The organism is Levilactobacillus yiduensis (assembly GCF_024718525.1).
Classification (GTDB): Bacteria; Bacillota; Bacilli; order Lactobacillales; family Lactobacillaceae; genus Levilactobacillus; species Levilactobacillus yiduensis.
Genome location: NZ_JAMXAZ010000022.1, coordinates 1 through 46,280 on the forward strand (window position 1 = coordinate 1; position 46,280 = coordinate 46,280).

The 46,280-nt window shown below is 50.2% G+C and carries 43 protein-coding genes and 1 pseudogene; 13 read left to right on the top strand and 31 right to left on the bottom strand.

Features of this window, described 5'->3' with window-relative positions; translation table 11 throughout:
* Window positions 1–103: 103 nt before the first annotated feature.
* Window positions 104–1,609, top strand: a complete 1,506-nt coding sequence (locus NGM66_RS11100; protein WP_258115674.1) for an MDR family MFS transporter — start codon at window positions 104–106, stop codon at window positions 1,607–1,609.
* The gene (locus NGM66_RS11105) at window positions 1,609–2,331 is read left to right on the top strand and encodes a DUF4811 domain-containing protein (protein ID WP_208909171.1); all 723 of its coding nucleotides are present in this window, start codon (window positions 1,609–1,611) and stop codon (window positions 2,329–2,331) included. The genes NGM66_RS11100 and NGM66_RS11105 overlap by 1 nt, the downstream gene beginning before the upstream one ends.
* 348 nt (window positions 2,332–2,679) lie before the next feature.
* On the opposite strand, the gene NGM66_RS11110 is transcribed toward NGM66_RS11105, so the two are convergent.
* Window positions 2,680–2,940 (bottom strand): helix-turn-helix domain-containing protein, encoded by a 261-nt coding sequence (locus tag NGM66_RS11110; RefSeq protein ID WP_258115675.1) that lies wholly within the window; start codon window positions 2,938–2,940, stop codon window positions 2,680–2,682.
* A gap of 167 nt (window positions 2,941–3,107) precedes the next feature.
* On the opposite strand from NGM66_RS11110, the gene NGM66_RS11115 reads away from it, so the two are divergent.
* Together NGM66_RS11115 and NGM66_RS11120 are read left to right on the top strand one after the other, a co-directional pair.
* Entirely contained in the window at window positions 3,108–3,812 is a 705-nt protein-coding gene (locus NGM66_RS11115; protein ID WP_208909169.1) for an AzlC family ABC transporter permease, read from the top strand.
* Window positions 3,803–4,138 (top strand): AzlD domain-containing protein, encoded by a 336-nt coding sequence (locus NGM66_RS11120; RefSeq protein ID WP_208909168.1) that lies wholly within the window; start codon window positions 3,803–3,805, stop codon window positions 4,136–4,138. Before NGM66_RS11115 ends, NGM66_RS11120 begins: the two co-directional genes overlap by 10 nt.
* Window positions 4,139–4,319: 181 nt before the next feature.
* Here the strand turns inward: NGM66_RS11120 and NGM66_RS11125 are convergent, their stop codons facing one another.
* From NGM66_RS11125 to NGM66_RS11160, 8 genes are all read right to left on the bottom strand, one after another.
* On the bottom strand, window positions 4,320–5,591 hold the full coding sequence (locus tag NGM66_RS11125) for a uracil-xanthine permease family protein (RefSeq protein WP_208909167.1): 1,272 nt from the start codon (window positions 5,589–5,591) through the stop codon (window positions 4,320–4,322).
* Between the two features lie 277 nt (window positions 5,592–5,868).
* A complete protein-coding gene (locus tag NGM66_RS11130) occupies window positions 5,869–6,276 on the bottom strand; it encodes a hypothetical protein (protein ID WP_208909166.1) in 408 nt (135 codons plus the stop codon).
* A 126-nt stretch (window positions 6,277–6,402) separates the two neighbouring features.
* Window positions 6,403–6,849 (bottom strand): GNAT family N-acetyltransferase, encoded by a 447-nt coding sequence (locus NGM66_RS11135; protein WP_258115676.1) that lies wholly within the window; start codon window positions 6,847–6,849, stop codon window positions 6,403–6,405.
* 12 nt (window positions 6,850–6,861) lie between these two features.
* On the bottom strand, window positions 6,862–7,314 hold the full coding sequence (locus NGM66_RS11140) for a MarR family winged helix-turn-helix transcriptional regulator (RefSeq protein WP_208909164.1): 453 nt from the start codon (window positions 7,312–7,314) through the stop codon (window positions 6,862–6,864).
* 121 nt (window positions 7,315–7,435) lie between these two features.
* Window positions 7,436–8,023, bottom strand: a complete 588-nt coding sequence (locus NGM66_RS11145; protein ID WP_208909163.1) for a GNAT family N-acetyltransferase — start codon at window positions 8,021–8,023, stop codon at window positions 7,436–7,438.
* A 1,075-nt stretch (window positions 8,024–9,098) separates the two neighbouring features.
* Window positions 9,099–9,875 (bottom strand): DUF1003 domain-containing protein, encoded by a 777-nt coding sequence (locus NGM66_RS11150; protein WP_208909162.1) that lies wholly within the window; start codon window positions 9,873–9,875, stop codon window positions 9,099–9,101.
* A gap of 4 nt (window positions 9,876–9,879) precedes the next feature.
* Window positions 9,880–10,767, bottom strand: coding sequence for an RluA family pseudouridine synthase (locus tag NGM66_RS11155; RefSeq protein ID WP_208909161.1), 888 nt, complete (start codon window positions 10,765–10,767; stop codon window positions 9,880–9,882).
* A 12-nt stretch (window positions 10,768–10,779) separates the two neighbouring features.
* A complete protein-coding gene (locus NGM66_RS11160) occupies window positions 10,780–11,097 on the bottom strand; it encodes a biotin/lipoyl attachment domain-containing protein (protein ID WP_208909160.1) in 318 nt (105 codons plus the stop codon).
* 161 nt (window positions 11,098–11,258) lie between these two features.
* Here NGM66_RS11160 and NGM66_RS11165 point away from each other — a divergent pair, with 161 nt between their 5' ends.
* Window positions 11,259–11,471, top strand: a complete 213-nt coding sequence (locus tag NGM66_RS11165) for a hypothetical protein (protein WP_208909159.1) — start codon at window positions 11,259–11,261, stop codon at window positions 11,469–11,471.
* Window positions 11,472–11,543: 72 nt separating this feature from the next.
* On the opposite strand, the gene NGM66_RS11170 is transcribed toward NGM66_RS11165, so the two are convergent.
* The 11 genes from NGM66_RS11170 to NGM66_RS11220 all read right to left on the bottom strand — a co-directional run bounded on the left by NGM66_RS11170 (window position 11,544) and on the right by NGM66_RS11220 (window position 26,484).
* Entirely contained in the window at window positions 11,544–12,947 is a 1,404-nt protein-coding gene (locus tag NGM66_RS11170) for a sugar porter family MFS transporter (protein WP_208909158.1), read from the bottom strand.
* 313 nt (window positions 12,948–13,260) lie between these two features.
* Window positions 13,261–13,824 carry a sugar O-acetyltransferase gene (locus tag NGM66_RS11175; RefSeq protein ID WP_208909157.1) on the bottom strand — a complete coding sequence of 188 codons (564 nt, stop codon included), beginning with the start codon at window positions 13,822–13,824 and terminating at the stop codon, window positions 13,261–13,263.
* Window positions 13,825–14,817: 993 nt separating this feature from the next.
* The gene (araA, locus tag NGM66_RS11180) at window positions 14,818–16,242 is read right to left on the bottom strand and encodes an L-arabinose isomerase (protein WP_208909156.1); all 1,425 of its coding nucleotides are present in this window, start codon (window positions 16,240–16,242) and stop codon (window positions 14,818–14,820) included.
* Window positions 16,243–16,296: 54 nt separating this feature from the next.
* Entirely contained in the window at window positions 16,297–17,028 is a 732-nt protein-coding gene (locus tag NGM66_RS11185; protein ID WP_208909155.1) for an L-ribulose-5-phosphate 4-epimerase, read from the bottom strand.
* 18 nt (window positions 17,029–17,046) lie between these two features.
* Window positions 17,047–18,651, bottom strand: coding sequence for a xylulokinase (locus NGM66_RS11190; RefSeq protein ID WP_208909154.1), 1,605 nt, complete (start codon window positions 18,649–18,651; stop codon window positions 17,047–17,049).
* Window positions 18,652–19,023: 372 nt separating this feature from the next.
* On the bottom strand, window positions 19,024–21,399 hold the full coding sequence (locus NGM66_RS11195) for a hypothetical protein (protein ID WP_208909153.1): 2,376 nt from the start codon (window positions 21,397–21,399) through the stop codon (window positions 19,024–19,026).
* Window positions 21,399–22,295, bottom strand: a complete 897-nt coding sequence (locus NGM66_RS11200) for a helix-turn-helix transcriptional regulator (RefSeq protein ID WP_208909152.1) — start codon at window positions 22,293–22,295, stop codon at window positions 21,399–21,401. Before NGM66_RS11200 ends, NGM66_RS11195 begins: the two co-directional genes overlap by 1 nt.
* A gap of 133 nt (window positions 22,296–22,428) precedes the next feature.
* Window positions 22,429–23,805 carry a glycoside-pentoside-hexuronide (GPH):cation symporter gene (locus NGM66_RS11205; protein ID WP_208909151.1) on the bottom strand — a complete coding sequence of 459 codons (1,377 nt, stop codon included), beginning with the start codon at window positions 23,803–23,805 and terminating at the stop codon, window positions 22,429–22,431.
* A 215-nt stretch (window positions 23,806–24,020) separates the two neighbouring features.
* Complete coding sequence (locus NGM66_RS11210; protein WP_258115677.1) at window positions 24,021–24,155, bottom strand: hypothetical protein; 135 nt, start codon at window positions 24,153–24,155, stop codon at window positions 24,021–24,023.
* A gap of 272 nt (window positions 24,156–24,427) precedes the next feature.
* The gene (locus NGM66_RS11215) at window positions 24,428–25,507 is read right to left on the bottom strand and encodes a GntR family transcriptional regulator (protein ID WP_208909149.1); all 1,080 of its coding nucleotides are present in this window, start codon (window positions 25,505–25,507) and stop codon (window positions 24,428–24,430) included.
* Window positions 25,508–25,593: 86 nt separating this feature from the next.
* Window positions 25,594–26,484 carry an ArsR/SmtB family transcription factor gene (locus tag NGM66_RS11220; protein ID WP_258115678.1) on the bottom strand — a complete coding sequence of 297 codons (891 nt, stop codon included), beginning with the start codon at window positions 26,482–26,484 and terminating at the stop codon, window positions 25,594–25,596.
* 268 nt (window positions 26,485–26,752) lie between these two features.
* Here NGM66_RS11220 and NGM66_RS11225 point away from each other — a divergent pair, with 268 nt between their 5' ends.
* The 3 genes from NGM66_RS11225 (at window position 26,753) to arfA (ending at window position 30,608) form a co-directional block, all read left to right on the top strand.
* A complete protein-coding gene (locus NGM66_RS11225) occupies window positions 26,753–27,733 on the top strand; it encodes a glycoside hydrolase family 43 protein (protein WP_208909146.1) in 981 nt (326 codons plus the stop codon).
* Between the two features lie 14 nt (window positions 27,734–27,747).
* On the top strand, window positions 27,748–29,025 hold the full coding sequence (locus tag NGM66_RS11230; protein WP_208909145.1) for an oligosaccharide MFS transporter: 1,278 nt from the start codon (window positions 27,748–27,750) through the stop codon (window positions 29,023–29,025).
* A 92-nt stretch (window positions 29,026–29,117) separates the two neighbouring features.
* Window positions 29,118–30,608 carry an arabinosylfuranosidase ArfA gene (gene arfA / locus NGM66_RS11235; protein ID WP_258115679.1) on the top strand — a complete coding sequence of 497 codons (1,491 nt, stop codon included), beginning with the start codon at window positions 29,118–29,120 and terminating at the stop codon, window positions 30,606–30,608.
* Window positions 30,609–30,693: 85 nt separating this feature from the next.
* Here arfA and recQ read toward each other — a convergent pair whose 3' ends face one another.
* Window positions 30,694–32,496 (bottom strand): DNA helicase RecQ, encoded by a 1,803-nt coding sequence (gene recQ / locus NGM66_RS11240; protein WP_208909143.1) that lies wholly within the window; start codon window positions 32,494–32,496, stop codon window positions 30,694–30,696.
* Window positions 32,497–32,860: 364 nt separating this feature from the next.
* Here recQ and NGM66_RS11245 point away from each other — a divergent pair, with 364 nt between their 5' ends.
* The 3 genes from NGM66_RS11245 to NGM66_RS11255 all read left to right on the top strand — a co-directional run bounded on the left by NGM66_RS11245 (window position 32,861) and on the right by NGM66_RS11255 (window position 36,461).
* Window positions 32,861–33,301 carry a MarR family winged helix-turn-helix transcriptional regulator gene (locus tag NGM66_RS11245; protein ID WP_208909142.1) on the top strand — a complete coding sequence of 147 codons (441 nt, stop codon included), beginning with the start codon at window positions 32,861–32,863 and terminating at the stop codon, window positions 33,299–33,301.
* Window positions 33,302–33,360: 59 nt separating this feature from the next.
* Window positions 33,361–34,725, top strand: a complete 1,365-nt coding sequence (locus tag NGM66_RS11250; RefSeq protein ID WP_208909141.1) for a dihydrolipoyl dehydrogenase family protein — start codon at window positions 33,361–33,363, stop codon at window positions 34,723–34,725.
* Between the two features lie 332 nt (window positions 34,726–35,057).
* On the top strand, window positions 35,058–36,461 hold the full coding sequence (locus NGM66_RS11255) for a C69 family dipeptidase (protein WP_208909140.1): 1,404 nt from the start codon (window positions 35,058–35,060) through the stop codon (window positions 36,459–36,461).
* Window positions 36,462–36,689: 228 nt separating this feature from the next.
* On the opposite strand, the gene NGM66_RS11260 is transcribed toward NGM66_RS11255, so the two are convergent.
* From NGM66_RS11260 to NGM66_RS11270, 3 genes are all read right to left on the bottom strand, one after another.
* Window positions 36,690–39,224 (bottom strand): M1 family metallopeptidase, encoded by a 2,535-nt coding sequence (locus NGM66_RS11260; RefSeq protein WP_208909139.1) that lies wholly within the window; start codon window positions 39,222–39,224, stop codon window positions 36,690–36,692.
* Window positions 39,225–39,300: 76 nt separating this feature from the next.
* Window positions 39,301–39,783, bottom strand: coding sequence for a flavodoxin (locus NGM66_RS11265; RefSeq protein ID WP_208909138.1), 483 nt, complete (start codon window positions 39,781–39,783; stop codon window positions 39,301–39,303).
* A gap of 132 nt (window positions 39,784–39,915) precedes the next feature.
* A complete protein-coding gene (locus NGM66_RS11270; RefSeq protein ID WP_208909137.1) occupies window positions 39,916–40,326 on the bottom strand; it encodes a hypothetical protein in 411 nt (136 codons plus the stop codon).
* A gap of 320 nt (window positions 40,327–40,646) precedes the next feature.
* Between NGM66_RS11270 and NGM66_RS14385 the strand changes: the two are divergent.
* Window positions 40,647–41,529, top strand: a pseudogene (locus NGM66_RS14385) (aldo/keto reductase).
* A 405-nt stretch (window positions 41,530–41,934) separates the two neighbouring features.
* Here NGM66_RS14385 and NGM66_RS11285 read toward each other — a convergent pair.
* The 6 genes from NGM66_RS11285 to NGM66_RS11310 all read right to left on the bottom strand — a co-directional run bounded on the left by NGM66_RS11285 (window position 41,935) and on the right by NGM66_RS11310 (window position 45,303).
* Window positions 41,935–42,147, bottom strand: coding sequence for a hypothetical protein (locus NGM66_RS11285; RefSeq protein WP_208909134.1), 213 nt, complete (start codon window positions 42,145–42,147; stop codon window positions 41,935–41,937).
* A gap of 107 nt (window positions 42,148–42,254) precedes the next feature.
* Window positions 42,255–42,398, bottom strand: a complete 144-nt coding sequence (locus NGM66_RS11290; protein ID WP_258115681.1) for a hypothetical protein — start codon at window positions 42,396–42,398, stop codon at window positions 42,255–42,257.
* Window positions 42,399–42,517: 119 nt separating this feature from the next.
* Window positions 42,518–42,976 (bottom strand): hypothetical protein, encoded by a 459-nt coding sequence (locus NGM66_RS11295; protein WP_208909133.1) that lies wholly within the window; start codon window positions 42,974–42,976, stop codon window positions 42,518–42,520.
* Window positions 42,977–43,028: 52 nt separating this feature from the next.
* Complete coding sequence (locus NGM66_RS11300) at window positions 43,029–43,631, bottom strand: hypothetical protein (protein WP_208909132.1); 603 nt, start codon at window positions 43,629–43,631, stop codon at window positions 43,029–43,031.
* Between the two features lie 744 nt (window positions 43,632–44,375).
* Window positions 44,376–44,849 (bottom strand): flavodoxin, encoded by a 474-nt coding sequence (locus NGM66_RS11305; RefSeq protein WP_208909131.1) that lies wholly within the window; start codon window positions 44,847–44,849, stop codon window positions 44,376–44,378.
* Between the two features lie 187 nt (window positions 44,850–45,036).
* On the bottom strand, window positions 45,037–45,303 hold the full coding sequence (locus NGM66_RS11310; protein ID WP_208909130.1) for a hypothetical protein: 267 nt from the start codon (window positions 45,301–45,303) through the stop codon (window positions 45,037–45,039).
* 237 nt (window positions 45,304–45,540) lie between these two features.
* On the opposite strand from NGM66_RS11310, the gene NGM66_RS11315 reads away from it, so the two are divergent.
* Window positions 45,541–45,852: a helix-turn-helix domain-containing protein gene (locus NGM66_RS11315; protein WP_208909129.1), complete on the top strand. Its 312-nt coding sequence runs from the start codon at window positions 45,541–45,543 to the stop codon at window positions 45,850–45,852.
* On the opposite strand, the gene NGM66_RS11320 is transcribed toward NGM66_RS11315, so the two are convergent.
* Window positions 45,847–46,074, bottom strand: a complete 228-nt coding sequence (locus NGM66_RS11320) for a hypothetical protein (RefSeq protein WP_208909128.1) — start codon at window positions 46,072–46,074, stop codon at window positions 45,847–45,849. The two genes, NGM66_RS11315 and NGM66_RS11320, sit on opposite strands and share 6 nt — an antisense overlap.
* Window positions 46,075–46,280: the final 206 nt, after the last annotated feature.

A 46,280-nucleotide genomic window follows, 5' to 3' on the forward strand; every position in this document is an offset into this window, starting at 1 on the left:
ATAAGGGAAGGCATTCCCTATTTCTATACAATTCAGAAATCTTTTATGCATTTACACAAGATATTTTACGCTCTCAATTTTATGGATAAAGAGGGAATATACATTGGGAACTGCAATTGATACCAACGGAAAGTCCTACAGCAGAACGCTACTCGTCGTTTTACTGCTGGTGGGGACTTTCTGTACGGTTCTGAACCAAACCATTTTAAGTACCGCCTACCCAACCTTGATGAAGGCCTTTGACGTGTCGACCTCCACCGTACAATGGTTGACGACTGGTTTCTTGTTAGTCAACGGGATCATGATTCCCATTAGTGCCTGGTTATTAACGACCATCAGCTCCAAGTGGTTGTACATCGGCGCGATGTCGACCTTCCTCTTAGGAACGATTCTCTGTTGGTCTGCCGTGAGCTTTCCCATGTTACTCATTGGCCGGCTCATTCAAGCCGTGGGTGTTGGGGTTTCAATGCCATTACTACAGACCCTGATGCTGACCATCTTCCCCGCTAACAAACGGGGAACTGCCATGGGGCTGGCCGGTATCGTTATCGGCTTAGCACCAGCGATTGGCCCGACCCTGTCTGGGTGGGTCATTGATAACTGGACCTGGCGGGACCTCTTCGGCATGATTATTCCAATCGTGGCCGTTGTTGTCATCGCCAGCTTCTGGATCATGCACAGCGTCCTTGAAACGCATAAGGAGCCGCTGGATCTTTTGTCCGTGGTCTTATCCACGATTGGGTTCGGGAGCATGCTGTACGGCTTCTCCTCCGTTGGTGACGACGGCTGGGGCAGCACGATCGTTCTGTCGACCTTAGCCATTGGCTTCATCTTCGTTGGCCTGTTCATTTGGCGTCAACTGAAGATGGACGATCCATTCTTGAATTTCCGAGTTTACAAGTCTAAAGAATTTACCGTTTCCGCTATCCTGAGTTCCGTGGTCAACATGGCCATGGTCGGGGTCGAAATGGTCATCCCCCTGTACCTGCAAATGGTCAAGGGCATGTCCGCTTTCCACTCTGGCTTAACGCTGTTAGCCGGTGCCCTGATGATGGGGATCATGAGTCCGATCACCGGTCGAGCCTTTGACCGCTTCGGTGCCAAGCGTTTGGCTACAATGGGGATGTTCTTACTGACGGTTGGTACCTTACCATTCGTCTGGATCACCAAGGATACGTCCACGCTGTACATCGTCTTACTCTACGCACTGCGGATGTTTGGGATTGCTATGGTCATGATGCCAGCTACGACCGCTGGGATGAACGCCTTACCACTGAACATGATTTCTCATGGGACGGCCGTTAACAACACCCAGCGTCAAGTGGCGAGTTCCGTGGGGACTGCCATCTTGATCAGTGTCTTGACCAACGTGACGAAGGGCCAAATGCCAGCCAAGCACGTCTTGACGACTAACCCATTAAGCTACGCCAATGGCGCCATCAACGCAACGTTGTCTGGCTACCACGCGGCCTTCTGGATTGCCGTTGGCTTCTGTGTGGTTGCCTTAGTCATCTCCTTCTTCTTGAAGGGCAGCAACCACTCCGTCCATTTAGCAGACAAGAGTGCGGCTGAAGAAAACCAAGCCACTACTGAAGGAGGTGCCGCATAATGATCATCTTTACACTGATTATCTTTGCTGTTCTGTCCTTCGTCTTCAACGTGTACGTTTCCAATCGACCACTCAGCAACATCTTGACCGCGATTTCCGTGATCGGCCTGCTGACCAGTATCTTCTTCATGGTGAAAAATGACCATGACCACTACGGCCTGCACGAAGTTACGGAAACGTCTACGCAAAAGATCTACTCGGCCTCACCGTCTAAGCAGTTGCCGATGATGATCTACCAAGCCATCGGGACGGCCGACAAGCACCAGGTCTACGTCTATAAGACCAGTGTCAACGCCAAGAAGACGCAACACACTCGGGCCAAGGTCACGACTAAAAACGTCGTCAAGCGGACCACAGGTGCCAACCGTATCGTCACCAAGAAGGTCTACCGTGAATACAAGAACGGCGCCTACAAGTTCTGGTTTGGTCTTTCCGGTAACGGTCATAAGTACGTGAAGGAAACCAATACCATTTACATCAACAAGAACTGGACCGTCTTGAGCACGGCCCAAGCGAAGAAGTTGCAAGCCCTAAGCAAGTCTAAGTCTTTCCAGGCCAAGCAAAAGACTGCCGCCACGGCTTACGTGAAGAAAGCCGTCATGGCAGCGATGACCAAGAATCCTAGCATGTCTGCGGCGCAACAAAAACAAGTCACCAAGCAAGCCACTGCGGCTTACCAGGCTCAAGCAATGAAGCAATTGATTGCCCAGGTCAAGAAGTAACCGTTCCGACTCGCTGAAAAGCCCTAGTCACTACCGTTTTGGTGGTGGCTAGGGCTTTTTTGCTTGCTGACGATATTGGTGGTTGCTGGCCGCCTTACCGGTCGCTAAATATGAGCCGGTTCGCGGTGGGCGCCGGTCCGAGCCACAGAACGGTGTTTTCCCGGCTCAAAGCAAGGTTGGCAACCGCTCTTTGGCGCCGACCGTCCTTCCCCAGCGTTCCAGCCTAGAATTTCACGTAACGGTAAGGCGACCTGCCTCGCCAATGCCATTTTGCGGTCAAAAAAAGCAGCTCACGGCCGAAAACCGTGGAGCTGCTGAGTGGGTCATTTTACCGATTCATTACCTTAACTAGTTCACCTGGGTTAGTTGCGTTTGGCCTTTACGGCAGCGTGGTAACAACCCGGACAAGTCGTCTAAAGACGTCCCGTTATCCTGAAAACATTGAATCATATCGATCCAGTACAAATCTGAATCATCGAATTCCGTTGTGGAGTGTTCCTTACCTAGAAGCCCATTCTTCACGTAATCCTCAATGCGGCTTGCGTCAACGTGTGCTGATGCTGCCAGTTCAGTTAAGTTCATCTTCATCGCCTGTACCCTCACTTTCATTCGTTATCAATGAGAGTATCATACAACCACCTTTACCGAAATGCAACCTTTTCCGACCATAAAATTTACATGTCTATTTTACGAATAAATTACGGGTTTACGTGACCATAAGTTAGCGCTAAACTGGAGATTAAAATCACATTAGAAACCAGAAAGGAAGTTTGTCTATGGGGCCTTCTCTGACCTTTAGGACCGGCGTTCGCGACGTCTTGCCAACCGTCTTCGGTTACATCGGTGTGGGGCTAGCTTTTGGCATCGTTGCCCACACCAGTCACCTCAGTTTATTGGTGGTCGCCGGCTTATCGTTTATCGTTTACGCTGGATCCGCCCAATTTATCATTACCAGCATGTTGCTCTTACACGACCCTCTCTCCGCTATTTTTCTCTCAACTTTTCTGGTCAATTCTCGGATGATTCTGATGAGCACCAGTCTGGCGCAGTATTTCAAACACGAGTCTTTGACCCGCAACCTGTTGATTGGCACGCTGGTGACTGACGAGACCTTCGCGCTGGCCATGAACAAACAAAATAAGACCCACGGCCGGTTGAGCTTTGCTTGGCAGTCCGCCGCCAACCTGGTGGCCTACCTGGTTTGGGGCGTGGCCACGGTGATTGGCGCCGTACTGGGCGGATTGATTGACGACCCCAGCCGCTTTGGCTTCGACTTTGCCCTGACCGCCATGTTCATTGGGTTGGTCTACCTCCAGCTGATCAGTGACAAACACCTGGGGATGTCGCTGCAATTAACGGTCATGTTGTTTGTCGCCCTGGCCTACTACTTCTTGATCGCCGTCATGAGCCAAAATTTTGCGCTCCTAGTGGCGACCATCGCCGGCTGCCTATTCGGAATGGAGTTGAAAAAATGTCGATAAGTCTTACCGAACTCTGGGTCATCCTCGGTTGCGGCGCCATTACGGTGCTGTCGCGGGTGTTACCATTTGCTTTTGTTAAATCCCTCAACATGCCAGACTGGCTGATCAGCTTTTTGTCCTTCGTGCCCATCACGATTATGACCGCACTGTGCTGCGAGAGCCTCTTTGTCGCCCACGCCGGTCACTTGGCCACACTCAACGTTGCCAACTGTCTTGCGGCGATTCCAGCAACGCTAGCGGGCATCGTGACCAAGAGCCTGTTGATGGTGGTGGTCGTGGGGATCATGGCCATGGCGGTCCTCCGCTACTTTGCCATTGGCGGCTGACCTGGTGACTCATTCCCTGCTGGCCGCCTTACCGTTCGCTAGAGATGAGTTGGGACGCTGAGGACGCCCATATTCTCACAATCAAATCACTAACCCACAATGCCAGCCATTCAGACTTTCCTGAGTGACTGGCATTGTGTTTCTCATTGATTCTCTAACACTATAATCTGGCTGGCTACGGTTAGTCGTTGTCCGGCAAGACCAAGTTCAACACGATACCCAGCACCGCCGCCACGGCTAGACCAGAGAATTCGTACTGGCCAACCTTTAAGTACGCGTTGCCAATGCCGATGACCAAAATGGCCGAGGCAATCATCAGGTTGCGTTTGCGGTTAAAATTAACGTGTTTTTCAATCAGGATTCGCATCCCGCTGGAGGCAATCACCCCAAATAACAAGAAACTGATACCCCCAATGACCGGATTGGGAATACTTTCGATCAGCGCACTTAATTTACCCACGAAGCTAAAGATGATGGCAAAGGTTGCCGCCCCAATCAAGACGTAGACGCTGTGCACCCGCGTGATGGCCAGCACACCCACGTTTTCGCCATAAGACGTCACCGGTGGGCCACCGACGAAGCTGGCAATGATCGAAGCCAATCCATCGCCGGCCAACGTGTGATGTAAGCCGGGGTCCTCGAAGAAGTTGCGGTGCGTCAATTCATTGAGCACCGTGATGTGCCCGATGTGCTCCGTCATGGTCACAAAGGCGATCGGTGCGAGGCTGATAATGGCGCCCCAATAGAAATGCAACGGGTAACTCAAGATGGGCACCTCAAAACTGGGCAACTGTAGCCAAGCTGCTTGCATCACCGGTTTAAAATTAACCAGGCCGCTAGCTGCCGCAATCAGGTAACCAGCGACGATGCCCAGTAGAATCGGGATCAGCGACAGGAAGCCGCGTAAATACAGGTTGAATCCAATCGTCAACAGGAGCGTCGCCATCGCCACGGCAAAGTATTGCCAGTGATAGGTGCCCGCGCCGTCGACCGTCGCCTTTTGCGCCGCACTTCCCGCCAGCGACAGGCCGATGACCATCACCATCGGCCCCACCACGATTGGCGGTAGCGCCTTGTTGATCCAGTCAGATCCAATCAACACGACGATCAACGCCACGACCAAGTAGACGGCCCCCACGGCCAATGTTCCCTGAGCGATTCCCGGGTAACCAGTGGTCTTCATCAGCGCGACCATTGGCACGATGAACGAGAAACTCGACCCCATGTACGCCGGAATCTTTCCCCGGGTGATCAAAATGTACATCAAAGTCCCCACGCCCGAACTAAAGAGTGCGATGCCGGGATTTAACCCCACCAAGATGGGCACCAAGACGGTCGAGCCAAACATGGAAAATAAGTGCTGAAGCGATAAACCTAGCCATTGTCCCCAACTGGGCCGCTCCCAAATGTCAATCAAAGCGTCCGGGTTGCGATAACGCGACGGTGTTTTCATGAACAAGCCTCCAGATCTCAAATTAAAAAAGGACACGCCGTTCCCGTGAAGAAACGCGCGTGCCCACTTTAAGCCTAGACTTAACCCAGCATCTGCCAGAGCGTGCACCCTTCATTGCCTCACGGGACAACGTTAAAGGAACATATTTTTAATTAGTATACCCAGTCCGTCAAGCCAGGTCAATGGACTTTTCTGAAAATCGTTTTTAGCCAATAAGTCATTCTACAATTGAATCAGTCATCTATGAATCGCCTAATCCAATCGACAATTATTATGGTTAATCAACTAGCCGCCAGTCGCCTTCATCCGCCTTGGAGATGTCATTCAAGAATTTCAGCACCCGTTTGGCCCGGTCAGGTTGTTGCTGATGCAATAGGTTCAGCCCGGCGCCCGTGACCATGGGTTGGCTCAACCGAAAATTACCGTCGGCCGTTTCACCCGTGGCAAAGGCCATCACGGTCTCACCCGATTCGATTTGCGTGGTCAAGAAGAACATGGTGAAGTCGTCATCTTCCTGCATGTAGGCGGGCATTGCCCAGATGTCGGGCGCAATCTCTTGCATCTCACCCGTCTCGGTGCCATCGAGGAACTTGAATTCCTTGTGGTTGGCTTGGGTGACCGGTTGCTTTAAGACCAACATCATGTTGGCAAATTCAGTGTCACCCAGTTGAATATTGTCTTTCATCGTTAAACTTCCTCCTAGACGCGCCAGCATGGTTCGCCAGCAAGTTATTCACCATTATACCAGCGTCTTGGCTAAAATTAAATCACGTTGCTGGTCGGACCCCAACTGAAAGACGTGGTCACCCACCTACTGGAAACCCATCGCCTGGTAGAACCGCTGAGCCGCTGGGTTGTGCTCCCACACTCCCAACCAGATGCTGGTCAATCCCAACGACTGGGCCTGAGCCACGGCATGTTGGTAAAATTGTCGCCCCAGTCCTTGTCGTTTGAACGCTGGCAGAATATAAATGCGTTCAATTTCCAATGCCGAGTTGCCACGTTGTTCAGACTGCGTCGGTCCCCAATTTAATTTGAGATAGCCAGCCACCTGACCGTCGACCCACATCAGGTCGTAAGTCGTTGTCGGCTGCCGCATCTCCTGTAAGAGTTGCGGCTGATTGTACGCCGTGTCTAAATAAGCCGCCAAGTCAGCGGCCGTATTGTCCGCGCCAAAGGTCGCCGTGAAGGTCTGGCGACACACCGCTTGTAACTGCCCCACTTCTGCTGGGGTGCATGCTTTAATTTTTCCAGTCATTCAATTAACTCCTTAATAATCTCGCTTTTGTCCGCGTTTGACTGCCTGCCAGCTGGCCGCGATATTGGCATCGACCCGCTTCAGGTACGCCGCTAGTTGTTGCGCCTCGGCCGGGGTGAATCCGTCCAGCGCCACGTCATTGGAATAGGCATTTTCGCGCTGAACCAGGGGGTAAATGGCTGCCCCCTGCGCCGTCACAAAAAGCCGTTTGATTTTATGATTGGTGTCGTCGGGCCGTTTCTCCAAGAGCCCCGCCGTCACCAGCTTCTGGACCGCCCGCGATGCCGTGGCCCGGTCAACCTTCAGTAATTCTATCAGCCGTTCCAAAATGATACCCGGTTGCTCGGCGACCCGCGCCAAATACAGGTACTGGCCCTTGGTCAGCGCAACCTGTTGAAATTCCCGGTTGGCAATCGATTCCAGGGCCCGCGCGATACTGCCGATAGGGCGTAAAATCTCTGTCACTGTCCTCGCCTCCTGACGTTGTTCCCTAGTTTAGCGTAATTTTATTGTATTTACAATAAAATTTTTGTAAAAAAAGACCGCCCAGCCAAATTGCCAGGCGGTCTCCACTTCAGAGTTAAGCTTAGTTGGTCACTCGGATTGGTCGGCCAATCTCGAGTTGCATGTGGTAATACTCGTGGTCCCCAATCATCTGCTTACCGGTAACTTCATAGCCCATTCGCTCATACAAACGCATGGCGTCAGGGTTTTCGAAGTCAACGTTGAGGCCGATAACGGCTTGCCGGTCCCGTTGGGCATAAATCGGTAACGCCCGTAATAACTGGCGACCGATACCTTGCCCTTGATGGTCCGGCGAGACAGCCAATGAATCCAAATACCATTCACCGGCTGCGGTCTCTGAATCTAAATCAAATGGTTCGTCGAAAGCGGCACTTTGAGCTGCTAGGCGAGTCATCACGTCATCTACAACGTCCTCATTTTCACCAGGATAGCCGAATGCCACCCCTACTACTTGGCCATTGGCCTCGGCCACCACCGTGGTTGCCGCCCCGGACAAGTATGTCCGCGTACGGTACGCCGCCGTGATGACCTTCAGTAAGTCGGGGCCTGGAACGTCTTCCAGGTCGGTCAATTCCATTTCGTCGTAGATCAAGTTCATCAGCGGTGCTATCTGAGGCGCATCCGCTGGTCGAGCTTCACGAATTATCACAAAAAATCCTCCATTTCTAGTTCTAATCCTAAGCCTACCGGAGCCACGCAACTTTGTCAAAGCATTTGCTGTCCATCGGCCGTACTGGCCGCCTTACCGTTCGCTAGAGATGAGTTGGAACGCTGAGAGCCCCTCAACTGCAAATGGCGGAAACCAGTGCCTGCGGCTGCCAGGGGTTCCGCCTGCTATGGGGGACACCTCCAGCCCAGGCGCGGGCTTCCGGTTCGCTTGAAAGCCTGGCATAACCCACCAGTCTCCCAAGTCGCCCCACGCTGTAGGCTGAGAAAGGACCTCAGCCAACACCGTCGACACAGCTGGCTGCACCCCTGGCCTCCTCCGGCAAGTTGGGATGTTCAGATAACCAAACGTTAGACTGTAACCACTTATTTTTTTGGCGTTGATAGCCCCAGCTATAGATATTATTGACCACCACAGTAGCCGAGAGTTCACCAAATATGGGCTCAGTCGTGGGAGTTTCCTTAGCGGCAATTCATGCCGGTTAGGAAACCGGCAGCTTGAAGACGCGTTTTGTCGGCTTCAAGCTGAGGGTCGAGACCGCCCTGTGGCTCGGCCCGTCCGCCCACCGCGTTCCGGCCCATATTTGGCGAACGGTAGGCGGACGGGGTTCCCCGGTAGCCCTAGGCAAGGTTGACGTCCCCATCATGGCCGATGTCATCCCCCGTATTCAGTTGCCGATAAAGAAAGGGTAAGTCAATTGTGTTGACCACTACAGTAGCCGAGAGCGGCGTGCCAGATGCGTTCAGCCGTGGGATTTCCCTTAGCGACGCAGTCGGTTAGGGAACTGGCGTCTTTGAGACGTGGGCTTCGGCTCAAAGCGAGTACCAAGACCGCTCTTCAGGCTCGGTGCGTCCGCCCACAGCGTTCTGACGCATCTGGCGCGCCGCGGTAAGGCGGCCAGCCGCCACCATCCCCAAAACCAAAACAGGCCCATCGCCAAGGTGCTGGCAATGGAACCTGTTGGTGGCCACGATGGCCGATGAGACTTGTTTTGCGTTAGTGGGCAGTACGCCCGGCGACGCGTTGGCCAAAGACCAACCCGACGACAAATAAGAGACTAGCGGTGATCCACTTGCTCATGGTGAGACTCCCTTCGTTCTGCCGAATCCGCAGCGGCCTTGGCGGTCCGCAATTCGGCTAGTTCTTGACGAATTTCACCTAAAATTTCTAACTGAAACCGTTCGACCTCCATGGTATGGGGGACCTGGTTCTGCGCTAAGTGGTCGACCTTAGCGTGAAGTAACCGCAGTTCGTGTTCGGACTTGAGGTTAACGTGATAGTCGTTTTCGGCCATCATCCGGTCCCGGTCTGCGGAGCGGTTCTGACTCATCATGATGATGGGCGCCTGAATCGCTGCGACACAGCTCAGCACTAAATTTAACAGAATGAAGGGGTAGTTGTCAAAGTTGACCCCAAAGACGTGCAGGCCGTTGACAATCATCCAGCCAATCAAGACGAACATGAAAACGAAGATAAAGCCCCAAGAACCGCCGAACCGGGCCACGTCGTCAGAGACTTTCTGACCAAACGTCAGGCTGTCCTTCAAGGTGTCGTTGACGTCGATAATGTCATAGTCATCGCTCTGCAGGGCCTTGGTCAACTTATGATTAATTTTTTTCGTCTGTTTTAAGTCAGCGTTGATCATGGCGTCTACGTGATCCAAGCGGTATTTCAAAAGATGATGCCCGCAAATGTAGTCGCTGGGCTGGCTTTGTGGATAATCGCGCTTGATGCGGTTGCGCAACCCCACTTCCAATTCCGCTAGCTGAAGGCCCGTTTCCAGCGAAATGACTTCGCCGTCGACTAGGCAAGTGATGTGTGACTCTTCTGGCATGTGCTCACTCCTCAGATAAACTTCTCAATAACCGCTGCCAGTCAGCGGGCGGCTCACTGCTAAACTGCCGGGCATCCCCCGTAAAAGGATCGGTGAAGGCCAGTGACTGGGCGTGTAAGGCCTGCCGGGTCATGCCGTGTAGTTGCGGTCCCCCGTACAGTTCGTCACCAATCAGCGGGTGATCCAGTGAGGCAAAATGCGCCCGAATCTGGTGGGTCCGCCCCGTATGCAATTTGACCCGCACCAACGTGGCATTCGCCCAACGCTGGACGACCCAGTATTCCGTCTTGGCGGGTTTACCCGCCGGCGAGACCATCTGGTTGTAGCCGGCCGGGTCGCTGGCTAGCGGGGCGTCAATGAGGCCATGGTCATCGGTTAATTGACCACTGACCACCGCGAGATAACGTTTATCCACCTGATGGGCCGCCTGTAGCTGACTCGCCAGACTGTTGGCCAGGCGATACCGTGCGACCCACACCACGCCACTGGTGAACCGGTCCAACCGGGTCAAAATATGCGGCACTTGATTCTCGGCATTTTCCGCTAGCCAGTGCCCCTTGATGCGGTTGACCAGGGTATCCGTCCGATTGGCGGGCCCGGGCACCACGTTTAGTCCCGCCGGCTTATCCACGACCAACCAATCACGATTCTCAAATAAGACCGTGATTGGCGTCTGACTGGTTGCCACGGCTGGGTCGGCGCTTTCTGCCGGCAAGACGACCGTAACGGTATCGCCCACCTGCAGGTCAACGGCCGGCGTGACCATTTGGCCATTGACCTTGATGCTGCCGTCACGCTTCAAATCGCTGAAGACGCGGTGACTGACGCCTTGTTGGTTCAAGAACCGTTTCAAACTGGTGACTGACCGTGTCACCTGCCAACTTAACTCCATACGCTGTCTCCTCTATTCGTCCACAAGATCGATCATCCAATCCAGGTCGTCATTGCGGTTATTCAGCCGTTCCGGATGCGCCGCTAATGCCGTATTGACCGCTTGGATGCGCCCCGCAAAAGGCGACCGCAACGTCAGGTCTTCTTGCTCACCGTGAACGATCATAAATGGCGTCCCCAACTTCACCTTACCGCTGGTCACCAGCCAGGTAATGTGCGTTACGGGTCCGACTAATTCACGGCCATCATCCGCAAACCCTAAGCGCATCAACCCATCTGCATTGGGGGTCAGCCACAAAGCGTTCGCACTTGCTTCAATTCGATCAATCATTGTTGTCACCCCTTACAAAGTCTTTTTCTGATGGTGATGTCCTAGTCCGGCCACCACCTGCAATTAAGTCTCATTTTACCATAGCCGGCGAATTCACGGGAGCTATTTCCCCCTTTCCCGCCAAAACTCTGTATAATGTAAGTCAAAAGGGGGAGATACACATGATGCCAGGTAGTTGGCTGACCGGTAGCTTAATCTTAGTAACCGGTATTGCTTTTATTATTTTCTTAGTTGCAAGGTTAATTCCACGAACAAACCATGACAAGGATACTGTCGCATTACTGGGGGTCTTTACGGTAGTGGCCTTGGGACTGATCGTTCTCGGGGGCTTTCTCAGCATGGGGAGCTGGAGTAGCGCCATGGGTTGCTGGTAAACACTTGTGCACGTTAATGTTGGATAGTCAAACGGACTCGCCGCAACTTGGCCGAGTCCGTTTTTTCGTTCACTAATGATTATGTGATTCTGAGGTCGCGTAGACCTTCTTGCTCTGTGTCCCCTGAGCTTCGATCTCTTCCAGCGTCCGCCCCTTCGTTTCTGGAACGAACAACCGGACAAAGGCGACCCCCAGCAGGCAAATCAGCCCAAAGATACTGAAAACGGCATCTTGGGACATGGACTGCGTCATGATGGGGAATAGCAAGCCCACCGCAAAGGAGCCAATCCAGTTAAAGGACGATGCCAACCCGGATGCGCGCCCCCGAACGGCCAACGGGAAGACCTCCCCAATCAATACCCAGGTCAATGGGGCCCAAGTAAACGCGTAAAACGCCACGTATACGGACAAGAAGACCACGATCAGCATGGGGTTGTTGTCGGGAATGATCAGGTTCAAGATAGCTGGCAGGATGAAGGAAGCGCCCATAACAACGCCACCCAGTGTCAGTAGTGTCCGCCGGTTAAATTTATCTGCGATCACTAAGAAGACCAGTGACCCGATGACCAAGATGATGCCTTGGATAATCGGCCACATCAACGCGGAACTGGCCGCACTCCCCGTCGCCTGTTGAACGATCAGTGGAATGTAGTAGAAAATTGCGTTGGCGCCTTGGAATTGCTGGAAGGCGGCGACCCCGACCCCGGCAATCACCAGGTACCGGTACTTGCTGGAAAATAGCGTGCCCCACGACGTGTTCTTCGCGGCAGCGGTTTCATCAACGGCCGCAGCCTGAATCTCAGCCAATTCATGGTCGATCTCGTTGGCCGGTCGGATGAAGCTCAGGACTTCCTTGGCCCCTGCCAAGTCGCCGTTTTTCACCAAGAACCGTGGTGATTCGGGTAACCGCAATACTCCGGCAAAGAGGATAATCGCGGGGACCGCCGCTGACCCTAACATCAAGCGCCAGGCGAAGGATTCTGGTAGCCCTTTCAAAAGAAAGTCGACAATGTACGAAATCAGCATCCCGGAAACGATCATAGTTTGGTTGATCCCTGTCAGCCGCCCCCGTAACCGTGCTGGCGACATTTCTGACATGTACGCTGGGACCAACGCGGACGCCGCCCCAACGGCCAGTCCTAAGAAGATTCGGACGCCAATCAGGTAATAGGACCCCTGGTTGGGCGCAAAGCTAGATAGTAAGGACCCCACCGCAAAAATCAGGGCTGAGATCAAAATCATTTTCCGCCGGCCGAGCTTATCGGACAATTGCCCGGAAATCGCACCACCAAAGATGGCCCCAAACATCACGGCAGACGTAATCCAGCCGATCAGTCCGGCATTCGTCAAGCTCCAGTCGTGTTCCAGAAACGGCAGGGCTCCGGTCATGACCCCAATGTCATACCCGAACAGAATGCCGCCAAAGGAACCGAAAAAATAAATGAAACCGCTTGATATTTTCTTTTTGCTAGTCATTGTTAGACCTCCCAATGTCTCTCATCGTTCTCTCGCACGACGAATCACTCCTGTCTCCAGAAATGGTCCAATAAATTCACATGTATCCGCTTAACGTTTGTGGTGACAACAATTTGATGAAAATAAGTAAAACGTTTTCACAAACGCAATAGATTTATTTTATGCCATTTATCCGGATAAATCAACCACTTTTTGTTACGTTCGTATTACTTTTCTGGTTTGCTTTCTTAGACCATCTCATTTTAATGTAAGCGCATTCATGAAAGTGCAAAAAAAGTGGCCCACCATCACGGTCAGCCACCTTCATTTAGCATTATGCCAAAGTCTTAATCACCCGCGCCGGATTGCCACCCAAGACCACGTTGTCGCCAAAGGACTTGGTCACGACCGCCCCACCGGCGACAATTACATTATTGCCGAGTGAAACGCCGGGGCAAATGATGGCGCCACCACCGACCCAAACGTCATCGCCTAAGGTAACGGGTTTGCCAATCCCCATGGCCCCGTTGCGCCGCAGCTTCGGGTCTGCTGGGTGATTGACCGAGTAGATCTGCACTTTCGGCCCAAGTAGACAGTGCTTGCCGATGGTCACCGGCGCCACGTCCAGAATCGTGCAGTCATAGTTGGCAAAGAAGTCTTCGCCCACGGAGATGTTGTAGCCATAGTCACAGCGAAAGGTCGCGTGAACCTCGACAGCATCTCCAGTGGTCCCAAATAAGGCCTTCACCCGCCGTGTACTCTCCTCAGGGTCACTTTCCCCTAGCGCGTTCAACGCTTCCACCTGGTCACGGGCAACGCCACGTTCGGCAACCAATTCGGGGTCGTAGACGTTAAACAACTCACCGGTAATCATTTTTTCTTTTTCAGTTTTTGGCATGAGTTTCCTCCTCTTTCCTATGCACAGTTATTTACTATCGGTTGCAAGTTCAAAAGTAATTAGTTTCATTGTGACACGACGATCTATCGCGACAAAATTGGTCGTTGAACGCTAGGTGGTCCGTGCTGGCCGCCTTACCGTAACGCAAAATCTAGGCTGGAACGCTGGGGGAGGACACCCCGAGCCGAAGGGCGGTCTCGTGGCTTGCTTTGAGCTGAAAAATCACCGTCTCAAAGTCACCAATTTATCAGCAAAGCCCGCTGACAAATTCCCCGGCTGAGCCTAGATTTCGCGCCACTCTCGGCTACATGGGTGCGGAATGGCAGCATTACCTAATATGGGTTATCTGAATAAACTTACCCGTCAATCTCCAAACACGTCCCACGCTGCGAGAAAAATACTCAGCTAACACTGTTGTCATAGTAATTTACATCTCTGACTATCTCCGGTTACGTTAGAAATTACCTACAAAGTTAACAGGAATATCGCTGTAGTGGCATAGTCCTGCCACGTAGCCGTGAGTGAGCTAAATTTGGACTCAGCCGTGGGAGTTTTCAAGTGAACTGCTTGGAAACTGGCGTCTTCGAGACGTGATTTTCGGCTCGAAGCGAGGTTGAAGACCGCCCTTTGGCTTCGACCGGTCCTTCCCACAGCGTCACGGTCCAAATTTGGCGAACGGTAAGGCGGCCAGCACACACACTCTGGTTTCCACTAAGCACCAACGTAGCCGATAGTTCGCCAAATATGGGTTCAGCTGTGGGAGTTTTCTTAGTGGCGCGGGTCTTGCCGCTTAGAAAACTGACAACTTGGAGACGCGGTTTATCGGCTCCAAGTTGAGGGTCGAGACCGCCTTTTGGCTCGGCCCGGCGCCCTCAGCGTTCCAACCCATATTTGGCGAACGGCAAGGCGGCCAGCAACACCAATCCTAGCCGCTTAAATCGAAAAGCGGCCGCCCGCCAAATACCGGCGAGCGGCCACTTCATTTTCATAAGCTTACTTGATGAAAGCCTTGGTCATACCAACCATGGTAGCGTAGTCTTCCATTTGTTCTTCGGTCAAGGAGAAGGAAAGCATGGTGTGGTGACCACCACCGGCCTTCATCCATTCCAAAGCACCAGTCTTCAAGCCAACCTTTGGCGTCCAGAGTTGCTTAGCAACTGGCAACTTAGGCGTTTCAGCTTCTGGCTTGTTAGCGTCAACGGCGTAGCTGATCATCTTGAAGCCGTCACGGAAGTCCGCAACAGTGACGTCAATGGCGTCGCCTTCAGAACCAGTGAAGACCAACCGAGCAGGGTCAGCCTTGCCACCGATATCCAATGGGTGAACTTCAACCCGTGGCTTGTCGGAAGCGATGGATGGGTCGACTTCCAGCATGTGAGAACCGAGAATGGCTTCGTGGCCCTTCCGCAGATCCAACGTGTAGTCTTCCATGAAGGCCGTCCGGTCGTTGTGGGACATGATCTTCATGACCCGACCCAAGGCAGCGGTCTTCCAGTCACCTTCAGCACCGAAGCCGTAGCCGTCACGAATTAAGAGTTGGGCAGCTAAGCCAGGGAGTTGTTCCATCCCCCAAAGGTCTTCAAAGTTGGTGGTAAAGGCCGTGTAACCGCCCTTTTCCAAGAAACTCTTGATCCCGAGGTATTGCTTCAATTGTACGCGAACGGAGTGCTTGTATTTGTCAGCATCGTTGTCGCCTTGAACCATTTCGTAACGAGATTCGAGGTCGGCGTATTCCTTGTCGACATCGGCGTCAGCGACCTTGCTGATTTCTTGAACCAGGTCACCAATACCGTAGTAATCAACGGTCCAGCCCATCTTGATCTGAGCTTCAACCTTGTCGCCTTCAGTGACGGCCACGTTACGCATGGTATCGCCAAAGCGGGCAACCTTCACCTTGAAGCTTTCGTTGTAGGCAACGGCCACGTCTTCCCAACGGGCAATTTGTTCTTGCACGTCAGCGTCACCCCAGTAGCCGTAAACGATCTTGTTGTTTTTGTGTAACCGGGCGTTGATGTAAGCATATTCGCGGTCACCATGAGCACTTTGGTTCAAGTTCATGTAATCAAAGTCGATGTCGGCGTAAGGAATGTTGTTTAAGTATTGGGTAGCCAAGTGTAACAGTGGCTTTTGCAATAATTCCGTCCCACGGATCCAGTTCTTGGCTGGGGAGAAGGTGTGCATCCAGGTAATGACCCCGGCAACCTTATCGTTGTAGTTAACTTCCTTCATGAAGTTGGTGATGCTTTCAGCGGTCGTCATGACGTCCTTGAAGACGACCTTGTAAGGTAATTTGCCGCTGGCATTCAACTTGTCGGCGATGTCTTGGGCATCCTTGGCAACGGACTTCAATTGTTCTTCACCATAAAGGTGTTGGGAACCGGTAACGAACCAAAATTCATAATCTGGTACTGATAACATAAGTGACACTCCTTTGAGAGATTTTAAATTTAATTTTTAACAGGGTTAAATGAGCTACTCGCGAGCAGCGTGTTCCTTGGACTTGGCGTTGTTTTGGCCATAGTAAGCGTTGGCGCCATGCTTACGCAGGTAGTGCTTGTCCAACAGGTATTGTGGTAATTCCCGGTTGGCCCGCGTCAGTTGCAGGGTGTGGTAGTCTTCTTCGGCAACCACTTCAAGCACCTTGGCGTTGTAAACGGCCTTGTCCGGGGTTGGGCCCCATGAGAAAGGACCGTGTTGGCTGACCAGCGCTGCGGGAACGGCTTCGTAGTCGATACCGCGTTCGTTGAAGGTCTTGACGATGGTCTTACCCGTGTTGCCTTCGTAGTCTTCTTCGATTTCTTCCTTCGTCAAGGCATCCGCCGCTGGCACGTCACCGTAGAAGGTGTCCGCGTGGGTGGTGTTCATGGCTGGGATATCCATCTTCGCTGCGGCAAAGGAAACGGCCCAAGGGGAATGCGTGTGAACGATGCCCCCGATATTTGGAAAATGATTGTACAGGTACGTGTGGGTTGGCGTATCGCTGGATGGGTTCAAGTCCCCTTCAACGACCTTACCGTCAGCCAGGTTGACGACAACCATGTCGCTAGCCTTCAGCTCATCGTAAGGCACACCAGAAGGCTTGATGACGTACAAGCCTTTTTCCCGGTCGACACCGGAGACGTTGCCCCAGGTAAATGAGACCAAGCCGAGTTGCGGTAACCGCATGTTAGCTTCGTAAACTTCTTGTTTTAAATCTTCAAGCATGCTATTTCTCCTTTAACGTTAGTCAGCCAGTAAGTCCACAGCCTTGCCTTCAACGGGTAAGGCGGCCTTGTAGCCGGCGATAAATTCATTGGACCCCTTCACACCAGCGGGGTCAGGTGCGACCGTGGTGCTTTCAGGATCAGCGAAGACCTTGTGATCCAGGAAGTCTTCGAGCGTTTCGTTGGCATCTGCGTCCGTGACGTAAAAGCCCAGAACCGCCATCCCCCAAGGACCCCCCTCACCGGCATTGTTGGTGACGGTGATCGGTGTGTTCAGAGAATCGGCCAAGACCTGTTGCCCGACCTTAGGCGTCCGGAACAGCCCACCTTGAGCAATCAAGGAATCCAAGTGAATGTGTTCCTCGTTAGCCAAGATGTCCATGCCAATCTTCAATGGGGCAAACGCAGCGTACAACTGCGTCTTCACGAAGTTGGCCAAGGTAAAGTTGCTGTTCGGCGTCCGGACAAAGAGTGGCCGGCCAGCCGTCATCTTGGTGATGTTTTCGCCAGAGAGGTAGCTGTAGTTCAACAGGCCCCCGGCGTTGGCATCCCCTTCGGTTGACTTGTTGAAGAGCGCACCGTACAGTTCGTCAGGCTTCAAGTCAACGCCAATCGTTTGGGCAAATTCCTTAAATAGGTTGACCCAGGCGTTGATGTCTGAAGAACAGTTGTTGGTGTGGACCATGGCAACTGGTAAACCAGTTGGGGTCGTGACCAAGTCAATGTCGCGGTGAACGGCCTTCATGGGTTGGTCCAAGACCACCATCGAGAAGGCGGACGTCCCGGCGGAAATGTTCCCGGTCCGTTCACGGACGGCGTTGGTGCCGACCATCCCAGTCCCGGCATCCCCTTCTGGTGGCGCCATGACACTGCCAGCAGTTAAGTTGCCAGCGGGATCCAGCAATTTGGCCCCATCAGTGGTCAACTTACCGGCTGGTTGCCCAGCTAAGAGCACCTTAGGCAAGATGTCCTTGATGTCCCAGTGGTATTGCCGCACCGATTTCACGTTGCGGAACTGATCTAATAACTTTTCATCGTAATCTTTTGTGGCACTGTCAATGGGGAACATCCCGGAAGCGTCGCCGATCCCGATGACCCGTTCGCCAGACAATTGCCAGTGAACATAGCCGGCCAGCGTCGTGAAGAACGTGACGTCCTTGACGTGGTCTTCTTGGTTCAAGATGGCTTGGTACAGGTGGGCGATGCTCCAGCGTTGCGGAATGTTAAAATCAAACAAATCCGTCAAGGTATCGGCCGCCTCGGCGGTGATGTTGTTCCGCCAAGTCCGGAAAGGTACCAGCAAGTGGTCGTTGGCATCAAAAGCCATGTACCCGTGCATCATGGCGCTGACACCGATCGAACCGATCTTGGTCAGGGCCACGCCATATTTATCTTTAACTTCCGCGGCCATGGCTTGGTAACTGGCTTGAATCCCGGCCCAGACGTTGTCTAAACTATACGTCCAAATGCCCTTCTTCAATTCGTTTTCCCAAACGTAACTGCCGGAAGCAATCGTTTTAAAGTCGGGCGTTACTAAGACGGCTTTGATCCGCGTGGAACCTAATTCGATTCCCAACGAGATGTTACCGCTTTCAACATCCTGAATAATCTTATCCGCACTCATGCGATAAACCTCCATAGCTCTGTCGGCTAATTAATCTCTATAACTTATGACTCAACACTAGAATTGTACAATTTTTATTCGTACAAATCAAGTAGTTTTTAATATTTGTCCGTATTATTCGATTTTTGACTTGCTGACTGCTTCCCACACAGTTTTCATTGCGTTGGCTCTTTGGGCGCAGCCGTTTTGTTGGTTATTAAGAGGAAGGGTGTTCACTGAAACAGTCTGAACGTCCCCACCTCCAATTGCCCAAGTAAGCGGTTATTGCCTGGTTATCCGGATAAATCAATCTCTGTTTTGTGCAACCGTTCTCACTTGACGCTAGCACAAAACGGGGCGGGTCTCTTCAGACCTTCCCCGTTGGTGTGTATTCTATTCGGCTACCGATAGTGGTAAGAATCCTTTACTTGTGTCATAAATCACCTGTGTCGCTGACGTGACCAGTACCTCTTGCCGATGGATGAACTTAAATGCGTGCGGGTACGGGGCATTGTTGGTGACCCGGTACTGCGTCTCAGAGAGCTGTTCCAAGTGCCCGTTAACGACGGCTAAGTCACCCGCCGGCGTTTCGTACAGGTAGGCACTCTGGCCAAAGCCGGTGAGGTACGCTGCTAGCTCTTCGCCCATATCCCAATCAGCTTGCCCGGTATCCCCATCTGGGAATAGCCGTGTGTAAATGCCGCCATCCTGGGCAAAGGTCGATTGACCAAAACGGTTGCGCGACAGGTCCGGCCGGTTCAAGTTAGGCCCCGCGATGCTGTAAGTTGAGGCCGCTTCACCTGGCGCCAATTGATTGGTTGGTGTCGTGGCATGGCTGTCATACATGTAGAGGACGCCGACAAAGGCCCGATAAGCTGCCAATAAGAGGTCGTTGTCATCCAAGACTTCATAGGCATCCAGTGCAGATGCGGCGGTGATTCCTCCCCATAGCGAATGGATCATGTAGGATTGCGCTTCCCACCAGCGATCCGGCGCTTGGCTACGAAAATCATTGCTGTAGCCAATGTTGGCCTTCAGGAGCTCCGCGTACAAGCGAGCTTGATCAACGTACCCGGCATTGGCTAAGGCGCCTGTGGCCGGACCAAAGCCGGCATTGTCATAGAAGTGCTCGGTGATGGCCGCTTGGTACTCACTGCTGTGGGCAGCCACGCGAGCCGTGGCATCTTCCCAGCATTGTTTGATCTGTTCGTACTCTGCCGTTAGTCCCTGCGCCTTGAGAGCGGCCAATAAATCATTGATGTACAGGAAGTAGACCCCCAGCGTGTGTGCTTCTTCCTTCCCCCGTTGCGAGGTGTGTAAGTCAGCATTGACCCGCAAATTAAAGACTTGGGCCGCCCACTTCAAGTAGGTCGCTGGTGAATGCAACTGTAGCGTTGCCTGATCGAATTGCGCCAGCAGGTAGTAAACGTGGCCAATATATTCAAAATCCATGTCCCGGTAAAAGTCGCCGTACAAGTTGACAGGCTTGAGGAAGTCACCGTCCGTGAACCATTTTTGCTTCACGTAATTGACCGCACTGGCCTCAACTTTTTGCACTTGGTCGGCCGTCTTGGCGGTTTGGTGCAAGAGATTCGTTTGCAAAATCAAGCTGAGTTTCCCCAGTGATTCCCCCTGATTGGAAATGGGCGTGAACGCATCGTAAGGCTGTTGGGTTTTGCCGTTAAATGCGTGAGTCGTCAACCAGTCTACCCGTGTTTCAATCAGGTCACGCACGGCGGCCATGACGTTGAAGACCACCAAGTCTTGGCGTCCATCCGCCAACGTAATTCGCAAGCAGTGTTCCCCACTACCCTTGACGGCGGTCCGGAGCACGCCATCTTGATAGTCGGCCGTCACGTCATCACGGTGGTGTTGCCCGGCTGATTGATATTCCAGCGTCAAGCGTTGGAGTTGACTGCCCGCTGGAAGATCGATGCTAATAGCAGTAGCTTGACCAATCGTCAATAGCGGATCGTAGTGGACGACCGGATGCCCATTGGCAGCGGCAACGCGTTGAAAGTCAGCCTGGTTGGTGAACGGTTCTAAAACAAAATCCCAAGTCACCTGATCATTGCCGCCAATCGTGACGGCGTCGTGCGGATAGATCCAGTCATTCGCTGGGGCCGCCCCCGGCTGGTAACCACCGGCCAGTTCCAATTGATGGAATAACAAGCCATCCAGTGACGGAGAAACATTTTCAAAGAACCGGTTGGTCCACTCGTTATAGGTCCCAACAGATTGCGTCACGCCGTTGGTTTGGAAAAGGCCTAGATTGGGACCTTGGTTGTCGCGCCGGACCCCTGCCAGTTTGGTAAAGTTGGCGGAGATACTAGGGAAAACCGCCGCGGAATCTGACATGTTACGATAAACATTTTTGTCGCGGAACATCACGTAAGCCAAGGAAGCCCATACGCCAAAATGATTCAGCGTGACCGTCGTGGTCGTTGGGTTTTGGACCCTAATTTGCCATTGAACCTGTTTGCCTGTTAAACGATATGTTTCTGTAACCGTTAAGTCGGCAATCGGGTACGCGACTGTAATTTGGTCAGCGGTTTGTGTTACCTGAGGGGTAACGTCACTGCTGACGTAACTGTGATCCCCCACGGTCAGGCTAAATTCACCGAATAATTTATCCGTGTCCTGATAACCGACCTGTTCGAGGTAAGCGGGATCCACGACCCAGTTCATGTGATGGGCGTCTTGCTGATTTTGCAGGCTGATAACGGCCCCTCGTGAGTTGACCGCGAGCTTAAATTGCGTTGATTCCATTATTTTTGCCCCTCCTTGTCCGTTTTGATTCGTCGGGTGTTGGCCTGACGATATTGGCTGGGTGACAAGCCCGTGTATTGTTTGAAGACTGTCGAAAAGTAATAAATATTTTGAAACCCAATCGCTTCAGCAATCTCTGTTTCGAGCATATTGGTGTTAAGCAGGCGTTTGCTGGCCTCTTCCATGCGATACTGCCGTAAAAATTCCGTCGGCGTCAATCCCGTGGTGGCCTTCAAGGTCCGAATCAAGTAATTCGGATGAAAGTGAAAAGCCTGACTCAGCGTGGTGTTGGTAATTTTTTCGTTAAAGTGGTCCCGTAAGTACCGCTGAATCGCACCAGAAAGCCGAACCATCGCAGAATCCTCCTGCGACTGGACTTGTACCTCCTGCAAGACGTCAATAAACAACTGTTGGGCCTGCCAGAAACCATACTCTTCGGTGGCCGAGCTATTCTTGAAAATCTGCTTGGTCATCTGAATCAAGCGGTCCTGGTGTTGTAGCTGCGTGTGTTTCGCCAAATACAGTGTTTCCGTCGGCGTATAGTGGTGCAGTGTGGGAACCTTAATGGCCGAACGCATCGGCACCAAGGTGGGTTGCTGTTGCCAGTGACCTGATACGTAAAAGTGTAGCCAGTAATACCCCGTATCTTCAGTAATCGCATGCCAGGAGTAGTGGTGATGCATGGGTAGCAGAACAAACATTTCACCCGGTTTAACAGTATAGTCATGATCATCTTCTGAAATAAACAGTTTTCCTTTCACCATGATCATCAGAATAAAAAATTGCAGATTATTCCGATTGGGGTGATGATCACCGGCACGAAAAGTCGCGTAGCCCCCTTCAATGAACGTGGGTAACGGTAGACATGAAATAGAAATGTAAGCCGGTTGTGCCATCCAATCACCTCCTGCGATATTAACTGCCAGTCAACTAGTTATCCTGATTTAACAGCAGTACTGACTTCAGACTACGGAAGGACTGACACACCTGCCAGCCCTCCCGATGTCATTTATCTAATTAAGCGAACGGCTACTCCTCAGCTAATTCGCCACGTTTTTCAGCGAGGTCAGCTCGGATGCCCGTTTCCTTCTTTTCATAGCGCGCATAGAAAATCATGATGGCTGCGCCAATGACGAAGAAGATAGCTGGTAAGAAGCTGATACAGAATTTGATAGCGCCCAATGAAGCCGCCGTCTGCGCTGCACCGGCCTTGTAACCAGCGTTGGCCATGATCATTGAAGGTGCCCAACCGCCTAAGCCAGAGCCCATCTTGATGGCGAATGAACTCCCGATAGCCGTTAAGAAACCGCTGGCCCGGATACCATTCTTCCATTCCCCGTAATCGACCGTGTCTGATAACATGGCAAATGGCATGGAAACGGAAATCCCTGTTCCGACAGACGCAATACTCCAGGCAACCCCTAAACCAATCAGGGACTTACCAGTGAAGAAGATCAAGATTTGACCGAAGGCCGCTAAGCACAGGCCAAACATTAAAACGTGGGTCTTGCTAAATTTCTTGACCATGAACGGAATCAAAACCATTCCGACCATTTGGAACATCACTAAAGCGTTCAGAATTGACGCAAACCCTTTGACCCCTAGGTTGTACTGGGTGTAGTAAACCAAAACGGAAGTCCGTGATGAGTTGCCTAACCAGTAGAAGATGAAGGCAATGACCAAGATGAACCAAGGCCAATTGCTCTTAGCCGCCCGGATACTGTCCATGATTGGAATCGACTTCTGAGTAGCCGTGTTCACTTCACGAGTATCAAAGAAGGCAAACATCAACAGTGCAAAACCGGCAACGGCCAAGACAATAGCAGTGTTCCGCCAACCAGCGACTTCATTGCCGCCACCGAAGAAGGCCACGAAGCTCAGCGTAAAGGTTGCGGTGATCAGGAACCCAATGTTCCCACCAATCATCCGAACACTGTTCAACTTGATCCGCTCGTCCGAGTCATTACTCAGGTTAGGCAGAATTGAACTAATTGGTGTCCCGACCCCGGTGTAGGAAATCCCGAAGAGTAGGTAGGTAATCATAGCCCACCAGAACTTACCGTTTGCACTCAAATTAGGGCTCATGAACATTAATACGAAGAATATGGCAAACGGAAAGGCCATCCATAAGAAGTACGGTCGACTCTGCCCCCAACGGGTATGCGTATGATCAATAATGAAGCCCCACACCGGTGCATCAAAGGCATCGAGAATCCGAGCGGCCAGTAACACGGTCCCGGCAGCCGCTACAGACAGGCCGAAGACATCCGTGTAGTAATACAAGATGAAGGTCGTGACCGTGGTGTACAGCAGGTTCCCCGCGGCATCGGTACTGGCAAACGCAAGCATTCTGTGAAATGGAACTTTGGCATCAGCCTTGATGGCACTTGCTACTTTGCTATTCACAATAAATTCCTCCTTGAAGCGAATTTATAAAAACGGTCATCAAAGTTACTTGAACTTCCTCTAAATGTAATCGGTTACAAGATAACCTAAAATAATGAGGGATGCAAGTACAAATCCCTTTGTGGTCGCCTTTATTTACTATTAATTTAAAACAAATACACGGTGTTGCCAATCTGATTGACAACACCGTGTTTATAAAATTTCACACTATCGATTTATTTCACAGAGCTTTCATTTTCCGTTCGATCTAGTAAAGCACTGATGTCTTGCGGAATCGGAATGCTGGGGTCAATGGCGGGATTGTTCAAGTGGGTGTTGCCATAACTGCTCCGGTACTGCCTTGCCGTCATGTTGGTTTTCTTTTTGAAAAGTTTCATGAAGTTTTTGTCATCATGAAAGTATGCAGTCGTTGCTGATAAATTAGTCCGTACAAGTCGTCACTTAACGACCTTGATTTTGATAGCTGCATCCCAATAATCAAAACAACTCCCTCAAAGATTTAAGAAATGATTAAGTCCGCCCACAAGGGGTCACAAATCCCAACCAAATTTCGTTAGTAATCGTATCAAGACAATTTCAGATGGCGCAAAAAAAGCCCGACAGTTGTCAGGCTCGTGATGATTTATTTCTCTAGCTTAATCGCTGAGTGCCGTTTGACGATTTCTGGCTGGTACGTGATGTTCTCAACCGGATCCCGATTCAACAGCTTGATGATGGCGTTGGCCGCATCGGCTCCCATCCGTTCCTTTTCGTGGTTCATGGTGGTCAGGGATGGCGTGAAGTATTCCCCGATTTGGTAATTATCGAAGCCGGTGACCGAGATGTCTTCCGGCACGCGAATATCATTGGACTTCAGGTAATCAATGACGTGAATAGCCAGCTGGTCGTTGTAGCACACGATAGCGGTTGGTGCTTCCGTTTGCTTCAGGTAGCCATTGATCCGTTCATAGATCTTATCGGCCGATTCGCCGGATTGGTACATGATAATGTTACTCATATAGGAATACTCGGGGTGTTCCTGGTAAGCCCGCACGAACCCATTCATCCGGTAGACTCCCTGGATATCGTCCACTTGGAAGATTCCCAGAATGCTCTGGTGGCCGAGTTCAAATAAGTACCGCATCATGTTCTGTTCCGCAGTCAGATCGTCCGTATCCACGTATGGGAAGTCCAGCTGGGGATAGTGGGCATTGATGAACAACGTCGGCAATTCATCGTCTTTAATTTCTTGATACAAATCCCCATTAGGGTTGGGTAGCGCACTTTGGGTCGGTTCAATGATCAACCCGGCCACCTTACTGTCCAACATGTTGATCAGGCTCTTGCGTTCCTTGTCATGCATGTTGTGGGTGTTACTGATCAAGATCGAATACCCCGCCTTGGACAAGACTTGGTCGATCCCGGAAATAATATTGGGAAAGATGTAGTCCGCGATGTGGGTCGTAATGACCCCAATCAGCTTAGTATCAGTCGGCGTGGACCAATCCTTGTGCCAATCCTGGACGAACATCCCGCCACCCTGAATCCGATAAATAAAATGATCACTTTCCAAATCCCCCACCGCGCGGCGAACCGTGTAGCGGCTGACGGAATATTGTTTCATAAGTTCAGACTCAGTCGGTAGCTTTTCGTCCACCTGATACTTGCCTGAAATGATGTCTTCTTTTAAGCCATCTTTGACTTTCTGATATTTATTCTCCATGTTAGCACCTCATCGTTGAACCTATTCTACCGGTTTTTGACAAGGGTTTCAAATAAATATTGTGAAAATCAAAATTCATTAGACAACTAACTATAGAAGGCAGATAGTTCAATATTTTGGTCGTGGTTCCCAAATCCTTGGCCAAATATCGTACAGCCCCCGGACTTTTTGGCATCCGGTTTGACCTCAAACCGAATCGTCCAAGTCTCCTGATCGGTTGGTAAATCTTTTAAACAAACGTCCGTAAATGGCTGCCCATCCAGGTAGGTTCCGTGGTCGGTCACCCGCAGGATCTTCAGGATGCCATATTGATTGACGTTGTCCGGCACCCAATCGGGCGTGTACTTGCCGCGAATATCGGAGAAGTCCCCGGGACTCCGCCAAGTCCCAATTTCACACCCATTAATGGAGAAAGTAATATCGGATGGCCAGGTGTTATTGGAGAATGGAAACTCTGATCCCAGCTCCATCGACAGGTCCAGCATCTCCAAATGCTCATCAGGCTGGAGAAAATTCGGTGTTCGATACTCGACGTAGCCATCGTTGAACCAGATCATACCGGCATTCATCCGCTCGGGAAACATGAAATACTTGGGATTGTCGACCTTCCCAATATAACCGTCTGGTCCCGCTAACCCACAGGATGGCTGCACAGAATACTCGGTGTAGTGGCCCACGGGGATCGTGGTCTTGTGGACCTTGAAGTCGGGATAAATGGCTTGAGGAAATTTGACTTCGATGGTATCGACGTGTAATGAAGAAATCTTTTGATGCCCCACCCGCTGGCTATGGATCAAGCCCGCGGTCTCCAATTTATGTAAATGCTTGGTGATGATGGCACTGCTCAACTGGAGATGCGCCGCCAAATCTTGCACACTCATTGGTTGACCGGACAACAATTGCACAATTTTCAACCGAACTGGGCTGGCTAACGCTTCATAAACCGGTAATGATGTTTCCGAAAGATCTAATTGCATTTTAAAGCTCCTTAATTCACAATGGATTTATTCGTTTAAGATTAACTATTTCATTAACTTATTGACAATGATTCCGCAATGTATCCGCTAACAATTAATATTATAGTTAACGGTTCCATAAAAAACAAACTTTTTTGTGGAAAGATTAACAAAAGTGGTTGACAGCGTTTTCATCCGGTTGTATATTTCATATGTACTTATTTATTAGGATTTATTGGAAATAGCCATTTTAAAGTCCTTACAAATTATTCGAAGGAGAGATTAATTAATGGTACAAGCACAGGATTACGTCAACCCACTGATCGTTCAACGGGCCGACCCATACATTTACAAGCACACGGATGGTTACTACTATTTCACTGCTTCTGTTCCTGCCTACAACTTAATTGAAATTCGCCGGGCGAAAACTTTGAACGGTTTAGCAAACGCCGCACCCCGGACTATCTGGCGTAAACATCCAGATGGTAGCGGTGCCATGAGCCAATTGATTTGGGCACCAGAACTGCACTACATCGATGGCAAATGGTTCATCTACTTCGCCGCTTCTCACACCAAGGAATTCGATCACAACGGGATGTTCCAACACCGGATGTACTGCATCGAATGTGACAACCCAGATCCAATGCGTGACGAATCCGACTGGATCGAACATGGTCAAATCGAAACGCCACTGGATACCTTCGCTTTGGATGCCACGGTCTTTGAAGCCCAAAACAAGTTGTACTACGTTTGGGCCCAAAAGGATCCCGCAATCAAAGGCAACTCCAACATCTACATTGCTGAAATGGAAAATCCTTGGACGTTGAAGACCAAGCCAGTGATGTTAACGAAACCAGAATACGATTGGGAAACCAAGATTTTCTGGGTTAACGAAGGTCCCGCAGTGCTGCACCGCAACGGTCGTTTCTTCTTGACCTATTCTGCAAGCGCTACCGACGAAAACTACGCTATGGGAATGTTGACCGTGCCAGAAGACGCCGACCTCTTGGATGCTTCTAACTGGTCCAAGTCTAAGACACCTGTCTTCCAAAGCAACATGCCAATTCAACAGTATGGCCCAGGCCACAACTCATTTACGGTCGCTGAAGACGACAAGACCGACATCTTGGTTTACCACTGCCGGAACTACACCGACATCAAGGGTGACCCACTGTACGATCCAAACCGTCACACCATGGTTCAACCATTCACCTGGAATGATGACGGAACGCCAAACTTCGGCAAGCCAGTTCCATATAATTACAAATAGGGGCGAAATAAATAATGGATAATACAAAAGCTGAATCAAAACATTTCTGGGGTTTCCCCATCACCCACTTTAGTTACTTCTTTATCTGGGCGGTCGTTAATGGATATTTAACCCTTTGGATGGAACAAGTTGCGCATTTAAACGGGACTGAATCGGGTGCCGTCTTCTCCATGATGGCTGGTATCTCATTGATCTTCCAACCAATCTTCGGAGTTGTTTCCGATAAGTTACTCTTCAAAAAGACCTTGATCTTAACGATTTCTATCGTCGGTATCTTCATTGGACCTTACTTCCAATGGGTCTTCATGCCAATCTTGCACGTGAACGCCTTCTTAGTTGCCATCGTGACTGGGACTTTCCTGAGTTTCATCTTAAACGGTGGGGTTTCTGTTATTGAACAGTACGTTCAACGTGCCAGTTTAGCCAACGGCTTCGAATACGCCCACTCTCGGGTTGGTGGTTCTGTTGCCGGGGTTGTTGCTTCATTAGTTGCCGGCCGGATCTTCCTCTGGAAGCCAAACTCCATTTTCTGGGCATGTACCATTGCCGCTGTTATCTTGACCTTCCTGTTACTCTTCAGTGACAAGATTGATATGGACAACGCTTCTGCTGCTGGTGATACGTCTAACTCCTTGGATATGAAGACGGTTATGTCCGTGTTCAAGTTAAAGAACCTTTGGGTCTTAGCTATTTTCTACATGGGTGCTTCTGCCTTATTCGATGTGTTTGACCAACAATTCATCATTTTCTTCAAGACTTTCTTTGACACTGCCGCTCAAGGGACCTTAGTTTACTCTTACATGAGTTCTGCCCAAACGGCCATTGAATTCTGCTTAATGTTCCCAATGCCATGGATCATCAACAAGATTGGTTCACGGAATGGGCTGATCATTTACGGGTTCTTAACCTGTGTCCGGATCTTAGGGTCTGCTTTATCCCCTAACTGGATTTGGATCGTCGGCTTCCGTCTGTTGGCTGGTCTCGAAATGCCGCTGCTGTTGACTTCTATCATGAAGTACATCGCCGGTGCCTTCGATATCCGTCTGTATGCTACGGTTTACGCCCTCGCATCTAACTTTGCTAAGCAAGTCTCCGTCTTCATCTTCTCCTCTGTTGCTGGGAAGATGTACGATGTGATTGGTTACCAACACACCTACGTCATCATGGGGATCGTGGTCTTCGCCATCACCTTGTTCGCTGCCTTCTTCCTGAAGAAAGAAGACCCTGTTCAAGCCGGTGAAGTCGAAGCGCCTGATGCCAAGACTGAGACTGCGACGAATGGTCAGGAATGACCGTAAAGATTTACTGATTTAGCTGAGAGGGATGGCCAGTCTGGTCGTTCCTCTTTTCTTATACACACCCTACTCAAGGAGGAATTACATCCATGCAAGGAAAACTAACAGTTGACCCCACCAATCAAATTTCTAAAATTGATGATCGGGTTTACAGTGCTTTAATCGAACATCTCGGCCGTGGCGTTTACGACGGCTTATACAACCCCGGTCACCCCAAGTCCGATGAGAATGGCTTCCGTCAAGACGTCGTCAAGGCGGTCAAGGACCTGAACATCGACTTGATTCGTTACCCCGGTGGTAACTTCGTCTCTGGCTTCAACTGGGAAGACAGCATTGGTCCCAAGGCAGACCGCCCGACGCGCCTCGACCTGGCTTGGCGCAGCATTGAAACCAACCAATTTGGCCTCCATGAATTCATGAAATGGACCCAGCAAACGGGCACGCGTCCCGATATGGCGGTCAACCTGGGGAGCCGTGGCATTGATGCCGCCCGTAACCTGGTGGAATACTGCAACTTCCCTGGTGGCACTTACTGGAGCGACCTGCGGAAGCAAAATGGTGCCGAGAAGCCCTTTAACATCAAGACCTGGTGCCTGGGCAACGAAATGGACGGTGACTGGCAGATCGGTCACAAGACCGCCGAAGAATACGGTCGCCTGGCCCACGAAACGGCCAAGGTGATGCGCCTAGTCGATCCCGACATCGACTTAGTCGTCAGCGGCAGCTCCACCCGTGAAATGGCAACGTTTGGTAGCTGGGAAGAAACCGTGCTCGATCATACCTACGATGACGTGGACTACCTGTCCTTGCACCGTTACTACGATAATGAGGAAAACGACCTCCACAACTTCTTGGCGAAGTCCCGTGATTTTGATGAATTCATCAGCGGTATCGTGGCGGTCTGTGACGCGGTCAAAGCCCGCAAGCACAGTACCAAGACGCTGAACTTGGCCTTGGACGAATGGAACGTGTGGTACCACTCCCACAAACAAGACGATGAGACCGCGCCTTGGCAAAACGCCCCCCACTTGCTGGAAGACCACTACAACTTTGAAGATGCCCTGATGGTTGGGACCATGCTGATCACCCTGCTCAAGCACGCTGACCGCGTTAAGATTGCCTGCCTGGCACAACTGGTCAACGTCATTGCCCCAATCATGACCGATGACCAAGGCATCTGGCTGCAATCCATCTTCTTCCCGTTCATGCAAGTCTCCAAGTATGGCCGCGGTATTGCCTTAACACCTAAGCAAACCGCTGACACTTACGACAGCAAGGACTTCAAGGACGTGCCTTACCTCGACAGCTTGGCCGTTTACAACCCAGACGCCTCCGAAGTCGTGATCTTCGCCGAAAACAAGGGTGAAGACGCCATGGACTTCACCACTGACCTGAGCGACTTGAACGCCGAAAGCGTCATTGAAGCCACTCAGTTCTATGGCTATGACATCAAGCAGACCAACGAGGACCAGCAAATGGCCATTCAACCAAATAAACAGGTCACCCTGGATAACAACGTCCTCAAGACCACGTTACACCCCTTGTCCTGGAACATGTTCCGGATCAAGGTTCAAAACTAATTTACAGTTTTACTAGGCATTAAAAAGGGCTTCAACGTCCCACCGCACTGAGCGGCAAGGCGTTGAAGCCCTTTGTTTGTCTGCATTAATTTGCCGTCTCTTCTGATGCCTGACCCTTGTTCGCCACATACTCGCGAATAATGGCCATAAAGTCTTCACCATACTTATCCAACTTACTCTGACCAACACCCTTCACATCGAGGAAGTCTTGATCATCGACGGGGAGCGCTTCGCAAATGGCATGCAGGGTTCTGTCCGAGAAAATGACGAACGGCGGCTTGCCGATGTCTTCGGCCAAACTTCGCCGCAATGCGCGCAGCTGTTCGAAGAGCTCGTCGTCTTCTGGTGCCAGCCGTTTGACCTGCCGCGCCATTTTCCGGAAGACCTGGGTCTCACCCTTCAATACCGCACCGCCTTCAGCCGTGACCTTCAAGGTCGGATACTGCCCGCCAACACTGGCTAAATAGCCCGCCGCCGTCAAAAAATCGATCAGCTCACCGACTGCCTTTTGCCGCTGGCCCCGCATGATGCCGTAGGTCGTGACCTCGTCCAAATGCTGTTCTAAGACCCGCTGATTGTGTGCCCCCGTCAGTACCTGGGCGACCACGGCCTTGCCATACCGGGAACGCAGACGAATCACGCAAGACAGAATCTTCTGGGCATCCGTGGTGACGTCTTGGGCTTCTCGGTCGTCCAAACAATTACTACAGCGGCCACACGGGGCCGACTCCTCACCGAAGTAATGAAGGATGAACTGCTGCAGGCACCCCTGCGTATTGGCGTAGTGGTTCATGACCTGTAATTTACGGTAAGCCCGCTGGCGATGCTCCTCATCCATTTCCGATTGGTCGATGAAGAACCGCTGAATCTGCAAGTCTGACGCGCGGTATAACAAGATGGCCTCGCTAGGTAGACCGTCACGTCCCGCCCGGCCGGCCTCTTGGTAATACGCTTCCAGTGTCCCAGGCACCTGCGCATGAATGACGAAGCGCACATTGCTCTTGTCGATGCCCATACCAAAAGCGTTGGTGGCCACCATGACCTGAACGCGGTCGTAAAGGAAGTCCTCTTGATTTTGACGCCGAATCTCCTCGGCCAGTCCTGCATGATACGGGGCCACGTCAATGTGATGACGCTGGAGTAGTTTGGTGACCCGGTCGACTTCCTTACGCGTACTAGCATAAATAATGCCTGCCTCGCCCGCGTTAACCTTCAGATAATCCAAAATGTAGCGGTCAGTATCCTGGTCCTTGACCACCGTTAAGTTCAAATTATCCCGAGCAAAGCCGGTATTGACCTCGTTGGCCGCGTCGATGCGCAACTGCTGGCGAATGTCGGTCGCCACTTGCTCAGTGGCCGTTGCCGTTAACGCCAACACCTGCGGATGCGTCGGGAGCTGTTCGATGGCCGTACTCAGTGCCAAGTAACTCGGCCGAAAGTCATGGCCCCATTGGGAAATACAGTGGGCCTCGTCCACCGCCAACAGGTCAATTGGCAGGCGCGCCAATGACTGAATGAAAGCCGCCGAATCCAAACGTTCGGGCGCAATATAGAGTAATTTATACTCGCCGTTGTGCAGGGCAGCCAAGCGTTCTTGGATGTCCGGCCACTCTAAAGAACTATTGATAAACGTTGCGGGAATGCCGCTGTCATTTAACGCATCGACCTGATCCTTCATTAGAGAGATCAGCGGTGACACGACCACCGTGATGCCCGCAAAGAGCATCGCAGGGATTTGGTAACACAGGGACTTTCCGCCCCCGGTCGGCATGATGGCTAGGCTGTTATCCCCCGCCAAGACGTGTTCGATCACTGCTTTTTGGCCCGGTCGAAATTCATCGTAGCCAAAGACTTGTTTTAACACTTGTTGCGCTGCCGTCAGATCCATCGAGTCGCTCCTTAATCCATTTTTTCACTAACTTTTCCTGTTCGGGTGATGATTCTCATGCGTCAGGTTCCAGACCACCGAATTTAGTCACCAGATTACTGCGTCCGTTACCAACTGCTCAGGGGGGACGGCCAAAATAAGCCTGATTTTCACGGTTTTTGGCGATCACCCACAAAAATATTTTAAACTTTTTTTGCCAATCGACAACTGGTCAGTAAGTCTATTCTACTGGCATTCGGTCCCGGTTACAACCGAACAGGGTGATAATTAATTTTCACAATCTCGCCCAAAGATAGTTGACAGGTCCGACAAATTCGACTATAGTAAATTCCATCGTACACAACTTAATTGGAGGCATGACAATTTGACGGAAGACAATTTAACCTTGGCAAATCAACTGTGCTTCTCGACTTACCATGCCAGCCGATTGCTGATTAAACTTTATCAACAGGCACTTCAGCCCTTTGCGCTCACTTATCCGCAGTACCTCGTTTTGCTGGTTCTGTGGGAAAATGACCGTTTACCACTCCATGAGTTGGGCGACCGGTTGGATTTCGGTAGTAATACCCTAACCCCGTTGCTCAAACGCATGGAGATCAACGGCTGGCTGACCCGTGAGCCCCTAATCAGTGACCGGCGTCAACTAATCATCACGTTGACCCCCATGGCGTTGCGCACCAAGCCACAGATTTTTGCGGCCGTACGAGAGCTCGTTGCGCACCGGTCTTTTGACCAAGAACAATACCAGGCTGCTTTGCAAGTGAACCAACACCTTGTCGAGAAGCTCCAACGACTGTTACCCTAAGTTTCAGTCGTCACAATCAATCGTCCACGACTTATTTAAGAAAGAGGTATTTCACGTTAATGATACAATATGATGTTGCATTTATCGGGAGTGGCCACGCCAACTGGCACGCCGCTGTCGCTTTGAAACAAGCTGGGAAGTCCGTCGTTATCATCGAAAAGGACCTGCTCGGTGGCACCTGCACCAACTATGGCTGTGACGCCAAGATTCTCTTGGATGGCCCGGCCGAACTTATTTCCCGACTAGCCCACTACCAAAACGCAGGCGTGACGTCTCAAACGACCGTCGACTGGCCGACCTTCATGGCCTACAAGCACCAGGTCATCGATGCGCTGCCTAACCAAATGGCCCAGGCCTTTGACCAACTGGGCATCGACGTGATTCAGGGAAGCGGGATTTTGATGGGCGACCATTTGATTCAAGTTGGTAAGCAAGTCGTTTCGGCAACGAACATCGTTATCGGCACGGGCCAACGGTCGAAGCGGTTGGCCATCGTGGGTAAGGAATTCATGCATGACAGTCGTGATTTTTTGAACCTACCAGACCTGCCGAGTCACGTGACCTTCATTGGTGCCGGCATCATTACCTTGGAGTTTGCTTCCTTGGTCATGGCCCTCGGTAGCCAGGTTACCATCATCGAACATGGTGACCGCGCGGCTCGTGGCTTCGACGCCCGGCACGTTGAAAAATTAGTGGCGGAAATGACCGCAAACGGCGCCACCTTCCACTTTGGTGAGACCGCTCTGGCCGTCGACGTCACGACGGACGGTTACCAGGTCACGACCACCAGTGGCTTGAGCGTGGCCACCCAATACGTGGTCGACGCCACCGGTCGTGAACCCAACGTCACCAACCTGGGCCTGGAAAACGCCGGCATCCACACCAACCAATTTGGGATTGAAGTCGACGATCATTTACGGGCCAACGGCGACAACATCTACGCCAGTGGCGATGTTGTGGCTAAATTACAGCCCAAGCTGACCCCCACAGCGACCTTTGAATCCAACTACATTGCGAGCCAGATCTTAGGAGACACGGCACCCATCGACTATCCCGCCATCCCCAGCGTGCTCTTCGCCTTACCACGGCTGGCACAGGTCGGCGTGACTACCGCTACGGCGGCCGCTGATCCTGATCAGTATCACACGCAGACCATCCCCTTCGGTCAACTATTCGCCTTCGAATATCAAAACGATACGACGGCCGAAGTGACCGCAATACTGAATACTACTAACCAATTAGTGGGCGCGGCGGTTTATGGCATGGATGCACCGGACCTGATCAACGTCCTGACGTTGATCATCGACCAAAAATTGACCGGTGCTAGCTTGCAGCACATGATTCTCGCCTTTCCAACTGCCACCCAAGGTATTATTGACGCCCTGTTGCCCCTCTTACAGGCAGCGCCAACTCCCACCAAGTAACTGGGCGCCTTACCCTAACAAAAATGATGCCACGCAAGATCACTTGTGCTGCATCATTTTTTTGATGACTATTTCAAGTACGCGGTGTAAAATGCCGCGGGCTGATACAGATACGTCAGTGTTGTCGCATCAAATATAGCACAGTTTACCGGCGATTAGGGGGAAATCCGCACGGAACTGGACCTACTACGCCACCGCAAATCGGCAACGAGCTGTGGTCAGTGACAGCGTTGCCGGAAAAATTCGCAAACAAATCACAGGTACTTGCCGAACTACTTCTCTTCCCCTAGCTAGCAATGATATAATACGGGTTAAAAGGAGTTGCTGTATTTATGGAAAAACGACTTAAAGGTTCATGTACGACCATCTTAGTTGGGAAAAAGGCGTCCATTGACGGTTCCACGATCATTTCACGGAACGACGACGGTCACGAAGCCCTCGACCCCGAAAAGTTTGTGGTCATCAACCCTGCCGACCAACCACGGCATTATCAATCCGTTATTAGTGGCGTCAAGGTGGAATTGCCAGACAATCCCCTACGCTACACGTCCATCCCGAACTCAATTCTGACCAATGGTATCTGGCCAGCTGCCGGGATCAACAGTGACAACGTTGCCATGTCCGCCACTGAAACCATCACCACGAATTCTCGCGTCATGGGTATCGACCCTTACGTCGCTGGTGGTCTGGGTGAAGAAGACCTGGTTACCTTGGTGTTGCCTTACATTCACAGCGCCAAGGAAGGGGTCGAACGCCTGGGCAGTTTGCTCGCTCAATACGGGACTTACGAACCCAACGGAATTGCCTTTTCCGATAACAACGAAATCTGGTGGTTAGAAACCATCGGCGGTCATCACTGGGCTGCTAAGCGGATTCCGGATGACGCCTACGTGGTTGCGCCAAATCGGATGAACATCGACGACTTTGATTTCAACGCCGACGACACCCTGGCTTCTGACGACTTGAAAGACCTGATTGCCAAATACAACTTGAATCCTGACTTCGACGGTGTCAACCTGCGTCACATCTTCGGGAGTGCCACCGACAAGGATACGGTTTACAACAACCCACGAGCTTGGTTCGGCCAAAAGTACTTCACACCTGACGTGGAACATGATCCCCAAGATCAAGACCTGCCATTCATCTGCCACGCCAACCGCAAGATTACCATTGAAGACGTCAAGTACGTGCTAAGCTCTCACTTTGAGAACACCAAGTACGACGTTTACGGTGATGGCTCTGAAAGTGACAAGACCAAGTTCCGGCCAATCGGTATCAACCGGAACCACGATGTCCACATCTTACAGATCCGCAACAACGTGCCTGACAGCATCGCCGGAATTCACTGGTTAGCCTTTGGGGCCAACACATTCAACACGGTTGTGCCATTCTACGCCAACGTGGACGATACCCCAGCCGCTTACAAGGACGCTGACGGTACCTTTAACCTGAATCACATGTACTGGCTGAGTTGCACCACGGCATTGCTGGGTGACACGGACTACGACCTGTACGTCGACTTCCGCAACACCTTCGCTCTGGAAGCCATGGGTGCTTACCGCAAGATTCAAAATGACACTGACGCTGCAATCGCAAACGGCGCCGACGTTAAGATTCTGAAGGAAGCCAACGAAAAGCTGTCCAACGAATCCTTCACGCGTCAAACCAAGTTACTGGGTGACATGGTGACCTTTGGTTCCGAACACATGAAGCTACGTTACAACTTGAACGACTAATCTAATTTTGAAATGACCGCTTGGAAGACCCCTTTTCCGAAGCGGTCATTTTTCTTTGGTCTCATCAGTATACCTGGCTTACCCCATGGGTGTATAGCAAAATTGCCCCATTGACCGGTAAAATCGTTTTAATCCGCTACTAGTCCGTGACCAAAACTGTTCGTTGGTTTAAAAAAAGGACCTGGAATTGGCTTCCAGGCCCTCAGTGTGACAGGTTTCAATTTAATGTTATCCCTTTACCGTTTGGGCAACAGCAGCGTTAACCGCGTCCTTCTCGGCTTCAACCAGGGCCACGCGGGTCTCAATGACCTTGGTGTCCATGGTAATTTCCCGGGTTAACCCCGGCGTGTTTAACTTCGGTTCGAAGAAGGCCTTGAATTCAGCCAACCGTTCTGGCGTGTGGAAGACACCCGTCGTAACGGTAATGTAGGTAGTAAACTCCATGTCGCCACCAACCGTATCTTCCAGCCATTGCCAGTCGTTTCTGATCCAATCCCAAGCGGCTTGTTGCCCCTTGTGCGCCAGCACGCCACGGTACCAAGCTCGTAAGTCTTGTGGCTTGATGGTGTCGGCATCTTCGAAGACGGCAATCAGCTTGTCAACGAGATGACTGTCTGGCGTAGTTGGCAATGCAGCGGCGATGTCGGCCTTGTAGCTGGCATCACTGGACTTGCGGTAATCGTTAAGCAATTGGTCAAAGAGTGCTTCTGACCCGAAGTTTTCCACCTCATTGGCCAAAATGTAGACCCGCACAGCCGCTGGTAAGCCAGCCAAGTTGTCTTGATGCGCCGTGAAGATGTCGTGAGCCGCCGTCAATGCCGCGTCGTCCTTGGCATAGAGTGCCGCACTTAAGATCGTTGGCCGTGTCAGTTCATCATCGTTGCTCTCGCCAGCCTGTGGTAACCAGCCCAGCCGCGCGATTTGGTCGCCGCTCAATTTGCCAAACAGTGCTCGCAATTGTTGTTCTTTCGCGGAACCTTCCTTGACGAACTTCTTCAGGTTAGCTGCCACACCGTACAGCACGTCGTTGACGATAGCTGAGTGGCTAGCTGCAAACCGTGGCAGTAATGGCACGATGTCAGCGTAGGAGATCTGGTGGCCTTCAGCCAAAAGGCGTAGGTCTTGCAGTAATTGTAATTGGGCGATGGCGTCCAAATCATCCAAATGTGCCAGGATATCTTGTAACAACGTATCATCATACTTGACGATGAAGTGCGAGTTGTTGCCGACGTTCAAGCGGAATGGTTCCCCGCTGGCCTGACGCAGTTCGGCGTAGTTCCCCAACGTTGCGTCGGTATCCGCAAAGATTGCTGGCGCAGCGTCGTAATTACTGTTCAACGGTACTTGCCATTGACGGCCAGCATCCTTACCATCACCGATGAAGAATTGTTGTTGGTGAATGGTCAATTGTCCATCAACGACTGCGGCGGAAATGACTGGGTAACCAGGTTGTTCCAACCATGAGGTCATGATGGCCCCAACGTCCATCCCAGAAGCGGCACCCAAGGCAGCCCAGAGGTCAGCACCAGTTGCGTTGCCGTAATGATGGGTCGCAAAGTAGTTCTTCAACCCAGCACGCAAGGCATCATCACCGATCAAGGCACGAACCATGACCAGCATCCGGGCCCCCTTGGCGTAAACGATGGCACTATCGAAGAGCGCATCGATTTCCGCTGGGTCCTCAACTTGTACGTGCACGGATTGGACGCCGTCAGTGGCATCCCGTTGCAGGGCCATTGGGGCTTCACCCGTCTGGAAGGCTTCCCAAATGTGCCAGTCTGGTTCGATGGCATCGATTGCCACGTATTCCATCATGTTGGCAAAGCTTTCGTTCAACCAGAGGTCATCCCACCACTTCATGGTAACCAGATCACCGAACCATTGGTGAGCCAGTTCATGGGCAATGACCGTGGCCACGCGTTGCTTGGTTTCAAAGGCCGTGTTATCGGGATCTAACAGTAAGTAGGCTTCCCGGTAAGTGACTAGTCCCCAGTTCTCCATGGCGCCGGCAGAGAAGTCTGGTAAGGCCAGTTGCCAGGAGTGTGGGAGTGGATATGGCGTTTGATAAAAGTCTTCATAAAATTCAATTGACCGTTTGGCAATGTCCAACGCAAAGTCAAGTTCCTTGGCTTGGTGGGCCTTGGTAGCGAAGACCCCGACCTGCACGCCACTCTTGGTGGTGGTCAGCTTGCTTTGCATGTCACCAAAGGCAAAGGCAATCAGGTAAGAGGACATGCGTACCGTGGTGTCAAAGTAGTGCACGCCATCTTCCGTCTTGACTTCGGGCATGTTGCTGATGATCGTCTCGCCGTCGTGTTCGTCAAACTTAATCGCCAGGTCAAACGTGGCCTTAGCTTCGGGTTCATCGACACACGGGAAGGCTTGGCGAGCCGCAGTCGTTTCAAATTGCGTCCCGATCAGCTGTTGCTTCTTACCGTTCAGTTCGTAGTAAGATGGGTAAATGCCCATCATACTGTCGGTCAAAGGCGCACTGAAGTCGATGGCTAACGTGGTCTCGCCGGTCTTGGTCAGTTCGATGTGAATGGCTTCGGTCTCGTCATCAAAGGTAAACGGTACCGCTGCCCCATCAGCCGTAACGGCACTGATGGTCATGTATTTTTGGTGAATGGCAATCCCAGTTTCTTTGGCGTCACCAGTGATGGTTGACGTCCCAGAGATTTGCTTCGTTGCCCGATTAATATCGAGGTAAACATTGTAATGCGTTGGTTGGAATAATTCATAAAAATGTGTGGATTCTGCCATAGTTTTCTCCTTAAATTCTTAGAATAAGCCCATTATACGACAATTGATTCTGCAGTGCCACGAATGACGTGGGAAATTACTGATTCCCCGCCTTCAGCCAGTCCTCGACTTCTTGACCCGTAATCGCGGTCATAAACCGGTGACTTGGCCCCCAGTTGATGGCGGGATAAGCCGTCTTGAGAGTGGCCGTGGATTTGGCGATTGGCGTTGAGCCGGACGTACAGAACTGACGGACGTCCTTGCAGCGGAAGAGCCCGGTCTCCAGCAACGTGTTGATCACGTGGGGCACCTGCCCCCACCAGAGTGGTGACCCTAGGAAAATGGTGTCGGCTTGCGCAATCAGACGCTTATTCGGCACCACGATGCCTGGTCGCGAGGTGCTGTCGTGGGTCTCCAATGAGGTCCGGCTAGTGGGGTCATTCCAGTCCAAATCAGCTGCGGTGTAGGGTTGTTCGGCCTGCAGCGGTACCAACTGTGCCCCGGTCACGGCCGCAATCTTCTGTGCCACTGCTTCCGTATGTCCAGTGTTGGAAAAGTATAAAATCACTTGTTTTGCCATGTAAAATCCCCCTGTGATTGAATTTTTCTCTCTAGGTTAAGTTTACACCTTGGGTGGGAGATTCTTGTAGTGAAAGCGTAGGAGGTGATCGTAAAAGGAAAGGACTGTGCGCGCGCAGTCCCCCCTTCAAAATTATTTAGCTCGGTGCAGAAAAATATCACCACCGTGTTCTTGGCCAAAATCTAGTATCTTACCATTGACCGAAAGAAAATTTCGTTTGGTAAACAATGTATTTCCCTTTAAAAGCGCCAATCCGGATTTGTAACTAACCAGACGAATCTTATGGATCTTGTGGTTATACATCTTGTCTGGCAAATAGCCCTTCGCCTGCCACGTCGCGGATTTCTTATAAACACGCAGTTTCAGCTTGGGACACCACATGTTCTTTTTGATATGGTGGGGGCTGTTGTATTGCGGTTTGGCAACCCAAGTCCCCCGCATGCTCTTTGGCATCACTTTGGAACTCGCACTAGCCGGCACCGTCATGATTGGTCCCAACGTGACCAGCGTCAATAAAACAGCAATAAGTTGTTTTAACTTCATCTGAATCGCTCCTCGAAATATGTATTTGATACAGTCTCAGAATACCATGACATCACCGATTGTTCCCTGTTGGATGATTGGAATTTTTCATTTTGGCGGTTTTTACTAGGTTCAACGTCATATGCTGACTTTTACAAGTTTCAGTCTGCCAGTCACGGGTCTTTACTCCCACATCTAAAGTTTTTCTTGACTTAAACTCATATTTAAGTCATATACTGATTCTTAAAGAACGCTATCACTCACAGAAAGCAGGTAAAACATTGCAAACTTCACTTTTAGGTACTAGTGATTTACGCGTCTCTCCCATTGGTCTTGGCACCATGGCATTTGGCCGTTGGATCGATGAACACGCGAGTTTCCAGATTTTAGACTACGCCATTGACCACGGCATCAACCTGGTCGATACTGCCGACTACTACGGTCCTGGTCAAGATCAGGACGTGGCTTTTGGTGACGGTACCTCCGAAACGATTATTGGCCATTGGCTCAAACAACATCCCGCAGCACGGAAAAATATTGTTCTGGCCTCTAAGGTTGGGCAAAACACGAATCCACATCAATCAACGCCCAGCCTCTCTAAGACGCACATTCTCCAACAGATTGACGGCTCCCTACAACGATTACAGACCGATCACTTGGATTTGTACCAAGCACACCTCTTTGATAAGGGGACGCCCCCTAGAAGAAACGCTGACCACGTTAAGCGGCCTAATCGATGCGGGTAAGATTCGCTACTATGGCGTTTCAAATTACTCCGCCCAACAGCTACGGAACGCGCTGACCATCATCGACCAACGTCATCTACACCCATTCGTTTCGGTCCAAAACCGTGATAATCTGTTGACCACGCAAGCTAGTGAACCAGCGCTGACATTTGCTAAAAATCACCAGATTGGTTATTTGGCCTACAGTCCCTTAGCTCGCGGTGTTTTGACCGGCAAATACTTAAATGGTAATATTCCTGCTGGCAGTCGATTAAGTCAAGGGGAGCACATGATGCAGGAATACATGAACGATTCCGTAAATCAGAAAGTGACGCAATTTAAGCAACTAGCAGATAGCGCCAATATTCCCATGGCACAACTTGCCTTTAGTTGGTTACTGACCCGCTCTGGTCTAACAACAACCCTATTTGGTGCCAGCAAGCTACGATACTTTGATGCGTATTGGCGGCCACTGAACAGCCGCTTTCAGCTGATTTGATCACAGAATTAACAAAATTGTCTCAGGCATAGGTATTAAGTCGAGCGAGCATTCTTAGATGGGGATGCCTCACTTGGCTTTTTCTTTGCATTCAGCGGTACCCAAGCGATTGTTACCAGCATACTAAATCAAGCAGCTGCGGTCAATTGGTAAAACGTTAATATTATTCAATAAATTTCCAGTATAATTTAATGAGTATTACGATTAGTATTTGTTATTGCTATTAGTTGCTATATAGCATTTATCCACAATTCGTCTCTTTAATGTTGCAATTGCTATTTACTCTCGATAACGTCTAATTCTTCTAAAAAGTTGTTTGCTTTCAGACCAAGACGTGATATCTTTAAGCTCAGAAAAAAACTCCGCAAGCATCCTTCGAAAAGATAGCTGGCGAAGATTTTCCATTCAAAGCCGTTCGGCAAACACAATATCGTCTGCCATGTTGTCAGGTGACACATGAGTCCCCGTCACCAAGTATGCTTGCTGCCACTCCAAGAGAATATCCCGATACGTCGTTAGTAACGCCTGAATTTTTAAATCACTATACTCATAGGTTCGTAACCGTGCTTCAATTTGTTCTTTCAAGTCATTATTGAGGGTAAGGGTGTTTTCCATCATTGGATTACCTCGCTCTTAATCAATATCAAATGTCAATCAATAAACGGCTGACTCTTATTTGTACTGGCAGTATAACTGATTCTACGATTGACTTCAATCAAGCTGATTTACTGCCATTGATACGCTTCTAACGACCCAATTAAATTAGTGCCATCTGCAATTAATCCATAGACCAGATTTGGCACTGAAGCACCGTCATCTCCTAAACGATTTGCAACAACAAAATCAAAATATGCCGAACTATAACTCAATCCAAAATCAAGTCGATGAACAAACTTTTGAATAGCAAACGTTTGTTCAAAACAAAAAGAACCCGTTAAGGTCCTTTGTCTAGTGCCGTGACAATAACTGATGGAAGCCTAGTTAGTCATCACTTCTTATAGAAATAAGTTCTCAGCGGCGTGCCATCCCCGTAATGATCAAGGAAAACTAAAGCTGGCTTTCCCTTATGTTTCACGCGTTTGATGGTTTCGTCAAAGATACTGTGCATGCGATACCAACTAATCCGCCAAGTTCCCGCCTTTTTCCCCTTCTTTACACTGAGATCACTGTGGTTATAGTAATGTGATTTCTTTTTTCCGGACCACTTCACCAAGGTATCCTTCTTACCATGATAGTAAGACTTATAGTGATAAACGTACTTGGTAATTTTCAGCGTGTGCCTAATCGCCGGATCTTCTTCATCTACATTTACCCAAGTGCCCCTAAACGACTTGGGCATTGTTGTGTAGTGAATCCGAGCCTCAGCCGTGGTTTCCGGAACGATGATTCCACCCAGAGCCAGTCCGGCAGTGACCGCAATCAGTGAGACAAGCCATTTTAATTTCATATTCGTTCGCATCCTTCTAAATTTAATCGTACCTATTTTCTGTAGCTACTCATTACTTCCGCACCGGGTCGCGCTTCCACAGACTATCATCAGAAACCGTCTTAATGCCATGGTATTCACCCAGCTTATGCCACTTCTTTTGACTCCGATTCAGTCCTTTGTTCGGGTCAATGTGGTTCCACAATAATTTTTGCCAAACCGTCATTTTCTTATTCTTGTTAGAGAACTTCACCTTGTAACGGCGATCTGAATAGCCCGAGCGTTTCAGGGTCGATTTGATTTGATAAGTGTGCTTCCCCATCTTCTGATAAGCCGGCACTGGATCACTCTCGTAACGACTGTTATTGATTAAGACTTCATCAAAGGTGTCCTCATACTTGCCATTCTTGTAGTACGAACGTAAAACATCAGCAAAGTAGTATTTGTTCTTCCACTTTCCTTGAGTGAGCTTCCCAATTTCAATATAATTCCGTGAATAAAGTTGCTTAGCCGACCCAAACTTGGCCCCTTTTTTGCTGGCCCACAGCTTGTGTTGCCGAACGAGTTTTGGCAATCCCTGGTGCCAAGCGCTGGCATCAGCGGTTGTTCCCGTAGCCAATACCAACATGCCTAATGCAACAAACACTAGTAGAAATCCCTTACCCAATTTATGCATGATTTTTGTCTCCTCCAGATTGAGCTGGCCCTTATGATGTATTTATGAAAAATATCTTGGTAGCCAAACACGCGAACCATCTCGCTGGCTTTTCCACAGATAATTTCAACCGCTTATTATCTCTGAAGTTACCTCATCAACTAACTTGTATGTACCTGCATTAATCTTTTTATCTACAGAAATCATCCCCAATTTGGCCGCATTAGTCACTTCAAAAAATAAGCAATGACACCTGTCGATATTGATTTCTCAGCCAAATTAATTATATACGCTGACATCAATATCCTTCTAATTTTCCCCTTGAATTCACATCCCCTCTTTTTAACTTTGTCTGGAAGAAATTCAGTGGCGAATTCAGTCTTAATTCTAGCAACAAAAAGTTCAAGCTTTTATCAACAAAACAAAATATTCATCCACTCGTCAGTATCTACAAGATACAGTTAATACCAGCACTTTATACTGCTAATATTAGTAAAGTTTCCTTAAAGTGTCAATATAGTATTTACTAGTACCAACATTTTAGGTACTATTCTGAACCATTCCGTATTAAGGGCGTATTAAGGGTAAATATATGAACATTGATCTATTCAGTGAACGGGCCAACGAGATTACTCATGAGCATTGACCGGTGGACCGTAAAAAACACGACTACCATCATGGCGTCGTGTTTTTGTGTGCACCCATCAAAAAAACACAATCAACTAGCGATTGTGCTCCCTAACAGTCCATCTTCTATACAACCGGTTAATCCTCTTCCGCCCAGTCCTCAATCTCCTGATTCGTCAGGCTGGATGCAAAACGCCGACCTGAATGCCAGCGAATGGCCGGATAGCCGTCACGTAGCTGTTTAACAGCTTCAAAGATTGACGTTTCCCCCGACGTACAGAACGGGTGAACGTCCTTGCCAACCAGATCAATACTATCTAAGAACGTCTCAATTTCCTGTGGAACCGTTGCCCACCAAATGGGAAAACCTAAATAAATCGTCGTTGCCGCTTTGATTGGTGCCGGATCAATGGCCTGAATCGCCGGTCGAACCCGCTCAACGTGTGTCCGGTGATACTCTTGGTTCTGTTGGTCCCGCCAATCTTCAGTCGGTGTATCATGCACCTGCGCATGAATCGCCACGAGCTGTGAACCGGTGGCAATTGCAATCCGCTCCGCAATCGCCTGGGTATGCCCGGTACTCGAAAAGTACAATACAACTGATTGCCCCATGAGTTATTCCCCCCAATTCATAAATAACATCCTAACTTAGTTATACACCATTTGACACAATCTGTTGAGTGTTAGGCCTCGCATTTAATTAATCCATGAGTTTTACTGATTTGTCGTAGACCCGCACGTATTTAAAAATGGCCAGTCCCATCGCTAGGATTAGCCATTCTATCTATACAGCATCAAGCTATTTAACCTGCACGGTCTTCACCGGGGTGACTCGCGAGAAGTGACCGTGGACATAATGACCTACGGCAACGCTAACCTTCTTCGCCTTAGGGGCGTAGACTTTCTTGCTAAACTTGTGTGACTTTAATTTGGCATAACGGTTGCCCTTATACGTCTTGATCCGAGCATAATTGGCCTTTTTGCCTAGTGTTACAGTTCCCTTAACCTTCACGTACCTCTTGGAGGCCGTCTTCTTCGCGGTCAGCTTTGTGATCTTGCTCTTCACTCGAGGAACACTCGTCACTTTATACGGTCGGATGTCGATACTGAAGTATCAAAGGTATTCTGCTTGATTTTTAAATAATTTCTCACTTACTTTAAAATAAGTGATTACAGCCTAAATTATATCGCAAACGAGTACTATTTTCTCTATTATATACAAAATAGAGTCTTTTAATCTCTGTCAAAGATAAGTTTCCTCTATTATGGTTAGCTTTAAACCCACAATAGGAGATAGCAAACCATGCAAACTGCGATTAGTAAATTGGTGAATCAAAAGCGACGCGCCTTAGACTTGACCATTGAACAATTAGCTGAACGAGCTAGTGTTTCTATCAGTTTGATTTCACGCATAGAACGCGGCGAACTAACGAATATCAGCGTGAATAAGTTACAGTCGATTGCGTCAGCGTTAAATCTAACCCTGAGCGACTTTTTCCCCGCGGAACCGTTAACTGGCATCCACACGCTGGACTTAGTTGCCTACCTCAGGTCCCTACCAGAAGACCAGCGTGAGGTCATTTCTGAAAGTATCTTGAAGATTTTACAACTATAGCTGATATTTCTGGACAATAAGCTGGGCAATTTCGTCCAGGGTCCGCTCGCCCGCATAGTGTTGATACTCGGCCACCAAGTCAATCGCACCAGCAGGTAACCTAATCTCAAAAATACGAAACCTGTGATAATCAAGTCGATGACCTGAGCCCCGGTCAATTAGAAATTTCAAATCCTGTAATAGCTGTAGTCTACTCAACAACGGATTATCTGGCTGTGCCATGCGCTAATCACTCCCAAAAAAATAAGCTAACCTCAACCAATTGGTCAAAGTTAGCTTAACGCAGCACCAAAATTAAATACAGACTTGTATTGAAGTGAAAATTAATTTTGGGAACTGGCTTTTTATTTAATCCTGAATTATTCATACCTTTCAAAAAAGTCGTCAGTTTTCATGTTTTTCAAAAACTGACGGCTTTTGATCTTGCT

Excerpts from the sequence above, each read along its gene's own strand:
- arfA (WP_258115679.1), top strand. The coding sequence starts at position 29,118 with ATGCAAGGAAAACTAACAGTTGACCCCACCAATCAAATTTCTAAAATT.
- NGM66_RS11270 (WP_208909137.1), bottom strand. The coding sequence starts at position 40,326 with ATGAAGTTAAAACAACTTATTGCTGTTTTATTGACGCTGGTCACGTTG.
- NGM66_RS11265 (WP_208909138.1), bottom strand. The coding sequence starts at position 39,783 with ATGGCAAAACAAGTGATTTTATACTTTTCCAACACTGGACATACGGAA.
- NGM66_RS11320 (WP_208909128.1), bottom strand. The coding sequence starts at position 46,074 with ATGGCACAGCCAGATAATCCGTTGTTGAGTAGACTACAGCTATTACAG.
- NGM66_RS11230 (WP_208909145.1), top strand. The coding sequence starts at position 27,748 with ATGGATAATACAAAAGCTGAATCAAAACATTTCTGGGGTTTCCCCATC.
- NGM66_RS11130 (WP_208909166.1), bottom strand. The coding sequence starts at position 6,276 with ATGAAAGACAATATTCAACTGGGTGACACTGAATTTGCCAACATGATG.
- NGM66_RS11115 (WP_208909169.1), top strand. The coding sequence starts at position 3,108 with ATGGGGCCTTCTCTGACCTTTAGGACCGGCGTTCGCGACGTCTTGCCA.
- NGM66_RS11195 (WP_208909153.1), bottom strand. The coding sequence starts at position 21,399 with ATGGAATCAACGCAATTTAAGCTCGCGGTCAACTCACGAGGGGCCGTT.
- NGM66_RS11250 (WP_208909141.1), top strand. The coding sequence starts at position 33,361 with ATGATACAATATGATGTTGCATTTATCGGGAGTGGCCACGCCAACTGG.
- NGM66_RS11175 (WP_208909157.1), bottom strand. The coding sequence starts at position 13,824 with ATGCCAAAAACTGAAAAAGAAAAAATGATTACCGGTGAGTTGTTTAAC.
- NGM66_RS11255 (WP_208909140.1), top strand. The coding sequence starts at position 35,058 with ATGGAAAAACGACTTAAAGGTTCATGTACGACCATCTTAGTTGGGAAA.
- NGM66_RS11260 (WP_208909139.1), bottom strand. The coding sequence starts at position 39,224 with ATGGCAGAATCCACACATTTTTATGAATTATTCCAACCAACGCATTAC.
- NGM66_RS11165 (WP_208909159.1), top strand. The coding sequence starts at position 11,259 with ATGATGCCAGGTAGTTGGCTGACCGGTAGCTTAATCTTAGTAACCGGT.
- NGM66_RS11305 (WP_208909131.1), bottom strand. The coding sequence starts at position 44,849 with ATGGGGCAATCAGTTGTATTGTACTTTTCGAGTACCGGGCATACCCAG.
- NGM66_RS11110 (WP_258115675.1), bottom strand. The coding sequence starts at position 2,940 with ATGAAAGTGAGGGTACAGGCGATGAAGATGAACTTAACTGAACTGGCA.
- NGM66_RS11150 (WP_208909162.1), bottom strand. The coding sequence starts at position 9,875 with ATGCCAGAAGAGTCACACATCACTTGCCTAGTCGACGGCGAAGTCATT.
- NGM66_RS11190 (WP_208909154.1), bottom strand. The coding sequence starts at position 18,651 with ATGAGTGCGGATAAGATTATTCAGGATGTTGAAAGCGGTAACATCTCG.
- NGM66_RS11215 (WP_208909149.1), bottom strand. The coding sequence starts at position 25,507 with ATGGAGAATAAATATCAGAAAGTCAAAGATGGCTTAAAAGAAGACATC.
- NGM66_RS11200 (WP_208909152.1), bottom strand. The coding sequence starts at position 22,295 with ATGGCACAACCGGCTTACATTTCTATTTCATGTCTACCGTTACCCACG.
- NGM66_RS11315 (WP_208909129.1), top strand. The coding sequence starts at position 45,541 with ATGCAAACTGCGATTAGTAAATTGGTGAATCAAAAGCGACGCGCCTTA.
- NGM66_RS11120 (WP_208909168.1), top strand. The coding sequence starts at position 3,803 with ATGTCGATAAGTCTTACCGAACTCTGGGTCATCCTCGGTTGCGGCGCC.
- NGM66_RS11300 (WP_208909132.1), bottom strand. The coding sequence starts at position 43,631 with ATGCATAAATTGGGTAAGGGATTTCTACTAGTGTTTGTTGCATTAGGC.
- NGM66_RS11225 (WP_208909146.1), top strand. The coding sequence starts at position 26,753 with ATGGTACAAGCACAGGATTACGTCAACCCACTGATCGTTCAACGGGCC.
- NGM66_RS11285 (WP_208909134.1), bottom strand. The coding sequence starts at position 42,147 with ATGATGGAAAACACCCTTACCCTCAATAATGACTTGAAAGAACAAATT.
- NGM66_RS11170 (WP_208909158.1), bottom strand. The coding sequence starts at position 12,947 with ATGACTAGCAAAAAGAAAATATCAAGCGGTTTCATTTATTTTTTCGGT.
- recQ (WP_208909143.1), bottom strand. The coding sequence starts at position 32,496 with ATGGATCTGACGGCAGCGCAACAAGTGTTAAAACAAGTCTTTGGCTAC.
- araA (WP_208909156.1), bottom strand. The coding sequence starts at position 16,242 with ATGTTATCAGTACCAGATTATGAATTTTGGTTCGTTACCGGTTCCCAA.
- NGM66_RS11105 (WP_208909171.1), top strand. The coding sequence starts at position 1,609 with ATGATCATCTTTACACTGATTATCTTTGCTGTTCTGTCCTTCGTCTTC.
- NGM66_RS11135 (WP_258115676.1), bottom strand. The coding sequence starts at position 6,849 with ATGACTGGAAAAATTAAAGCATGCACCCCAGCAGAAGTGGGGCAGTTA.
- NGM66_RS11220 (WP_258115678.1), bottom strand. The coding sequence starts at position 26,484 with ATGCAATTAGATCTTTCGGAAACATCATTACCGGTTTATGAAGCGTTA.
- NGM66_RS11155 (WP_208909161.1), bottom strand. The coding sequence starts at position 10,767 with ATGGAGTTAAGTTGGCAGGTGACACGGTCAGTCACCAGTTTGAAACGG.
- NGM66_RS11295 (WP_208909133.1), bottom strand. The coding sequence starts at position 42,976 with ATGAAATTAAAATGGCTTGTCTCACTGATTGCGGTCACTGCCGGACTG.
- NGM66_RS11125 (WP_208909167.1), bottom strand. The coding sequence starts at position 5,591 with ATGAAAACACCGTCGCGTTATCGCAACCCGGACGCTTTGATTGACATT.
- NGM66_RS11185 (WP_208909155.1), bottom strand. The coding sequence starts at position 17,028 with ATGCTTGAAGATTTAAAACAAGAAGTTTACGAAGCTAACATGCGGTTA.
- NGM66_RS11160 (WP_208909160.1), bottom strand. The coding sequence starts at position 11,097 with ATGATTGATCGAATTGAAGCAAGTGCGAACGCTTTGTGGCTGACCCCC.
- NGM66_RS11210 (WP_258115677.1), bottom strand. The coding sequence starts at position 24,155 with ATGACGGCAAGGCAGTACCGGAGCAGTTATGGCAACACCCACTTGAAC.